The organism is Eisenbergiella massiliensis, from assembly GCF_003435485.1.
Genome location: NZ_QVLV01000004.1, coordinates 511 through 58,181 on the forward strand (window position 1 = coordinate 511; position 57,671 = coordinate 58,181).

General features: G+C 50.3%; 44 protein-coding genes (1 of these 44 running past the window's edge). 40 read left to right on the plus strand and 4 right to left on the minus strand.

The annotated features are described in order from the left end of the window. Positions 1 to 135 precede the first annotated feature (135 nt). The 6 genes from DXC51_RS07080 to DXC51_RS07105 all read left to right on the plus strand — a co-directional run bounded on the left by DXC51_RS07080 (position 136) and on the right by DXC51_RS07105 (position 6,405). A complete protein-coding gene (locus DXC51_RS07080; protein ID WP_181970044.1) occupies positions 136 to 1,710 on the plus strand; it encodes an extracellular solute-binding protein in 1,575 nt (524 codons plus the stop codon). A 72-nt stretch (positions 1,711 to 1,782) separates the two neighbouring features. Continuing rightward, a complete protein-coding gene (locus DXC51_RS07085) occupies positions 1,783 to 2,856 on the plus strand; it encodes a Gfo/Idh/MocA family protein (protein WP_117544160.1) in 1,074 nt (357 codons plus the stop codon). Beyond that, positions 2,837 to 3,874 (plus strand): Gfo/Idh/MocA family protein, encoded by a 1,038-nt coding sequence (locus DXC51_RS07090; RefSeq protein ID WP_117544161.1) that lies wholly within the window; start codon positions 2,837 to 2,839, stop codon positions 3,872 to 3,874. The genes DXC51_RS07085 and DXC51_RS07090 overlap by 20 nt, the downstream gene beginning before the upstream one ends. A 6-nt stretch (positions 3,875 to 3,880) precedes the next feature. Continuing rightward, the gene (locus tag DXC51_RS07095; RefSeq protein WP_117544162.1) at positions 3,881 to 4,870 is read left to right on the plus strand and encodes an ADP-ribosylglycohydrolase family protein; all 990 of its coding nucleotides are present in this window, start codon (positions 3,881 to 3,883) and stop codon (positions 4,868 to 4,870) included. 47 nt (positions 4,871 to 4,917) lie between these two features. Further along, positions 4,918 to 5,442, plus strand: coding sequence for a ribose 5-phosphate isomerase B (gene rpiB, locus DXC51_RS07100; RefSeq protein WP_117544163.1), 525 nt, complete (start codon positions 4,918 to 4,920; stop codon positions 5,440 to 5,442). A gap of 3 nt (positions 5,443 to 5,445) precedes the next feature. Beyond that, positions 5,446 to 6,405 carry an AEC family transporter gene (locus tag DXC51_RS07105; RefSeq protein WP_117544164.1) on the plus strand — a complete coding sequence of 320 codons (960 nt, stop codon included), beginning with the start codon at positions 5,446 to 5,448 and terminating at the stop codon, positions 6,403 to 6,405. A 7-nt stretch (positions 6,406 to 6,412) separates the two neighbouring features. Here DXC51_RS07105 and DXC51_RS07110 read toward each other — a convergent pair whose 3' ends face one another. Continuing rightward, positions 6,413 to 8,365 carry a right-handed parallel beta-helix repeat-containing protein gene (locus DXC51_RS07110; protein ID WP_117544165.1) on the minus strand — a complete coding sequence of 651 codons (1,953 nt, stop codon included), beginning with the start codon at positions 8,363 to 8,365 and terminating at the stop codon, positions 6,413 to 6,415. A gap of 335 nt (positions 8,366 to 8,700) precedes the next feature. Between DXC51_RS07110 and DXC51_RS07115 the strand changes: the two genes are divergently transcribed. The 12 genes from DXC51_RS07115 to DXC51_RS07175 all read left to right on the plus strand — a co-directional run bounded on the left by DXC51_RS07115 (position 8,701) and on the right by DXC51_RS07175 (position 23,389). Beyond that, positions 8,701 to 9,486, plus strand: a complete 786-nt coding sequence (locus DXC51_RS07115) for a hypothetical protein (protein ID WP_147332347.1) — start codon at positions 8,701 to 8,703, stop codon at positions 9,484 to 9,486. Continuing rightward, positions 9,477 to 11,312: an FAD-dependent oxidoreductase gene (locus DXC51_RS07120; RefSeq protein WP_181970045.1), complete on the plus strand. Its 1,836-nt coding sequence runs from the start codon at positions 9,477 to 9,479 to the stop codon at positions 11,310 to 11,312. Before DXC51_RS07115 ends, DXC51_RS07120 begins: the two co-directional genes overlap by 10 nt. Before the next feature lie 8 nt (positions 11,313 to 11,320). Further along, positions 11,321 to 12,280 carry a D-2-hydroxyacid dehydrogenase gene (locus tag DXC51_RS07125; RefSeq protein WP_025489164.1) on the plus strand — a complete coding sequence of 320 codons (960 nt, stop codon included), beginning with the start codon at positions 11,321 to 11,323 and terminating at the stop codon, positions 12,278 to 12,280. Positions 12,281 to 12,325: 45 nt separating this feature from the next. Further along, a complete protein-coding gene (locus DXC51_RS07130; RefSeq protein WP_117544168.1) occupies positions 12,326 to 13,693 on the plus strand; it encodes an ADP-ribosylglycohydrolase family protein in 1,368 nt (455 codons plus the stop codon). Between the two features lie 52 nt (positions 13,694 to 13,745). Then, positions 13,746 to 14,771, plus strand: coding sequence for a uroporphyrinogen decarboxylase family protein (locus DXC51_RS07135; protein WP_117544169.1), 1,026 nt, complete (start codon positions 13,746 to 13,748; stop codon positions 14,769 to 14,771). Between the two features lie 166 nt (positions 14,772 to 14,937). Further along, positions 14,938 to 17,202: an AraC family transcriptional regulator gene (locus DXC51_RS07140; RefSeq protein ID WP_181970046.1), complete on the plus strand. Its 2,265-nt coding sequence runs from the start codon at positions 14,938 to 14,940 to the stop codon at positions 17,200 to 17,202. A 214-nt stretch (positions 17,203 to 17,416) separates the two neighbouring features. Next, positions 17,417 to 18,775, plus strand: a complete 1,359-nt coding sequence (locus DXC51_RS07150) for a glucuronate isomerase (RefSeq protein WP_117544172.1) — start codon at positions 17,417 to 17,419, stop codon at positions 18,773 to 18,775. Positions 18,776 to 18,836: 61 nt separating this feature from the next. Next, on the plus strand, positions 18,837 to 19,739 hold the full coding sequence (locus tag DXC51_RS07155; protein ID WP_025489170.1) for an RraA family protein: 903 nt from the start codon (positions 18,837 to 18,839) through the stop codon (positions 19,737 to 19,739). 18 nt (positions 19,740 to 19,757) lie between these two features. Beyond that, a complete protein-coding gene (locus DXC51_RS07160; RefSeq protein WP_102289424.1) occupies positions 19,758 to 20,606 on the plus strand; it encodes an SDR family NAD(P)-dependent oxidoreductase in 849 nt (282 codons plus the stop codon). A 16-nt stretch (positions 20,607 to 20,622) separates the two neighbouring features. After that, complete coding sequence (locus DXC51_RS07165) at positions 20,623 to 21,567, plus strand: mannonate dehydratase (RefSeq protein WP_117544173.1); 945 nt, start codon at positions 20,623 to 20,625, stop codon at positions 21,565 to 21,567. 16 nt (positions 21,568 to 21,583) lie between these two features. Further along, a complete protein-coding gene (locus tag DXC51_RS07170) occupies positions 21,584 to 22,987 on the plus strand; it encodes a hypothetical protein (protein WP_117544174.1) in 1,404 nt (467 codons plus the stop codon). Positions 22,988 to 23,032: 45 nt separating this feature from the next. Further along, entirely contained in the window at positions 23,033 to 23,389 is a 357-nt protein-coding gene (locus tag DXC51_RS07175) for a hypothetical protein (RefSeq protein WP_243003148.1), read from the plus strand. A 227-nt stretch (positions 23,390 to 23,616) separates the two neighbouring features. Here the strand turns inward: DXC51_RS07175 and DXC51_RS07180 are convergent, their stop codons facing one another. Next, positions 23,617 to 24,687, minus strand: coding sequence for a uroporphyrinogen decarboxylase/cobalamine-independent methonine synthase family protein (locus DXC51_RS07180; protein ID WP_117544175.1), 1,071 nt, complete (start codon positions 24,685 to 24,687; stop codon positions 23,617 to 23,619). Between the two features lie 406 nt (positions 24,688 to 25,093). Between DXC51_RS07180 and DXC51_RS07185 the strand changes: the two genes are divergently transcribed. The 5 genes from DXC51_RS07185 to DXC51_RS07205 all read left to right on the plus strand — a co-directional run bounded on the left by DXC51_RS07185 (position 25,094) and on the right by DXC51_RS07205 (position 32,068). Further along, a complete protein-coding gene (locus DXC51_RS07185; protein ID WP_081745330.1) occupies positions 25,094 to 26,071 on the plus strand; it encodes an ABC transporter permease in 978 nt (325 codons plus the stop codon). A 12-nt stretch (positions 26,072 to 26,083) separates the two neighbouring features. Further along, positions 26,084 to 26,965 carry a carbohydrate ABC transporter permease gene (locus DXC51_RS07190; protein ID WP_102289423.1) on the plus strand — a complete coding sequence of 294 codons (882 nt, stop codon included), beginning with the start codon at positions 26,084 to 26,086 and terminating at the stop codon, positions 26,963 to 26,965. A gap of 128 nt (positions 26,966 to 27,093) precedes the next feature. Then, positions 27,094 to 28,680 carry an extracellular solute-binding protein gene (locus DXC51_RS07195; protein ID WP_181970047.1) on the plus strand — a complete coding sequence of 529 codons (1,587 nt, stop codon included), beginning with the start codon at positions 27,094 to 27,096 and terminating at the stop codon, positions 28,678 to 28,680. A 64-nt stretch (positions 28,681 to 28,744) separates the two neighbouring features. Beyond that, positions 28,745 to 29,941, plus strand: coding sequence for a glycosyl hydrolase family 8 (locus DXC51_RS07200; RefSeq protein ID WP_117544177.1), 1,197 nt, complete (start codon positions 28,745 to 28,747; stop codon positions 29,939 to 29,941). 18 nt (positions 29,942 to 29,959) lie between these two features. Continuing rightward, on the plus strand, positions 29,960 to 32,068 hold the full coding sequence (locus DXC51_RS07205; protein ID WP_117544178.1) for an alpha-galactosidase: 2,109 nt from the start codon (positions 29,960 to 29,962) through the stop codon (positions 32,066 to 32,068). A 45-nt stretch (positions 32,069 to 32,113) separates the two neighbouring features. On the opposite strand, the gene DXC51_RS07210 is transcribed toward DXC51_RS07205, so the two are convergent. After that, positions 32,114 to 33,553, minus strand: coding sequence for a GntR family transcriptional regulator (locus DXC51_RS07210; protein WP_117544179.1), 1,440 nt, complete (start codon positions 33,551 to 33,553; stop codon positions 32,114 to 32,116). A gap of 276 nt (positions 33,554 to 33,829) precedes the next feature. Between DXC51_RS07210 and DXC51_RS07215 the strand changes: the two genes are divergently transcribed. The 3 genes from DXC51_RS07215 (at position 33,830) to DXC51_RS07225 (ending at position 41,249) form a co-directional block, all read left to right on the plus strand. After that, on the plus strand, positions 33,830 to 37,108 hold the full coding sequence (locus DXC51_RS07215; RefSeq protein ID WP_117544180.1) for a PAS domain-containing hybrid sensor histidine kinase/response regulator: 3,279 nt from the start codon (positions 33,830 to 33,832) through the stop codon (positions 37,106 to 37,108). 61 nt (positions 37,109 to 37,169) lie between these two features. Beyond that, on the plus strand, positions 37,170 to 39,974 hold the full coding sequence (locus DXC51_RS07220; protein WP_207660853.1) for an ATP-binding protein: 2,805 nt from the start codon (positions 37,170 to 37,172) through the stop codon (positions 39,972 to 39,974). A gap of 162 nt (positions 39,975 to 40,136) precedes the next feature. After that, positions 40,137 to 41,249, plus strand: coding sequence for a DNA alkylation repair protein (locus tag DXC51_RS07225; RefSeq protein ID WP_117544181.1), 1,113 nt, complete (start codon positions 40,137 to 40,139; stop codon positions 41,247 to 41,249). Between the two features lie 111 nt (positions 41,250 to 41,360). On the opposite strand, the gene DXC51_RS07230 is transcribed toward DXC51_RS07225, so the two are convergent. Then, a complete protein-coding gene (locus DXC51_RS07230; protein ID WP_117544182.1) occupies positions 41,361 to 41,978 on the minus strand; it encodes a hypothetical protein in 618 nt (205 codons plus the stop codon). Positions 41,979 to 42,512: 534 nt separating this feature from the next. Between DXC51_RS07230 and DXC51_RS07235 the strand changes: the two genes are divergently transcribed. The 14 genes from DXC51_RS07235 to DXC51_RS07300 form a co-directional block, all read left to right on the plus strand. Then, positions 42,513 to 43,301 (plus strand): SDR family oxidoreductase, encoded by a 789-nt coding sequence (locus DXC51_RS07235; RefSeq protein WP_181970048.1) that lies wholly within the window; start codon positions 42,513 to 42,515, stop codon positions 43,299 to 43,301. 135 nt (positions 43,302 to 43,436) lie between these two features. Beyond that, positions 43,437 to 44,159, plus strand: coding sequence for a DUF5131 family protein (locus tag DXC51_RS07240; RefSeq protein WP_117544184.1), 723 nt, complete (start codon positions 43,437 to 43,439; stop codon positions 44,157 to 44,159). A gap of 100 nt (positions 44,160 to 44,259) precedes the next feature. Beyond that, complete coding sequence (locus tag DXC51_RS07245; protein ID WP_025489186.1) at positions 44,260 to 45,090, plus strand: AraC family transcriptional regulator; 831 nt, start codon at positions 44,260 to 44,262, stop codon at positions 45,088 to 45,090. A 176-nt stretch (positions 45,091 to 45,266) separates the two neighbouring features. Beyond that, on the plus strand, positions 45,267 to 45,812 hold the full coding sequence (locus tag DXC51_RS07250; RefSeq protein WP_117544185.1) for a DUF6144 family protein: 546 nt from the start codon (positions 45,267 to 45,269) through the stop codon (positions 45,810 to 45,812). A gap of 200 nt (positions 45,813 to 46,012) precedes the next feature. Next, positions 46,013 to 48,280 carry an ATP-binding cassette domain-containing protein gene (locus tag DXC51_RS07255; protein WP_117544284.1) on the plus strand — a complete coding sequence of 756 codons (2,268 nt, stop codon included), beginning with the start codon at positions 46,013 to 46,015 and terminating at the stop codon, positions 48,278 to 48,280. A 345-nt stretch (positions 48,281 to 48,625) separates the two neighbouring features. Continuing rightward, entirely contained in the window at positions 48,626 to 49,243 is a 618-nt protein-coding gene (locus DXC51_RS07260; protein ID WP_117544186.1) for a type 1 glutamine amidotransferase family protein, read from the plus strand. 99 nt (positions 49,244 to 49,342) lie between these two features. Continuing rightward, positions 49,343 to 50,032 (plus strand): hypothetical protein, encoded by a 690-nt coding sequence (locus tag DXC51_RS07265; RefSeq protein WP_117544187.1) that lies wholly within the window; start codon positions 49,343 to 49,345, stop codon positions 50,030 to 50,032. A 123-nt stretch (positions 50,033 to 50,155) separates the two neighbouring features. After that, the gene (locus tag DXC51_RS07270; RefSeq protein ID WP_025489192.1) at positions 50,156 to 50,599 is read left to right on the plus strand and encodes a GNAT family N-acetyltransferase; all 444 of its coding nucleotides are present in this window, start codon (positions 50,156 to 50,158) and stop codon (positions 50,597 to 50,599) included. A gap of 204 nt (positions 50,600 to 50,803) precedes the next feature. After that, a complete protein-coding gene (locus DXC51_RS07275) occupies positions 50,804 to 51,613 on the plus strand; it encodes a helix-turn-helix transcriptional regulator (RefSeq protein WP_117544188.1) in 810 nt (269 codons plus the stop codon). Between the two features lie 207 nt (positions 51,614 to 51,820). Then, on the plus strand, positions 51,821 to 52,798 hold the full coding sequence (locus tag DXC51_RS07280; protein ID WP_117544189.1) for an alpha/beta hydrolase: 978 nt from the start codon (positions 51,821 to 51,823) through the stop codon (positions 52,796 to 52,798). After that, positions 52,785 to 54,995 (plus strand): alpha-L-rhamnosidase-related protein, encoded by a 2,211-nt coding sequence (locus DXC51_RS07285; RefSeq protein ID WP_117544190.1) that lies wholly within the window; start codon positions 52,785 to 52,787, stop codon positions 54,993 to 54,995. Before DXC51_RS07280 ends, DXC51_RS07285 begins: the two co-directional genes overlap by 14 nt. Positions 54,996 to 55,072: 77 nt before the next feature. Next, positions 55,073 to 56,443 (plus strand): ABC transporter substrate-binding protein, encoded by a 1,371-nt coding sequence (locus DXC51_RS07290; RefSeq protein WP_117544191.1) that lies wholly within the window; start codon positions 55,073 to 55,075, stop codon positions 56,441 to 56,443. Between the two features lie 94 nt (positions 56,444 to 56,537). Next, positions 56,538 to 57,443 carry a carbohydrate ABC transporter permease gene (locus DXC51_RS07295; protein ID WP_198168655.1) on the plus strand — a complete coding sequence of 302 codons (906 nt, stop codon included), beginning with the start codon at positions 56,538 to 56,540 and terminating at the stop codon, positions 57,441 to 57,443. Further along, a protein-coding gene (locus DXC51_RS07300) for a carbohydrate ABC transporter permease (protein ID WP_021637996.1) crosses the window boundary here: on the plus strand, positions 57,440 to 57,671 show its beginning. 620 nt of this gene lie beyond the right edge of the window; only the first 232 of its 852 coding nucleotides appear in the window; it begins with the start codon at positions 57,440 to 57,442; the stop codon falls past the right edge of the window. The genes DXC51_RS07295 and DXC51_RS07300 overlap by 4 nt, the downstream gene beginning before the upstream one ends.

Consider the following 57,671-nt stretch of genomic DNA (forward strand, 5'->3'; position numbering starts at 1 on the left):
AAGCCGTATGCGGGAAAGCCGCACGTACGGTTCTGGAAAGGATTTCATATCGTGAGATATGATTTTACTAAATTTTTAAAGATCAAATAAGCATAAATGCAAGAAAAACTATTAAATTCAAACAGGAGGAAAGGTATGAAAGCAAAAAAGATTATGAGTGTATTACTGGCGGCATGTCTGACATTGGGACTGGGGGCATGCGGGAGCGGTACGGCGGGGGAAAATACCGCCGGAACCGTATCCGAGCAAAGCGCGCAGGCGGAGGAAGCTGCGGAAAGCCAGGCACAGGGGACTGCTGCGGATATATCGGAGGAGGTGACCCTGCGGATTTATGCAGTGGGTAACAGCGGAGATATCCATCAGGATGAAATCTATCAGCGGATCAATGAGATTACGAAGGAAAAAATTAATGCGGTCATTGAAGTAACCATGCTTTCCTGGGGGGATTATGTTACCAAACTTCCCGCGATTTTAGCATCCGGTGAGGATTATGATCTCACCTACACCTCCAGCTGGTGCTATTACAAAACAGAAGGACCCAAAGGTGCTTTCTGTGAACTGACAGAGGATATGTTAAAGACCTACATGCCTAAAACCTATGTGGAATATCCTCAGGAGGCGTGGGAAGAAGCAAAACTGGATGGCAAGATTTATATGATTCCCTGTGTGGGTAATGAATTTGAATCACATGGCTACATTATCAGAGGCGACCTGAGAAAGAAATACGGTGTGAATGAAATCAAGACCTTGGATGATCTGGAAGCCTATTTTGCAGCGATTAAGGAAAATGAACCCGGCATGACACCGATTAAAGGAACTGCAAATGAAGGACTGAATACGGCGGCAGTCGTCTTTCCCGCGGATTATGTGCTGACCTATGCGATTACCACGGACGGGTTGGTAACACCCTATGATTCTCCGGCGGAGCTGAATGACAGGGCATATATGGAAGAGGTTCAGGATTTCTACAGACGGACGAAGGGCTGGTATGACAACGGCTATATTGCGAATGATATTCTGTCCTCGAAAACTACCAGTGAGGATTATTTTAAGGCCGGACAGTCGGGACTGCTGTTTACCAATATTAATAATGCTTCTGATAAGAGAAAAGCGATTCTGCAGGATAACCCGGATTGGGAACTGGAGTATGTGGACTTTGAAGGGGATTCGATGGTGGAAAAAACAGCGTATATTTCCAACGGCATGGCGGTGGGACGCAATTCCAAAAATCCTGAGCGTGCGCTGATGTTCATGGAACTGTGCTATCAGGACGAAGAACTATATGATCTGATTAACTATGGCCTGGAGGGCGTTACCTATATCCAGAACGAAGACGGTACGATAGGAACACCGGAGGTAAATAACATGCAGGAAATCCAGATGGATAATCTGGGCATGGGCATCCGCAATATCAAGTTCGCCAAGGTCAGGGAAGATGAGTGGGATGTGATAGTTGCAAAGAAAAAGGAATATGAAACAAAGTGTTATACCAGCCCTCTGAACGGTATTACTTTCAATATGGATGAGGTAAATGCGGAGCTGGCGGCGATTAATAATATTTTTATTCAGTATGAGCGTCCGCTGATGTGGGGAATTGTAGATGATACGGATGCCAAGCTGGAGGAACTGATGAAGATGTATGATGACGCAGGCATGCAGAAGGTTCTGGAGCTGGCAAACAAACAGATAGCAGAGCAGATCGGAAAATAAAACACCGGAGGAAAATGCCGTTTGTAAACCGCAGGGGAAGAAGAACGGCATTTTTACAGGAGGAGATTTATCATGCGGAATGGGAAGCTTTGTGTGGGGATCATTGGGTTGCAGGGATATGGGGGAACTTATTTTGCTTCCCTGTCCACATTACCATGGGCAGAAATAACGGCCATATGCGATAAAAATGAAGAGGTGCTGCAAAGAAACGCGAAACAGCATGACATCCGGCTCTTTTTTACAGATTACACAAAAATGCTTCAGAATAAGGAAATTGACGTGGTATTTATCGCAACACCGCATTTCCTTCATTATAAAATGACGATGGATGCCCTGCGGGCAGGAAAGCACGTATTCTGTGAGAAGCCTCTTGCCATGAACCGCGGGGAGGCAGAAGAAATGAATGCACAGGCCGAGGCAAAAGGACTGCTTTTATCCTGCCATTATAACAGGCGGCAGTCTGCCCTGGTAAAGCTTTTGAAGGAGGCTGCCGACAGACAGACCTTTGGCGGGATTTATGCGGTCCATGTGAAATGGATGGCAAGGTATACTCCATTCATGTTTTCAGAGGACTCTGCCTGGAGACGGGAAAAAGCAAAAGCCGGGGGCGGCATACTTATTGGGAGGGGATCCCATATGATTGATGCGGTTCTGTATATTATGGATTATCCGGGAATCAAATCTGTTTCAGCCAATATAAGCTCTCGTCTGACAGGTCTTGAGGTGGATGATTATTGCATGCTGATGCTTAGATTGAAAAACGGAGCAACAATTACAATAGAATGCAGCTATGAGAATAATATTCCGCAGTACCAGGAGAAAATTGAGTACCAGATTTTCGGAACGAAAGCCGGTGCTTATTGTGCGGAGGAAAATGGAAAAGAATCGGTGCAAATAGGCTATTGCAGATTCCCTGAAAATCAGTGGGTGGATATTTCCGATCAGTATCGGGCGGAAGATTATGCGGAGCGGGAACCGGAAAGTATCATTGCGGACTTCATGAAAGCGCTCAGGGGCGGCACGAAGCCTCTGATTGACGGAAGGTCGGCCGCGTATGTGACTTCTATCATAGATGCAGCATATGCGTCTGCAGAAGAGGGAAGGGAAATAATTCTGGAGGAATGCCATGTATCAGAGGGAATATGAAAAAAGAATCCGTGTGGGACTCATCGGTGCAGGATCCCATGCGTACAGGAACCTTCTTCCGGCACTGCATTACCTTCCCGTGAAATTAGTGGCAATTTGTAACCGGGGCCGGGAAAAACTCGATAAAACCGGAGAAGAATATCCCTGTCATTGTTATACCTCTTCTGAAGAGATGTATGAAAAGGAAAATCTGGATGCCGTAATCATCAGTGTATCGCCCCAGATGCATCCCGTCCTGGCCAAGGACGCCCTGGCCAGGGGAATTCATGTATTTCTGGAAAAACCGCCTGCCATGTCTGCACAGGAAATCAGGGAACTGGCAGAGGCAAAAAATGGGTGTGTTGTATCTGTGGGATTCAAGAAAGCATGTATGCCGGCAGCGCTGAAAGCCAGGGAGATCGCATATTCTTCTTCTTACGGAGGGTTAAAAAGCCTGCTTGCGGTATATCCCATGTCCATGCCTGCCCAGGGGGAACAGATTCTTGAAAAACGGGAGTTTACAAACTGGCTCGGCAACGGCTGCCACCCGTTATCCTTCCTTCTTTCCATAGGCGGGAGGGTACGCGCGGTAACGGCGCTGTGCGGTGCAGAAGGGCAGGGGTGTGTCGTGCTGGAATTTGAAAACGGTGTTATCGGAAACCTGCACCTGGCCGACGGGCCGCATCCGGTTGAGCAGTACCAATTGTTTGCGGAAAAATGGAATCTGTTTATAGAGAATACAGATACGGTCGTATTAAACAGGGGAATTCCTTTTCAGTATGCTTATACGGACAATTTTGCCCCGGAAGGCGATGAGAGCGGAGCGATTATCTGGAGACCTCAGAACTGCCTGGCTACGCTTGAAAACAAGGCGCTGTACCTGCAGGGTATTGTGCAGGAGCTGGAGATTTTTTGCCATGCTGTTTTAAACGGGGAGGATACGGGCTATACATCCCTGGAATTTGCGTTGGAGGTAATGAAGGTATATGAGGCTGCGCTGCGTTCTGCGGGCAGAAGGATTGAAATAGAAAGGGGATAGTACAGGATGGAAAATCTGTTGTATTCAAAAATTAAGGGCTGTCTGGCAGGAGGACTGATAGGGGATGCCATGGGCGCGCCGGTAGAAAATAAAACCTACCGGGAAATAGAGAAAGAATATGGTACGGTTTCTGATTTTGAGGGAGAAGGAACTGATGATTCTGCCATAAAGCTGATTTTATGCGATGCTGTCCTCGGCAATCAGGGAAGGGTCACGGCAGATGAGTTTGCGGAATCCTTTCTGAAGCTGGAGAAAAAGTATGTACACCTTTTTTTCATCCCTGTCCGTAATATGCTGGAGAAGGTAAAAGAGGGGCTGGTTCTGCCCGTCAACGCAGGGGCAGGAAATATGCACAGCAGCAGCTCCGCCATGGCGATTTCCCCTATGGGGATTATCAATGCGGGCAATCCGGAAAGAGCCGCCATGGAAACCTTTGACGTGGCCGGGCTCATTCATGCGGGTGAAACTGGTTTTTGCCGGGATGCGGCCTGCGCCATGGCAGCAGCCGTTGCGCAGGCCATGAAAAAGGATGCCGATATGGAATCGGTGCTGGAAGCTTCCACGGCCTGGCTTCATAAAAAGAGTGCAGGAGAAATGATTTCCTGTATTCAGGAAACGCTGGATTATGCCAGAAGCTGTGGGGATTATGTGCAGTTCCGTAAATGGTTTTATGAAAACAGGCTGAGAACAGTTACCTGTGATTCAAGAGAAACGGTGCCTGCAGCACTGGCCCTGTGTTATCTGGCGGGAGGAGATCCGGAAAAAAGTATTCTCTATGCGGTTAATTTTGGAAGGGATGCGGATACCATAGGGACGATGGCCGGCTCTCTTGCGGGCGCATTGAAGGGGGAAGCCGGAATCAGGAAGGAGTGGCTGGAAAAGCTGTATACGTATAATGACCAGAGTGATTTGGCAAAAGGCTTATACGATGTAGTATCTCTGCGCCTGGAGCAGGAAAAGGAGCATGTAAAACAGCTGGAGGCCATGCTCGTCTGAGCTTTGGCTGATTGAAAGCGCATATAAATGCGCGGAGAGGAGAATTTATGGACCAGACAATTTGGATCGCCTGTGACCATGGCGGATATCTCCTAAAAAAAGAGATTATGAAATATCTGGAGGAACAGGCGGTCCCTTTTCATGATTGCGGAACGGATTCCGAAGAGATTGTGAGGTATCCTTATTATGCCAACGCGGTTGCGTCGGCAGTATCACAAGGGCGGATCGCCAGAGGAATATTGTTATGTTCCACAGGTGTGGGAATGAGTATTGCTGCCAATAAATATCCTCATGTGCGGGCCTCTTTGTGCACTTCTCCCACAATAGCCCATCTGACAAGGGCGCATAATGACTCCAATATCCTGTGCCTGGGCGGAAAAATCACAGGTGTTATGGAAGCCCTGGCCATCCTGAAGGAATGGCTGCATACGGATTATGAGGGCGGCAGACATGATATCTCCCTGGGGCTGCTCAGGGAGTCGGAGAAGGTTTTATGCAGCGGCAGAAGCTGGGAACCGAAGCTTGCGCCGGAAGATGGGAAAAAGGAGCTGCAGTGTGAAAAGGACAGATAAGCTATGAACGCTAATATGCTGATTGGATATCAGAAAATAATATCAATCATTCTATTGATTCTGACCGGTTTCCTTCTTGGGAAACGCGGTGTTATTACCGAACAGACACAGAACCGGATAACAGATCTCCTGATGAAAGTGATTATTCCATTTTCTGTATTTTCATCCTTTTTTTCTCCCTTTACAACCGATAAATTACATACGTCCCTTCAGCTGTTGCTGACGGCGTTGATTTTTTATCCGGTAAATCAGCTGCTTCTGGGCAGATTCGTATTTGCGGGATGCAGAAAGGAAGAGGACAAAAGAAGACTGTTTGTATTCAGCAATACCTATTCAAACACGGTATTCATGGGGTATCCGTTTGCACAGGCGCTGTTCGGCAAGGAGGGGCTTTTCTATGCTTCCATGTTCAATCTACCCTATAATCTGTATTTGTGGTCTATGGGATACTGCTATCTGACAAAACAGCCAATGAATAAACAAGGAGTAAAAAATACGCTGACGAATCCGGTAATTCTCGCCTGTTTTGCAGGATATCTGTGGTGGATGGCCCGGGGAGCGCTGCCGGCCGGGAATACAATCTGGCTGCAGCCGGTGCAGGAGGTGTTTGAAATGGTGGGAGCCTGCAGCACGCCTCTTTCCATGCTGGTAATAGGCTCCCTGGTTGCCGGAACCGGTCTGGGAGGGATCATTAAAGATGTGGCCGCCTGGTATTTTTCGGCGGTAAAGCTGATATTGGTTCCCGGAATTTTACTGTTGGTGCTTTTGGTTCTGGGTATTTCCGGGGGAGGCCTGGTGATTCCGGTGGTAATCGCCGCTATGCCGGTCTGCGCTACGGGAGGCATTCTTGCAGCAAAGTATCATGTTAAAAAAGAATATGCGGCATCTCTGGTTGCTTTTACTACCCTGCTGTCGGTATTTACCATCCCGGTCTGGCTGGCATGTCTGATAAAATTTCTATAGAGAAGAGCTATTGTGACAGCGGCCAGATGCAGATCCGGTTGTATCCTGCTTTTAAACCTTCCAGCGGACCGGGGACTGGCTTTAGCGCACGCTTTTGTCCCAGATAGTCGCGGTTCCATACGATGGGGCTGCCGTCCGGATTCTCATAGGGAACTTCCGTAATGCGCGGCATTTCCAGATCGGGGGTCGCATATAGGGAGGTTTCCATGTGAAAAAGCTCTTCGGGCAGGGTCAGTTCCAGCCAGACTGTCCCGTTTTCTTCTGCAGTGATTTTTACCTGCGGGTCGGCGGATGAGCAGAAAGCGCTTATCTCCCTGTCATAACCCTGCGCGCCGTTTAAGTAGGCATTGCCATTGATGTAAGCGGGCTGTTTTACCTGCATGAACAGGTCTAAATCTCCGTTGCCGAGAGCCGCCACTTTTTCCGTGTATTCTTCCAGAGAGGCAGGGCAGCCGCAGTAGCCTTCCGTACCGTAACAGGAATTTTTGACATTTTGGGGAGCGCCGCCGAGAAAAATATTCTGGTACAGGCGGTCATCGCCGCTGTAAACGGCAGCGCTTCCGGCAATTGCCGTGGTGTGTGCAAAGTGATAGGGCGTGGAGCGATCCAGGGCACCCACACGCCGCATAATGCCGCAGCAAAGGTTATGCAGGTAAGCGCCGCCCTGCGCCACATTGTCAAAATTGAAGGCGGAAGCGAAAATGTTGTTGTCCGCCAGGTAGGGACCATGGGTGGCTTCCACCATCAGATCCCGGTTATTGGCATAAAAGAGGGACTGACTGACTCTTGCGCCCTGCGCCTGCCAGTCCAGCCAGATGCCCAGACGGCAGTGGTGGATGCAGTTGTGGTGCAGCTGTACATCAATGGCGGCATGCAGCTTGATACCGGCAATTTCAAAGCCGCAGAATTCGCGCTTCATGGCAATGTTATAGATGTGGTTGTGATGGATCTCACTGAAGACACAGCCCATATGGCCTACAATGCCGTTCTGGCCGCAGTCATATATGGTATTGCCGCGGACAACGTGGGAGCCGATGGTTTCTTTGCTCCACCCGATCTGCCTTGCGCGGAAAACGGCTTCCATCTGGTACTGGTAACCGGGCTTTCTGTGGGTGAGGGTGCTGAGATTATGTCCGGTGGAGGCTTCCTTTCCCAGGCTGATGCCGCTGCACTTTGCGTCGTGGATGATGTTATTTTCAATAATCCAGCCTTTGCTCCAGTTGACGCCCAGCAGTCCGGGCTGGTCGGCGGTGGGCGGCGTCCAGGGACATGCGGCCTGCGCCATTTCAAAGTTTCTGACCGTGATATAATTTAACCCGGTTTTCTCCGGATAAAAGCAGCACTTGCGTACATTGATTTCCACCAGCGCTGCGTTGGGGTCGGCGCCATGGAAATTGGCATAAATTACGGTATAATCTTTTTCCTGGCAGGTGTACCACTGGTAAATAGAATCCACGGGATGCAGCAGTGGTTCTCCCCTGCCAAGCCAGGGCAGGAAGACGCCCTCCATACGAAGCGCCGGATGTTTCACTTCCTCCAGGGAAGCGGCTTCATAAAAAGCTTTTCCGTTTAAATACACCTCTCCGGGGTGTATTTTTTTATCTGTGGGGGCGGCGAACCAGTCTCCGCCCAGAACTTCGGTATAGGGATTATAATCGCCAAAAAAACTGTTGGGGAGCATTGCTTTCCAGACGGTCCCTTCTATATGGCGCCAGCTTTGGATGCGCTCAGAGCCTTTGATGATCACTTTTTCACCGGGAGCGGCTTCGTAGGTGATGCGGCTTGTACTGCTGTTCCCGCCGTGGGCGGGCTTTACCCATTCCCTGTATTCTCCTTCATGGACAATGACGCGGTCGCCTGCGAGGGCGAGGGCAGCGGCTTTTGAAATCGTGCGGAATGGATTTTCAAGTGTGCCGGCGGCCTTATCGTTGCCCGTGCATGCTACATGATATTCCTTCAAACTTTTTTCCTCCGAATAAAATTACCGGTAAGCTGCCGGTAAGGGGTTTGGTCTGTCTGTCCTGTCTCCATGCTGTTTCGTAACGCGTATGGCAGAACGACTCCGATACAGTTTTATTATGGGACAAAGGGCTGAAATTCCTAGTCAAAAAAGGAAGAAAATGCCGGAAGTACAAATATTAAACCCTGATAGAGAGCAGATTACGGGTATAAAAATCCAGAGAAAGAGGAAGGTACCGGATTTATACTTTCAGGAAAAATGAGAGAAATGTTATGATGTCCCTGAAAAGAGAAATAAAATGTTACTGTTCAGCAGGTCTTGAAAAGGAGACGTATATGAAACAATATAAAGCAGTCATTTACGGTGCTTCCGCCAAGGGCATCGGCATTGCGGCACAGCTGCCGGATCAGGTTCTGGTTGTAGAGAAAACAAGCCTGGCCGCAAGAGAATTTGCAGGTGCGCTGGTCATGGGAGAAGGAAGCTGGGAGGCAAAGACAGAGCCGGGAAAAAAATTGACGGAGCGCTATCGTCAAAAAGGGATTTTAATGGAAGGAAGGCCGATTCAGATTGCGGCTGCTGCGCCCGTAATGTTTGAAACCATCCGGGATGCCAAAATCCAGGTATTGTTCGGGACGGATATCAAGGTCAGCCGGACAGACGGAAAGCATATTGTTACCTGCTGTAATGATTCCGGGGTTTTTCAGGTCTGCGCGGAGCATGTCTATGACTGGGAGCAGGAAGCCTCGTCGCAGCCGGAGTACGGGAAATACATCAATGCAATGCTTTACTGTGAAAACCCGCAGCAGGCGGCTGCCTGGGAAAACGGCTGCGGAGGAATCCGGGTGCTGGAATATGCACATCCGGATATGAAAATCCTGTGTTATCCGCTCCACCGGGAGGACGGCTGGATTACGGCGAGGGAAAAGCTGCATCGCTTCTGGAAAAACCGCCCGGCGCAGCTGGCGTCATGGAAAATGGTATCTGTGGCCTCCTCCTTTGCATGGCTGAAGGAAACAGGAGAGGATGGTAAAAAGCTGCAGCCGTTGTACGGCAATTTACTGGGCGCTTTTGAAAGCGGCGTGGAATTGGGGAGAAAATGGAGGGAAGAGGAATGCTGTTAAAATTCAAAACTCAAAACCGGCGGGAGAGTGTTCCTTTTTTACAGCCTGTGGAAGAACTTCCCGTCTATGACCTGATCGTGGCAGGCCTGGGAACCGCCGGTGTGTATGCGGCGCTGACGGCGGCAAAACAGGGATTGCGCGTGCTGGGGATAGAAAAATTGAACTGCTGCGGCGGTACCGGGACTGCAGGGGATGTGCATGGCTACTATTTCGGAACGCCCGGCGGAATCTATGAGGAGCTGGATGAAAAGGTCCGGGAGATGGAATCGGTTGGATATATGCCTGTGGTGGGACTTAATCCGGAGGCAAAGAAATATGTCTGCGAACAGGCATTAATCGACAGCAAGGTGGAAATCCACTATGAAAGCAGGGTCACGGGCGTTTTAATGGAAGAAAATACTGTCTGCGGCATCCAATGGATAGAAAACGGGGAAGAAAAAACAGCCCTGGCCAAAATCACGCTGGATTGTACAGGGGAATCGGGAATTTGCGATACAATTGGATGCCGGATGGAACGGGGCCGTGCGTTTGACGGGCAGGTGCAGCCATATTCCGTTGTGCAGCCTGAGATTGTCAACGGTCTGGTTGAATTTTATCATTACCTGGACTGCGGATATATGGACGCGCTGGATGCAGGGCAGTATGCAAAAGCTTGTGTGGATGCCGCCTGTCTGTTACATTATAATTTAGAGGATTACAGAACACGCAGGGTGCTGGGGATTTCCATATTGCTGGGGCTGCGGGAAGGCCGCCGTATTGTGGGGGAAGAAACCGTGGAGCTACAGGACTATCTGGAGGATCGTATGACAGATCATCCGGCCTTCTATGCCTATTCCAATCTGGATAATCATGGAAGGGACCTGGCATTTGAAAGCGAGGGCTTACAGGACTGGCTGGTCGCTTCCAGCCTGTGGGGAATCAATATTTCCGTGCCGGTGCCCCTGGGCTGCTGCATCCCCAAAGGATATGAGGGCATTTTGGCGGCAGGCAGAAATATTTCCATCGGCCATGATATCGCCTCCTGTGTCAGACAGCGCCGGGATATGCAGAAATGCGGGGAAGCGGTCGGCTGCGCGGCGGCACTTGCCATCAGGAAGGGGATTTCTGTCAGAGAGGTTCCTTATGAAGAGCTGAAAAAGCAGCTTCTGGCAACCGGCTGCCTGAAGAAGACGGACGACAGTGGCATCTGGGACATAGAAGAGGGCAGATGGCACAGGACAGCGTGGCTTAACGAGGCCGGGGATATTTATCAGGGGCTGAAATCCAACAGGCCCGGCATTGCCATCTGGTCCGCCAAAAGAATGGGAAAATGCGTGGAACACAAGCTGGAAGAATGGCTTTCGGACAGTGACCGGAATGTGGCGCGAAACAGCGCGCTGGCGCTTGGAATCCGGGGTAACAGGAAGGCATTGCCAGCGTTGCGGTGTATGGCAGAGGAAAGAGATCCCTATGTACCAAAGACCAGCAGAAAATACAACCAGCTGCGGGGGCTGTCCGCCGTTTACCTGCTGGGCAGGCTTCGGGACGGAGAAGCTGTGGGGATACTGGAAAAAATCATGGAACATCCGGAGGATAACCGCGGACAGGAATACCAGTATGATAGTTTTATCCGTAGTCAGAAGGAATATGGTTTTCAGTTTTTCACCCATGCAGTGATGGCGCTTTCCAGGATTGCCGCTGCCCATCCGGAACTGAGCGGAGAAATTACCGGGAAAATACAGGAGGCAATGAAGGGTCCGTTTTTTGAAAGCCTGTTATCCGATACTTCTGAAGATGCAATTTATATCAGCTGCGTTGCGCGGAATATGCGGGAGTTAATAAAGTGAGGAAAGAGATGAACAGAATCGTAATTCTGGATGGATATACAGAAAATCCCGGAGATTTAAGCTGGGAAGGATTTGGTAAATACGGAAGCTTCACGGTTTATGACAGAACAAAACCGGAGGAGGCGGCAGAAAGGATCGGAAATGCTGAAATTGTCCTGACAAATAAGACGGTGCTGGATGAGGGCATTATGGAACAATGCCCGAAGCTGCAATATATCGGGGTGCTGGCGACAGGCTTCAATGTGGTGGATGTGGCTGCGGCAGCCAAACGCAATATTGTGGTTACGAATATTCCGGGATATGGGACAGATACCGTTGCACAGTATACAATGGCGCTGTTGCTGGAGCTTTGCCACCATGTAGGGGCGCATTCGGATAGTGTTAAAAATGGAGAGTGGGATGCAAACCCTGACTTTTGTTACTGGAAATTTCCGCAGATGGAACTGAGCGGCAAGACAATGGGAATTGTGGGTTACGGCAGAATCGGAAAGAAAGTGGCGAAGCTGGCAGAGGCCTTTGGCATGACGGTGCTTGTTTACTCCGGCCATGTTGTAAAAGAGGAAGAGCTGTCGGAAAGAATCCGGCAGGAACCTTTGCAGGAACTGCTTCGCAAATCCGATGTGATTTCCCTTCATTGTCCGCTTACCCGGGAAACAAGGGGATTGATCAACCGGGAAACAATTGCGCAGATGAAGGACGGGGTTTTACTGCTCAATGACTCCCGCGGCGCTTTGATTGCAGAAGAAGATTTAAAAGAAGCTTTAATCAGCGGAAAAGTGGCAGGGGCGGCAGCAGACGTGCTTTCTGTGGAGCCGCCAATGGGAAATCCGCTGCTGGATGCGCCCAATATGCTGATCACACCCCATATCGCATGGGCAACAAAGGAAGCAAGGCAGCGTTTGATGCAGATGGCGGAGGAAAATTTGAAAGCGTTCCTGGAAGGGACACCTATACATGTTGTTTCATAATTAAAAAATATTAGATGCAAAGGTAATTTACAGGAGGAAAGTAAAATGGCAGGATGGACTACCCTGGAAAAGCTGTTAAAAGGAGAAATTATTCAGAGAGAGGAAGAAGGCTGCGACGTAACAGGATTTGCGAAAAGGCTGGAGGAAGCGGCAGGGGATAACGGCAGGCTGAACCGTTTATATGACGAGCTTATGGAATTGAAGCCAGGGGAGGATTTCCCTTTTGAAGAACCGGACAGCCTGGAGGAAATCAGGGCCTGCCAGCCGAAGGCAGAGCCATGGAAGCCGGCGGCAGGGGAAATTGACTATGACTTTTTCTATGGCGCATGGCTTGGCAGGTGCTGCGGCTGCGCCTTGGGAAAACCGCTGGAAACCGGGGTGTTTATGAGCGGCAAGGATGGTATCCCCGGCTGGAAACTGGCATATGAGTGGTTCCGGCAGGCCGGTCAGTATCCGGTGAAGACCTATACGCCCATAGCTTCTCCTGCAGGCAGCGTTTATGGGATAGAGACTGTGGACTATGGCAGGAAGAGTACCCTGGAGAATATTGAGTATATGGAAACGGATGATGATATCCGTTACACCGTGCTGGGGCTGAAGCTGATGGAGGAAAAAGGAACGGATTTTACCACGCTGGATGTGGGACATTTCTGGCTGGCCAACCTGCCCTATGAGATGGTATGCACGGCGGAAAAGCAGGCGTATCTGAATCTCTGCCAGGAATATGATCTTTTAAAGGAAGGCAAAGAAGAGGAATTTATCCAGTGGGTAAGAAGCTATCGGAATCCTTACCGTGAATGGATTGGGGCACAGATCAGAGTGGACGGCTATGCCTACGGTGCCGCGGGAAATCCCGGGCTGGCCGCAGAGCTTGCTTTTAAGGATGCCTCTCTTTCCCATGTGAAAAACGGTATTTACGGCGCCATGTTCTGCAGCGCCATGATTGCGGCCGCTTTCACGGAAAAGGACAACCGGAAAATCATAGAAGCAGGTCTTTCACAGATCCCTGTAAACAGCAGGCTTGCAGCCGATATTAAAACAGCCGTCCGGATTGCGGAATCAGCAAAGAGCCAGCTGGAGCTGCTGGAGAAAATCTGGAACGAATTTGCACATTATAATGCGGTTCATACCAACAACAATGCAGCGCTCTGCGCGGCGGCAATCCTGTTTGCAGGAGATGATTTTGAAACAGCCATCACAACGGCTGTCCTGGGCGGCTGGGATACGGACTGCAACGGCGCTACGGTTGGTTCCGTCATGGGAGCAAAGCTGGGGGCAGGGAAGATCCCGGAACGCTGGAAGGCCCCGCTGCATGATACCCTGTATTCCGCAGTGCCGGGCTTCCACCCGATAGCGATTTCAGAATGTGCAAAGAGAAGTCAGGACGTTTACCGGAAAGTAACGCAGAAATAGTAATAGTTCAGCCCTGTCTGAATTTTTACCGGAAATAAGAAAGGAGCAGGACATGAGAAAGGTATTGAGCCGGCAGGAGGTTATCGATGCGGTGGAGCGGAGGGGCTGTAAGAATCCCCCGGCATTTCTGCATAAGTTTTGGGGAATGGGTTTACAGGAAAAATATGGGGAACAGTTGAACAAACTGGCGGATTTGTACCCGGATGATATTTGTTCTATATTTTATACGGAGCCCGGCTATGATGTTTCACCTACGCAGAATCCGGAGTACCGGTTTGGTTTCAAGGACTATCGGAATGCGGAGCGGCACAGCATTGGGGAAAGCGCGGTGCTGCTGGATGACTGGAGCGAGCTTGATCAGTTCCTGGCACATTTTCCGAACCCTTCCGAGCCGGGAAACTTTGATGTGGTACAAGAGGCGGCAAAGAAGGCGGATGGCCGTTATAAGCTGGGCTGCTTCTGGAGACTGTTCCATGAACGGTTCTGGTCTGTCAGGGGAATGGAAAACCTGATGTATGATTATTATGACGAGATGGATAATTTGAAGCTCATCGGGAAAAGGCTGGTAGAATTTTATAAGGTGATTATAGACAAATTCGCGGCGGCCGGCTTTGACGGCATTTTCACCTCCGATGATCTGGGGCATCAGCACGGGCCGATGATGTCGCCGGAGATTTTCAGGGAACTGTATTTCCCGCTGTATCAGGAAATTATCGGTTATACCCATGAAAGGGGAATGCATTTCTGGCTGCATTCCTGCGGTGACAATACGCTTCTTATGGATGATTTGATAGAAGCGGGCCTGGATGTGTTCCATCCGGTACAGAAGGGATGCATGGACGGGCAGGAAACGGTGCGAAGGTTTGGCGGCAGGATTACCTTTCTGGCGGGAATCGACGTACAATATCTGATGCCCAACGCTTCCGCAGATCAGGTACGGCAGGAAATACGGCAGATGAAGAAGCTGTTTAACGTGGATGGAAAAGGAATGCTTCTGGCTATGGGGAACGGCATTATGCCGGATACCCCTCTTGAAAATATCAAAGCTGCCCTGGATACAATTTTTGAGGAGGGCTGAAAAAGGCGGCGGGAGCGCTGCTCTCACCGGGCCGTGTAACAGTTCAGCCTTCGGCCGAACTGTTACGGAGCCGGCCTTTTAGGCGGGCATAATCTTGACTTGCCCGGACGATTCGGGTATGGTAATACTGGCGCGGCACTTTCGGAAAAATGGAGGAATGGTTTCTATGAACGGATTACGGAAAATGGCTATGGAGAATAAACATCTGAACCGGATTATTTTTGCATCCACTGCGAGTCTGGCGGTTATCGTGCTTCTGCTGACTTATATTCTGTCTTCTCATTACGAAACCATGGCATGTGAGGAAATCTACCGGAATGCGAGCAGCAGCATCAACCAGACCACCAGCACGGTGCGTTTTTTGTCGGAATCCGTAAACAGCCTGCTTCTTCAGTGCGCCCAAAGCCCGGAGGTCAATAAGCTTTTCCTGGCGCAAAAATACAGCGGTACGGAGCTTTACAATGTCAAGCGGAAGCTGGATACCTTGCGTTTTAATAATTCCAAGATTTATTCAATTTATGTATATGACAAATATGGAAAGACAATTTTTGAATCAGGGGAATTTTCCCAGGGGTTTGAAAGCTCGGCGGAGGATTTTTATGATACGGGCTTTGTGGAATATCTGGATAAGCTTGATACCGTTAAGGTGTTTACCCCTGTTGTCAGAACCGTGCCGGTCATCCGCAGCAATGCGCCGGAGTCTTCCATTAAGGTGCTTACCTTTTTTTATTTTGAACCCTATTTCGGGGCGGAGGAGAAAAATACCATCCTGGCCTTCAATGTGGATATGCGCTGGATGAGCGACGCGCTGGGCTATTTTAACGGGGCCAGTCCCAATGGGAACAACATTGAGATTGTTAGCAGGGACGGAACCGTGATTTTCTCCGGGAAAGAGGCGCAGATCGGAACGCAGTACGGGGACGCGGAGGTGCTGGAAAAAATCCGGAATGCGGAATCAAAGTATGGCTATTTTGTAATGGATGGCGCTAAAAGGCTGATTTCTTACTCCCGCCCCAATCAAACCGGCTATGAAGACTGGATTTTTATTTCCAGCAGTGATTTAGGGATGGTCCTGAAGCCTATCCGGGAGGTCAAGCATTTTGTGTACCTGTTCACGGGCATCATTCTGCTTGTCAGCATAATTGGTCTTGTGGGGATTCTGCTGCATCTGGGCATGCCGATTAAGCAGGCTTTTAACAAAGCGAAGCTTTTGGAAAAGGAGCAGGAGGAAAAACGCAGGCGGGAAGCGGCAGAATATATGAAGCTGCTTTTAGCGGGAGATATGGAAGAAAATACGAACCTGATCCGTGAGCGTTTTGAGCAGCTGCATATCGCTTATGATTTTTCCGCAAAGAACCGTTTGGTCCTGATTTCCATGGATGACAGGAACAGTCTCCGGCGTAGGTTTCGGAGCGGCTATCCGGAGGTAGTGCAAAAGATCAATGAAAAGCTGGAAGAGGTTTTTGGCCGGTATTATGAAAATCCCATCCGGGTGGACTGGCAGGATGGGATCACATTGATGGTGGTCTGCTTCCTGGATATGGAAGAGGAGGAACAAAAGGCGCGTCTTCAGGAAATTTTTGATGAAATTACGGATGCGCTGCAGCAGGAGGTACAATGCGGCGTCAGCTTTTCCTTAAGCAGTACGGGGCAGTCCATCAAGGATCTGCCGTTCCTGTTGGCGGAGGCGCTGGAGGTACATACCTATCGTTATTTATACGGTTACGGCCAGCTACTGACGAATGATCTGATCCGGGATGAGAAAGAGACGGCCTATGTATATCCGAAGGAACAGGAAAAAGAAATCCTGTCCGCCCTGTTTGCGGGAAAGGAAGAGGAAGCGCTTGCAGCCTATGGGAAATATGTGGAAATGCTGTATCCCATGACGGTGCCGGAAATCAAGATTTCCTTTTTGCTGCTGGCAGATGCGGTTAAGTATGCCTCCCGCAATACGGTGGTGGAAACCTCCAATGTACTGCTGAATTTTGAACAGTTTTTTGCAAAAATACAGTCCCTGGAAACCATAGAGGAGGTCAATCATCTGTTCACGAACCTGTTTCGGGAAATTGCAGAGATAATCGGGGCGCAGAAGAGTACCAGGTACGCGGAACTGGTGGATCAGGTGAAGCGTTATGTAGGTGAGCATTATGGAAAAATCGATCTGTCCATCCAGGAAATTGCGGAAAGCATGGATATGTCAGGGGCATATCTGGGAAGAATTTTCAAACAGCATACGCAGATGGCATTTACGGAGTACCTGACGCGGTATCGTCTCAAGGTAGCGTGTGAGGAGCTGCTTGGCAGTGAAAAAACGGTCAATGAGATTTCAGACAGCATCGGCTTTACCAATAGCTCCTATTTTTACCTGGTGTTTAAAAAGTATCTGAATTGTACGCCTACACAATATCGGAAAAATGAAGCAAAAGAATGAAAAAAGAGGAACCAGAATGCGGGAAACACGCATTTTGGTTCCTCTTTTTTCATCAGGACAGGCAACATGGCAGCGGGCGAAGGGGCATCCGCATGTGCGAAGTTTGAGGCAGGGGAAAAGCGGCACTGCAATTTTCGTAGATTCCATGGATATCCCCATTTTAGTGTTTCGTTAAGGCGCCTGCTGCGGGAAAATAAGGTGGGAGGAAGAAAAGATGGACGAAAATTTTTTACTTCAGACGCCGCTTTCCAGGCGGCTGTACCACGGGTGTGCTGAGAAGCTGCCGGTTATTGATTACCACAACCACCTGAATATAAGGGAACTGGCAGAGGGGACGAATTACCCTGACCTGGCGCGGCTGTGGCTTATCAGCGATCCGTATAAGCACAGGGCAATGCGCATCTGCGGCGTAGACGAGTTCTATATTACCGGCGGAGCCTCCGATTATGATAAGTTCAGGAAATGGATGTCCGTTCTGCCCAGGCTGATTGGAAATCCATTGTATGACTGGTCAATCCTGGAAATGAAGCGGTGTTTCCGGATCGAATTACAGCCCGGCGTGACGGATGCGGACTGGCTTTGGGAGACGGCAGGCAAAATGCTTGCCCGGCCGGAATTTTCTGTGCAGGCGCTGCTTGACCGTTTCCATGTGGAATATGCGGCGCCCTGTGCGGCAATTACGGAGGATATAGCGGCATTGGAGAGGATGGGGAATGCCGCGCCGTCACTGCGCGGGGACGGCCTGACGGACACAGTCCGCCAAACGGCAGACGGCCTGGAGCAGCTGCTGCAGCTGCAGATCCGTACCCTGGAGGATTATTATGCCGCGATCCGCCGCAGGCTGGAGGACTTTGCCCGCGCGGGCTGCCGGTTCTCGGATCATGCCCTGGATGATGGCTTCTTATATAAAAAGCCGGGGCAGCCGGCGAAGGCGCTGTTTGAAAAGAGCAGAAACGGCGGACTGCTGACGGAAGAGGAAAAACAGGGACTTTCTTCCGAAATCCTCCGGTTCCTTTCCGCAGAATATGCAAAGCTCGGCTGGACCATGCAGCTGCACATTGGGGCGCAGCGTTTTACCAGTTCCAGGCTGCGTGCGGTGGCGGGCCCGGCAGGCGGCTTTGCCGGAATCGGAAATTGCTGCAATGTCAAATCCCTGACGCAGATGCTGGATGATTTTGAAAAAGAGCCTTACGGTATGCCAGGGGTGATTCTTTTTACGCTGAACCCGGCGGATAATGCAGTGATGTCTGTGCTGAGCGGATCCTATAGCCGGGACGGTGCGGAAGGGATAGTACAGCAGGGGCCGGCCTGGTGGTGGTGCGACCATCTGTACGGGATGCGGGAGGTATTTGAGAATCTGGCGTCCTTTGGAGTCCTGTCTGTTTTTGTGGGAATGACGACGGATTCCAGAAGTATTCTCTCCTTTGTGCGGCATGAGTATTTCCGCAGGGCTTTTTGCGGATGGCTGGGAGAAAAGGCGGAAAAAGGGGAATGGGACGTTTCAGAAGCGCAGTTAAAAAAGCTGGTGGAGGATGTGTGCTATTTCAATGCCAAAAAGAGGCTCCGGTTGTAATAAATGAAAGGAAGAAGGTAACTGTAAAGGAACTGAAGCAGTTACGGAAGAGGGAAAAGATATGCATTTTAATGTAAAAGAGGACATTATACAAATAACATCCCTGTGGCAGGGAGAACGGTTTGAGGACGGAAGGCCGAGAGTGCCGGACAAATATTTAAAGGCGCTCCATTCCCTGACCCTGGAAGAGGTATGGAAGCCAATCTTTGTAAAGGGCTATGAAAATCAGTTTGAAGGCAGGCTGAAGCTGCTGCATAATGACGGCAGGAAATTGATTGGCAGAGCGGTAACGGCTTCCTTTCTGCCGACCAGGCCGGATTACAATCAAACGGTAATGGAAATCGGCAGAAGCGAAGGGCGGACAGGAACATACAACCAGTGGGTGATTGACAGCCTGACAGAGGGCGATGTGTGCGTGGTGGACATGTATGACAAAATATATAAGGGCACCTTCCTGGGAGGAAACCTGACCACGGCCATTGCCGGGAAAACCAAAACGGGAGGCGGCGTAATCTGGGGCGGAATACGCGATGTGGAGCAGATGAAGCAGATTCAGGAGGTACAGGTTTATTACAGGGGAATTGATCCCACCCCTATCCGGGAATTTGTGATGGCGGGCTTTAATACGCCGACTAAAATCGGAAACGCGGTCTGTCTGCCGGGGGATATTGTTTTCGGGACGGACGCCGGCGTTTTATTCATTCCGGCGCATTTGGTGGAGGAAGTGGTTGACGGCGCGGTAAAAACAAAGGTAAAGGATATGTTCGGCTTTGAAATGATTACGCAGAACAAATTTACCACGGCACAGATTGATAAAAATGTATGGACGAAGGAAATGCTGGATCTCCTGGTGGATTATATCAATACCAATGAGGCTGCGGCCAAATACCGGGATATTGACTGGTCGAAGGAATACGGCCTGGCAGCCAACGGGGATCCGACGGACACCCAGTCCGCATTATAAGACAGGGAGGAAATTCAAATGAGTCATTTATTTCAGGATCAGACAGCGGTGATTACAGGGGCGGGCGGCGTGCTCTGCTCGGAAATTGCAGTAAAGCTGGCGGCGGAAGGCGCGAAAACAGTGCTGGTAGGCCGGACGGAGGAGAAGCTTAAAAAAGTGGAAGCACAAATCCTTGCGGCAGGCGGAGCCTGTATGGTCCGCACCGCGGATGTGACGGACGAAGCCGCCATGGAAGCGCTGGCGGATGAGGTGGAAAGGACCTGTGGTCCCTGCCGCTATCTGATTAATGGTGCGGGGGGAAACAACAATAAGGCAATTACCACGAATTTTACCTATGAGCCGGAGGAGCTGCAGGAGAACAAGCCGGAGGATATGGTGGGATTTTTTGACCTGGATATGGGGGTTTTTGAAAGCGTTGTCAAAATCAATACCCTGGGAACGGTGATTCCGGCCAGGGCGTTTGCCAGACAGATGGCAAGAGCGGGAAGGGGCAGTATCCTGAATTTTGCATCCATGAACAGCACCCGTCCGCTCACCCGCGTTCCGGCCTACGCTATGAGCAAGGCCGCCGTGGTCAACTTCACACAGTGGCTTGCCACCTATCTGGCGCCGGCGGGAATCCGGGTCAATGCGGTGGCACCGGGATTTTTTGTCAATGACAGAAGCAGGAAAATCCTCTTTGCAGCCGATGGCAATCTGAGCAAAAGAGGGGAAAATATTATGAACCATACGCCGATGGGACGTTTTGGCGAGGCGAAGGAGCTGTGGGGCTGCGTGTCCTGGCTGCTGGATGATGAAAAGGCCGGTTTTGTAACAGGGATTACAGTGCCGGTTGACGGCGGTTTCCTGGCGCACAGCGGCATCTGAGGCAGGAGAGGTAACGATGATTATTACAGACTATCTTAGGAGCAAAAGGGATCTGACCTGGGATTATGCAAAGCAATGCGGCGTAGGGCACGGTGTCATACGCCTGCCGGAGGATCCGGCGTTTGATATCTGCGATTTGTCCCATTGGCAGAGTGTTTATAAAGAATTTACGGATTTTGGGATCAAACCGATAGTGGTGGAGCCGATGCCGAATGCGCTGCATGACCATATCAAGGCGGGAGATGAAAAACGGGACGAATCGATTGAAAAAGTCATCCGGATGCTGCCCATCATGGACTGCCTGGATATCCGTACCATCTGCTTTAATTTCATGGCCCATGTGGGATGGTACCGCACCGATTATAACATAGAGGAAAGAGGCGGCGCCCTGGTAACCGGCTTTGATGCGGCTGCCTGCCAGGACAGCGGTATGGAAATCACGCAGGAGCAGCTCTGGGAAAATTATACCTGCTTCGTTAAGGCAGTGCTGCCCTATGCTGAGCGGTATGGTATCCGGCTGGCGCTCCATCCGGACGACCCGCCGGTCCCCAGGCTGGGAAAGGTATCCAGGATTATGATCAGCCATGAAAATATCAAAAAGGCTATCGAAATCGGGAACAGTGATTTCCTTGGCATTACCATGTGCCAGGCCTGCTATCAAATGATGGGGGAGGACCTGTTTTCCGTCATCCCTGAAATGAAAGAGAAGATTTTTTTCATCCATTTCAGAAATGCAACGGGCAATAAGTACCATTTCCATGAAACCTTCCATGATAACGGCGACATCAGAATGGGAGAGATGCTCGCGCTGTATAAAAAGTGCGGCATTGACGTGCCGATCCGGGTGGACCATGTCCCCACGATGGCAGGGGAAAAGGAAAACTCCGGCTACACGGCGCTGGGCAGGCTGTATGCCATCGGCTATCTGAAGGGGCTGCTGGAAGGGCTTGGGATGGAGTGAAAGAGGAGGAAAAAAAGTGACAACTAAAATCGTATTTCCCTTAAAACGGCTGGGGGCGGTAGCGCCAAGAAACGCCGCGGAAATAGAAGACTCCAACTGGTTTTTGGGTTGTGAAACGCTGGACCGCGATTATGCGGATTTTGATCAATATAAGGAATATCTGTGTCCTCTGGGAATAAAATATCTGCGCTTTCAGGGCGGCTGGGCAAAAACAGAAAAAGAGCAGGGAGTCTACGACTGGAGGTGGCTGGATCACATCATTGAGGAGTCGGTTGGCAGAGGGCTGAAGCCCTGGCTGCAGACCGGATATGGGAATCCGGTATATCCCGGCGCAGGCGGGGAAAATCTGGGCGCGGGCATGCCGCTGTCCGAAACCGGACTGGCGGCCTATGAAAGATGGGTCGGTAAAATGGCTGCCAGATATGCGGATAAGGTATTTGACTGGGAAGTATGGAACGAACCCAATTTTGGCGACAACAAGGTCAATACGCCGGAAATTACCGCGGACTTCAACATCCGGACGGCTCGGATTATCAAAGAGATTCAGCCCGGGGCAAGAATTTCGGCGCTGGCGCTGGGCCATATCGATATCGACTACGTGGAGCGTTTCTTCCAGTATCTTCACGGGCATGATGCCTGCGGCCTGTTCCATAATGTAACCTATCATGATTATTCTTATAATCCTGACGGAAATAAGCTGGCAGTATATAAAATGAGACAGATCGTGGAAAAATATGCGCCGGGCCTAATCCTGAGGCAGGGAGAAAACGGCGCGCCTTCCGAAGGCAATGCGGGGGGCGCCCTGGCGGATTATAACTGGTCGGAACTGTCCCAGGCCAAATGGGACGTGAGAAGAATGCTTGAGAACCTTGGGAATGATATCCAGTGCAGCGTTTTCAGCATTGCAGAAATGCAGTACACCGGAAATGGCCCGGTCCAGAAGAAAAATGCAAAGGGACTTTTGAAAACAGATGCCGGGAACAAAGTAACCGGATGCAAGCTGGCCTATTATGCAGTGCAGAATGTGACGGCTGTTTTTGACAATACGCTTGAGCGGATAAAGGATGCTTCCTATACGCACAGCCTTGCGGAAGGCGACGGCAACAGATACTGGATTAGCACGGACAGAAGTATTGCAGTGTATGGATACCGGCATCGGGAAACAAAGAAAAGGGTTTACACCATCTGGAAGGATGATGCGATTCCGGGAGACGACTGTGAAATGACCTTCCTGGATTTCGCGTTTGCAGGCGGCGGATTCGAGGATCCGGTATTGGTTGACATGATTACCGGCAGCGTGTATGAGATCCCCGCAGCACAGTGGAGCCGGGAGGGGACAATTGACAGGTTCCGGAGGATCCCGGTTTATGATGCCCCGGTTCTGATTGCAGAGAGAAGCCTGATTCCCATTGCACGGTAATAAGTCACTATTTTGGTTTCAGACCATTTTCGTGAGGTCACGAAAATGGTTGACTTGGGTAGTGGCGCAAAACGAAATATCAAAGATTATATGCTTACCAGATACGCTTGCTATTTGATCGCTCAAAACGGTGACCCCAAGAAAGAAGAAATTGCCTTTGCACAGAGCTATTTTGCTGTGCAGACACGAAAGCAGGAACTAATAGATGAGCGTATTGCTTTAATCGAACGTACTGAAGCACGTGGCAGGCTTCGTGAATCAGAAAAGCGCCTATCACAAAATATTTATGAGCGTGGCGTAGACGATGCGGGGTTTGGCCGCATCCGTTCCAGAGGAGACAAGGCATTGTTTGGCGGCTATTCTACACAGGAGATGAACCCTCTGAAGATATTAAAAAATTAGAACGGCGGGTAAAATCACAGGAGAAAAAGCTTGCTGAACAGGCAGGGAAATTGCCGCAAATACAAAATGAGAAGGATGCAGAGTGATGGCTGAATATACAACACAATGAGTATTAATATTTTTTATCCAATAAGGAATTGTTATAGTATAAAAAAAGGTCACATAGGAGCGTAGTTGCTCTTGTGTGACCGTTTTTTTTGTTCCCTTAATATTTGGACAGCCGTGGATTACGGTAAATACTTGTTTAAGAAGGAAACATATTCGTCCTTCGCTGAGGCAGGGGCGCTCAGGTTCAGATACAGTCCCTTTGCGCCGATGTCTTTGGCAATCGAATCAAAGTCCTTTCTTGCGCCAAGCACATGGATATTTTTACCGGCCTGGCGGATCTGCCGGTATACCTCCGGCCATTCCATGGTGCGTGGGGCTCCGTCTCCGGGACACCACTGGATCGCATCCAGCTGCCGGATTGCAGCAATCTGGGGAAGATGGGGCAGTTCGCCCTTGCCGTCCAGATGATAAAGCGTGTGAGGAAGGAGCGTACACAGCTGTGTCAGATCATCGGCAACAAATTCCCGGAACATGTCGGGACTGATCATATAGGAAAAATCACACTGTACCACATAGGAGGGTTCGCTGCAATAAAGGCCGGACCAGTCGGAATAGCCGGGATTTACCGGCTGCAGGATTTCATTCAGCTCTTTGTAATAACGCAGCCACAGCTCCTGGATTTCCCGGCTGACGCGTTTTACCTCCTCCGGCTCGTCATACAGATCATAGAGAAGGTTCTCCGAGCCGCGCAGCGTGGCGACAATGTCCATAATGCCGCCCAGGTCAGGCATGCCCATCAGGACATTCCCCTTCCATTTCCTGATGCCGGCGCCGTAAATATCTTTGATTCGGTTGAACCAGAGGTTGTCCGGCTGATATTCAAAATGCATTTCGCTAAGCTCCAGCTCTTCTGTGGGGTGGAACCAGACATTGCCGGAGGAATTATCCAGTGTCGCCCCCAGGAAGGCAGCCAGGACGCCGGGACCGAAAACGTCGAAGTTTACCATGGGGAAGGCATCCCCCAGATATTCCTGCTGCTCTAAATGAGCGTTGATGCGTTCAACCACATCCTCCGGGCTGATGTCCAGCCGGTGGCAGTTTGCCTGACTAAGCAGGGGAATGCTGCTTGTACAGGGAGCTTCCTGCTGGAGCGTCAGCTTGATGGCAGGACGTTCCAGTGTCCGGTTCCACCAGCTGTCGTAGGTTTCTTTGATTCTGTCCCAATCGTCTTTTCCGAATTTGATACTCATAGGGTACCTCCTTCTTGTGATAGTGTTTGTCCCCGGCCATTGATGGACCGGCGCAGAAGACTTCATATTTTCCGAAAAAGATCATCCGATACGGATGCCGGCAGGCGGTGGAAATGCTTCTTTTCAAAAGGAATCCATAGCCTGCTGATGCCCCTATTATAGAAGAGACAGGATTCAAAGTACAGCCTAAATCTGAGGTAAAGGCAAAATGTACACATATTATAGAAAATTATAGAAAGGATACGCTTCCCATGGGATTATAAAAATCCGTAATTCGGGCAGTATCGCCCATTTTGACTACACGGGGAAAGAAGAGGATGCTAAGATTTGGGCAGATAGGACAGACATGGATGAAAACACATGCTGCCGGATAAATTTCAGATTTTCAGAGAAAGGAACCTGTATTATGGAGAAAAAGCAAAAAGCAAAGGCTGCAGCCTATTCCGGCACGCAGCCAGGACAAAACCCCGTGAAAAATATTTTAAAAGAGGTACGCAGAAGAAAACTGTTATTTCTAATGCTGCTGCCTGCTATCGTTTTTTTCATTATTTTCTGCTATGTGCCTATGGGCGGCATCATGCTCGCCTTTAAGGATTACAACTACGGGCAGGGAATCTTTGGCAGCCCCTGGGTCGGCTGGGCGAATTTCGAATATCTTTATAAGTCCGGAACCCTGTGGCGGGTGACCAGGAATACAATTCTATATAATATTGCATTTATTATACTGGATTTGGTTACGCAGGTGGGAATTGCAATCCTGCTAAATGAAATAGGAAGCAAAATCTGCAAGAAGCTGTCACAGACCCTGATGTTTTTACCTTATTTTGTATCTGCCGTTTTGTTGGGAGCGTTTGTGTACAATATCTTCAATTATGAGCGCGGTACGCTGAACAATATCCTGATGTCTCTGGGAATGGAGAGATATGATACCTATAGTAATATGTATGCCTGGATTTTTATCCTGTTGTTTTTCCATATATGGAAGGGACTGGGCTATGGTGTTGTGGTTTATATGGCGACCATTACAGGAATCAGCAGTGAATTTTATGAAGCGGCCCGTGTGGACGGGGCGACCCGGTTCCAGCAGATCCGTTATATCACGCTGCCGCTGCTGAAGCCTACCATGATTATACTGACCCTGTTTGGTGTGGGGAAAATCATGAAAGGGCAGTTTGAGCTTTTCTACCAGATTATCGGTGCGAACGGAACACTGTATCCGGTGACGGATATTATCGATACCTACGTGTTCCGTATGACAACAACAAGCTTTGATCCCGGTCTTGCGACGGCGGCGGGTCTGTATCAGTCCTTCTTCGGATTTGTGCTGATTGTGACAGTCAATTATGTGGTGAAAAAGCTGAACCCGGACTATGCATTATTTTAAAAGGAGGCGTCTATGAAAACATATAAAAGTGAATATGGGGTAAAAATTTTTGCATATGTCATTTCCATCCTGACAGCAATTATTTGCTTCATCCCCTTCTGGCTGATTGTTATCGGTTCATTTACCGCGGAAAGTGAGGTTATAAGAAACGGCTTTGCTTTCTGGCCGAAGGATTTTTCCATGGAATCCTACAGGATGGTATTTAAAGTCCCGGAAAAGATTTTCAGGTCCTATGGCATAACCATTCTGATCACGGCGGTGGGGACAGGGCTCAGCCTGTTTCTTACCACAATGGCAGCCTTTGTGCTCATGCGTAAGGATTTTAAATACAGGAACCAGATTGCCATGTTCTTTTATTTCCCGTCCATCTTCAGCGGCGGTCTTCTTCCCGGCTATCTGCTGATCGTTAATGGCCTGCAGCTCAAGGACACCCTCTGGGCTTTGATTCTTCCGGGGCTTTTGGGAGCCTGGAACATTTTTATGATGCGTAATTTCATGACGGATATCCCGGATTCCATTATGGAATCGGCAAAGCTGGACGGCGCTAACGATTTCGTGATTTTTACCCGGCTTTACCTGCCGCTTTCCAAAGCGGGGCTTGCAACCATCGGGCTGTTCATTGCGTTGGGATACTGGAACAACTGGGCAAATGCCAAGCTGTATATCAACAGCTCCAAATTATATCCTCTGCAGTATCTGTTATACCAGATGTTTTCCAATATCCAGGTGCTCAAGGATGCGGCGATGCAGAGCGGCGTAGCCATGGTGGACCTGCCGGCGGAAACCTTCCGTATGGCAATGGCAGTGGTGACCACCGGTCCGATTCTTCTTTTATATCCCTTTGTACAGAGGTACTTTGTAAAGGGAATTACGGTAGGAGCGGTCAAAGGCTGATACTATAAAACCGGAAGAATGCCGGGATGTATCTTAATTTGACTGGATTTACAATAAATTTTTACTTATAGTAGTAAGCAAAGAGAGCGATTCTCTTATCGGCTTAAATAACAAATGGAGGTATGAAAATGAAAGGCAAAAAATGGTTAGGAATGCTGACCGCATTATCCCTGTGTGCATCAATGCTCGCTGGATGCGGCAGCGCAGCAGCATCGGAGGAAAAAGCGGATACGGCAGCAGCCGGGACAACAGCAGAAAGCGGTGCGGCAGAAAGCAGTACGGCAGCAGAAGGGACAAACTTTGATGAGGAAGTGGAGCTGTTAATGTACTGTATAGGTGATGAAGGCGGTATCTATGCAGATGAAGTGCTGGATAACCTCAATGCAATGCTGAAAGAAAAAATCAATGCAACCATCAAACCAGTTATGGTATCCTGGGGTGAGTATAAGGAAAAGATGCCGTTAATCTATGCCAGCGGCGAAGCGTATGATCTGGTATACGTGGCGAACTGGATGAACTACACGTCAGAAGCGCTCAAAGGGCCCTTTTTGGAGCTTTCTGAGCTGATGCCCAAATATGCGCCCAAGACCTATGCGGAATTCAAGGAAAGCGGCGCGCTTGATACGGCTCTGGTGGACGGCAAGCTTTATATGGTGCCTTCCCCGACCACGGATTACACCACCTATGTGACGCTCTGGAGAGAGGATCTGCGGAAGAAATATAATGTTCCGGAGATTACAGACTGGGATTCCCTGGCAGTTTATATGGATGCAATCAAGGAGAATGAGCCGGATATGCTTCCGCTGGCAACCGGTCCTCAGATTTTCCTGAACATGCTGCTGATGACTGAAAATGACTGGGGCCAGATGACCGCAGGAAAAAGCAGCACGGCGGCAGGCGGTGTTGTTATATGTAAGGATGAAGCAGGAAGCAAGGCATTCAATCTCCTGGATACACCGGAATACGAAGCCTATGTAAAGAGAAACCGTGAATATTACCTGAAGGGCTACTGGTCCAGAAATGTGCTTTCGGAGACAAGAATGCTGGCGGAAGCATTTGAAGCCGGACAATCCGCAATTACAATCGGAAATAAGTCCAATATACTGCAGATGTACCAGAAGATAAAGGCAAACAACCCTGACTGGGAACTGGACTTTAAGAATTTTGACGCAGGCTCCTATATAAAAGTATCCCCGACCAATAACGGTATGGCTATCGGCGTTAATTCCAAACATCCGGAACGGGCAATGGCATATCTTGAACTGATCAATCAGGACGAAGAAGTATTCCGGGCAATGCAATACGGCATTGAAGGAAAGACCTATGTTGTAGATGAAAACGGCTGTAAAACAACTCCGGAGGGCGTAGATCCGTCCACACTGGCGCTGCGCAATCTCGGCATGGGAACCCAGGTGGAAAAGTTTATGTTCAAGAATGCAGCGGATGAGCAGAAGGTATTGGATGAATTTGACAGCTATGAAAGCAATGCCGTATACTCCCCGCTGACCGCCTTCGTTTTTGATGATTCTGCTGTGGCGGCGGAATGCGCGGCAGTTGCGAATGTGCTTACAGAGTACAAGCTGCCTCTGGATTTTGGCGTATCGGATCCGGAAACAGCGCTGCCCGAGCTGAGGGAAAAGGTAAAGGAAGCAGGAGTCGATAAGATCATTGATGAAGTCAACAGACAGCTGGAAGAATATTTCGCAGCACAGTAAATAGGAAAGGAACCGAAGGTGAAGAGATTTGCTTTCGGTTCTTTCTGCAAGGAGGGATTTTGTGATGACAGGGAGAAGGGAAAATTATCCCTTCCCGCACAGGGGAGGATATAAACAGGGATTTTTGCCGAACCGGAGCCGGGAAAAAATGAACCGGGATCTGCAGCATTTATATGAAAGCTGGAAGGCGCTTTATCTGACAACGGAGGGCTGTCTGGAAGGGGAGCTGCGGGTATCCGGCGGAAACTGCTATCAGTTCGGAACCTGCTCGGAGGGCACCGGCTACGGCATGCTTTTATCCGTATATATGGCGAATGCCCAAAATCATGCCCATGAGGAGTTCGACAGCATTTTCCGTTACTATAAAAATCATAGCCTGCCGGAATGCGGCCTGATGAGATGGGAGGCGGATCGGACGGGAAAGGATCTGAGCGAATATGTGGCGCCGGACGGGGATCTTGACGTTGCCTTTGCCCTTTTGGCGGCGCACAGGCAATGGGGAAGTGAGGGAGAGATCTGCTATCTGGAGGAAGGAAAGGCACTGGTTGGCAATCTGATGGCTTATACGATAATCAAGCCCCAATATCTGATTGCCAGGGCGCAGCTGGAAAATCCGGAGGGGCTCTCCTGGGATTATACCATGTCCTCCTATCAGATTCCGGCATATGCGCGGTTGTTTGCAGAGATAACAGGGGATGCCGGCTGGAAAGAGGTCAGGGATGCGGCATACCGTCTGTTCGCTTATTTTTATAAGCTGAATCCGGATACGGCGCTGGCCCCGTTCGTATTTCATCTGGATACCTTCGGGCCGGGGGGCGGCAAGCCCTATGTATTCAGCTATGATTCCTGCCGGGTCCCGTGGCGGACAGCGCTGGATTACCTGTGGTACGGAACGGATGAAACGGGGCTGGCCCATGACTATCCGCACCGGAATGCGGTATGGTTTTCCCGGTATATGGAGAGCCTTAACTGGGACTTCGACCGGGTGAGCGAACGGTTTTTGCTCTCAGGCATGCCGGTGTCGGAAAAATGTTCTCCCCGCAATATAACCGCGATGCTGGCTCCCGCGGCGATGGTGGATGAGTCCACCCGGGAATTGCTGGACAGGTCTTATGACTATTTAAGCAGGCAGGAACCGATGCTGGAATGGCCCGGCGATTATTTCCAGGATACGCTGGTCTTACTGGGGATGCTGACGATTACCGGAAATATGCCGAATTTTTATACAACAGAACCATACCCGGCTGATAAAGCGCTGTGACAGGAAAAGGAGACGAGAATGGAAAAAACATCATATTCTTTCCAGGACTGTTATGCGGTACTGGAAAACGGAAGCTTGCGGATTGGAAACGCTGTTGTGGAAAGAAGCTGGCGCATGGAGGGGGAGCTCCCGGCGGTCTGCTCCCTGAAAAATAAAAAGACGGGAAAGGAGTGGCTGGACTGCGGCAAAGATGCGGACTGGCTCTGCGCCCGGAAGGAAAAAGATGCCTTTTTCCATGAAGCTTTTCTGTCAGGGAAGCCGCGCAGCCTCAGGATGGAGGCTGGCAGCGATGATGACTGCGGAATCGGGAGGGAGCATTTAAAGGCGGCGGTGGTGCTGGAATACGCGGACTGTCAGCTTCGGTGGATTCACAGGATTTATCCGCAGACGGCAGTCCTGCGTTCCTGCCTGCAGGTTGTATGGAAGGATGGCCTGGGAATGAAAGAACAGGAAGAGCAGTGTGCGCTGACAGAGGAAAAACCAGGGGAGAAAAGAGAGATGCTGCCCGCTGCGGGGACGCAGTTTTACGCACCGGAGCCGCAGGGAGACTATCAGGATGCATTTCCGCTGGCGCCTCTGCACTGTAAATGGAAGAGTGTTTCCTTTGTGGACAGAACGGATGATTATGATAATCTGGTACATACTGACCACGGAATTTTTAACCGCAGGGAAAGCCGGTATATTAACGGAAATTTGTTGTTTGCCGAGGATCCGCTGGATAAAGAGGGGCTGATTTTTATCAAGGAGGGCCCCACGCCACTGGCTTATCAGGGGAAGGTCAAAGCCGATTTCTATGTGAAGGGAAACAGTGTTTTTCCGGTAGGCTGGGGGTTTGACCGGACAGAGTGCAGCAGGGCCGGCGCACTGACTGCTTATGGAAGCAGTGTGGTTTTCTGGGATGGAGAAAGAGGGAATGCGAGTCTGGCGCTGCAGGATTACCACATGGCGCTGCATTCGTTTTCCGAGCAGAAGGATGCTTTTGTGATGTCCAATACCTGGGGGGATCAGTCCTGCGATGGAAGGCTCAGTGAACAGTTTTTGCTGGAGGAATTGGAACAGGCGGGAAGGCTTGGGATTACGCTGTATCAGATCGACGACGGCTGGCAGAACGGGACCAGCGCCAATTCCGTAAACCCGGGCGGCGTCTGGAATGGCTATTATGCGGCAAATGCGGATTTCTGGGAGGTAAATCCCCTTCGTTTCCCCAACGGTTTGGAGCCGGTTGCGGCCTTTGCCAAAAGCAAAGGCGTGCGTCTGGGACTGTGGTTTTCTCCGGATTCCTCCCATGAGTTTGCCAATTGGAAAAAAGACAGCGAGACATTGATAGGGCTGCACCGCCGGTATGGGATTGCGGCTTTTAAGATGGATGGCGTGAAGCTGACCTCCAAGGTATCGGAAGAGAATCTCACAAAGCTGATACAGCAGGTGCTGACGGAAACGGATGGCAAGGTGTTCTTCAATATGGACGTGACGGCGGAAACCCGAAGCGGCTATTATGGCCGAATCCATTACGGTTCCCTGTTTGTGGAGAACCGTTTCACCGGAAATTTCGGGAAATGGCCCAATTATTATCCTCACCGGACGCTGCGGAATCTGTGGATGCTGTCGGAGTACATGCCGGCCAGCCGCCTGCAGATGGAGTTCTTAAATGTAGCCCGCAATCAGGAGCTGTATGAGGGCGATCCGCTGGCGCCTGCTGTATGCGGTATGGAATATTCCTTTGCGGTGACGATGTGCGCCAATCCGCTCGCCTGGATGGAGCTGACAGGTCTTAATGAGGCGGAGGCAAAGGTGCTGGAGAGGATCCTTCCGCAGTACAGACAGGTGCAGAGCGACCTTTTATCAGGCTATGTCCTTCCCATCGGAGAAGAACCGGACGGCACGGCATGGACGGGATTCCAGTCTGTGAAAACAGAGGATAAGGGATATCTGCTGCTTATCCGGGAAAACAGCAGTGAGGAAACCTACCGCTGTCAGCTGCGCGGGCTGGCGGACTGCAGGCTGGAGCTGGAAGGCATTCTGGGAGCTGCCGGGCAGCGTTCGGTACAGGTGGACGGGGAAGGGCAGGCGGCATTTACGCTGCCGGGAGCGTTTTGTTATGCGCTTTACCGTTATCAGGTTGCGTAGAATGAGGCATGCGTTTGTTTATTGATAAGAGCAGGCCTCTGATAATCAATACAAAACCCCGGAAGCCTCCTGAATCCCAACCCGGACAAGCTGCTCCGCCGCGAAAGTAACTTCAGAATGCAGGAGGCATTCCAGCTTCGCGGCAAAGCCGGAGGCATCGGCTTGCTCCAGATACGCCAGAAGGGCATCAAGATGGGGAAGATAATAGCCGTTCTGCGCCTCCGGGGTGCCGCGCATATTCCGTATGGCATATCCCCATAACAACTGCTGGAACAGGGAATCGTATACCGTCCTGACGGCCTGCTGGGGAGCGGTATGCAGAATAAGCTCAAGAATACCATAAGGAGCCAGCTCGCAGCGGTTACGGCGGCGGAGCAGCAGCAGCCGTTCCTTAAATTGCTCCCTGCCGGCATCATCCAGCCGGGAAACTGTAATTTCCGTAATCCTCCTGCAGGTCAGGGCAAACGCCTGCAGGCTCTGTACATAATCCAGCAGCCGTTTCCTGACTATGGGCCGGGTGAAGTCGCAGTTGTCCGCGACCTTTCCCAGCGGCAGGATATAGGTACCGATTCCGTTGACCGTTTTTGTTACGCCGATACTGCCAAGCAGGGAAAGCGTACGGCGGATGGTGATGACGGAAACCTGTTTTTCCTCAGCCATTTTATTCATTGATGGCAGCATGGCGCCTGCCGGATAGAGGCCCCAGCTGATGCCGCTCAGGATTTCCATGCATAGGGAATAGCAGCGCTGTGATGCCTTTTTATAACTGCTCCATTGAAAGGCTTCCTGACATTCGGGCGCAGAGGAAGCGCCCAGGTTATCATAAAACAGGCATAAAGCCGAGGATACCTGCGCTTCATAGGCATCTATGGCAGCCGAAAGGCTGTCCCAGTCCTTTTTCCGGCACAGATCAATTCTGTGCAGCATCGGATTGTATTTCGGCTTCAGGCCCTTCAGATTTTCAGGGATGCTTAAAAAGGGCACCAGGAAAAACATACTCACCTGCCACACTAACCGCATCAGCAGGTCATTATGTAAGGAGCCGTAAATCATCTGGAAAAACCGGATCATAATATAGGGAGAAAGAATATTTTGGCTTCGGGCAAGCTGCTCCAGTTCCTCCAGCAGCCTGCTGGAGGCTTTTTTAAACGCTGTCAGCTGGGCTTCACTTAGCAGGAGCCAGGTGGAATGATTTAAATCGATCAATGAACGCCTCCGGCAGGAGAAAAACTCTCGCACATTCTGCCGGATGTCCTCACTGCTGTAATCAGATGTTACCCTGGCGCCGATGTTTTTTGATATTTTGATCAGTCCGTCCTGCTGCAGCTGCTGATAGGCGGCGCGGATAGTCTTGATGGAGACGCCGAACAGCCGGCAGGCCTCATCCATTGTGGGCAGCTGCTCCCCGAACCGGTATACCCCAAAGCTTATCTGTGTTTTCAGGACACTGTATACTATCTGCTGCAGTTCCATGATATTTTCCATATTCTTGTTCCTCCGGACAGGCCATATCTTTCCATTGCATGAACATACAGTATTCAGTATAGCATTTTTAAAATGTGAATTCCACTTTCGACAGCATAATAATCTGATCAGGCCGGTTGCTATTTCGGCCTTGTTTTGTTATACTTTTAATAAAATACCAAGTGATCAAGGTTAGCTTTTTTGTATTCTGCCCCGGCAGCGGGGAGAAAACGGACATTAGGATACCGGAAAGAAAGTGCTGCTTATGCAGACAGGAAAGGTACAGCGGGTGAGGCAATGAAAAAAACAACGGTCGTGGATGGACAGGAAATCAGGGGAATTCCCGTGGAAGGAACCCGTCCTGTCTCCAATTGTTACACGGATGGTCTCCCGGCGCAGGGCAGTCTGTCCGATAAGATTACGAATAAGACGGACGACGGCATTTATGTGATTGATAAGGGCTCCTGCGAGGTTCTCTATGCCAATGCATCCCGGCGCTTCCTGTCATCCGGACAGGGCTGCATCGGGAAAAAATGTTATGCCGCCCTTTTTGGGCAAAAAGCCCCCTGCCGCCATTGTACGCTGAATACCCATGGGGCTGACGGCATGGCGCATGAAATGGTGATCGAAGGCTCCGACAGGTGCTTTGTTACGTGGTTTCAGGAAACGGACTGGAACGGAACCCCTGCGTATATCAAATATATCCGCGACGTTACGGAGGAGGTGCACAACCGCAGGGAGAAGGAACGGCTGGCCATGTACTTCCAGACGGTGCTGGAAAGCCTGCCAGGGGGGATTTCGGTTATCCGTTGCGGACAGGACGGGAGCATGAAGACGGAATATATATCCGACGGTTTTGCCGCCATGACCCATATGACTGTGGAAGAGGCCATGAAGCTTTATGAAACTGATATTTTTGCGGGGCTCCATCCGGAGGATGCTGCGGCTGGCCGGCAGAAGCTTGCGGAATATGTGGAGCACGGCGCCGGCCATTGTGAGCTCACGGCCAGGATGAAGCTGGGCGGCGGCGGATATATCTGGGTAAAGGATACGGTATCTCTGCAAAAGACGCCGGAGGGAGGGTGCCGCCTGTATTCCGTTTACACGGACATTACAGGGACCGTTGAGGAAAAAGAACAGATGAACCGTCAGTATGAGGATATTATTCTGCAGCATTACCGCACTCCCGGCCCGGATACCCTTGTGCTGGGACACTGTAACATCACGCAGAATAAAATACTGGAGATATGGGATGCCACCGATTCCGGGCTGTTGACAGCCTATGGTGATATCAGGGAAGATTTCTTTTTAGGCCTTTCCGGCCTGGTGGTGGAGGAGGAAGAACGGAAGGCGTTCCGGGATACCTATTTGAACGCGCCTGCGCTGGCGGCTTTCCGGCGGCATGATATGAAGCGGGAGATGCAGTGCTATGTCAAGCTGCCGCGTGAGGATCATGGCCGGTATGTAAAAATCAGGATGGAACTGGTGGAAATGCCTGATACCGGTGATGTTATCGGAGTTCTTACTGTAACAGATATCACGGAAAATACCATAGCCGACCGGATCCTCCATCAGCTTTCCGTGACCAGCCATGACTATGTAGTGGATCTGGATTTGGGGAAGGACAGCTATCGTGTACTCAGCTGCAGCCAGAATGCCCATTGTATACCGCCGCCCTGCGGCTGCCACTCTGCGTACATAGCGGCAATGGCAGGGAAAACAGTCGTCCCGAGGGATCGGGGAAATTATGAAAAAGCGCTGGAGCCGGAGGAAATCCGCCGCCGGCTGTCCGACAACGGGCCGTATACCTTTACCTATTCCATTATCGATGAAAAGGGAGGCATCCGGACTAAAAACATGACGGTTTCGATCACGGACCTGCGGTTGGACAGGGTCTGCCTGATCTGCACCGATATTACGGAGTCGGTTGTGGAGCAGCAGGGACTGTTGAATATGCTGGCTTACACCTTTGAACAAATGGGATTTCTGGATATCGGCAGCGAGAGCTTTACCATGTACAGCCGCCGGATGGTCCTGGAAAACCTGCCTCCTTACTTTGAAGCAAGCTATGGTGATTATGTAACTCATTTTACAGAAGAATGCGTTCCCGGGGAAAAACTGGAAAGGGTAAGGGAGCAGTTTTCTCTGAAGGTTATGCTTGCAAGGCTGGATAAGGAGCCGGCGGGTTATGATTTTGTATTCCAATGTCAGAGAAAAGTATCCGGCCCGGGGAAATTTCCCTGCAAAGCGGAAGACGGGGTGCACTATAAACAGGTAAATGTTCTGTGGGGAGATGAAAACCACCGTACTATCTGCATGGTGCATGCGGATGTGATGGATATCCTGACCGCGGAGCAGCAGGCCCAAAAAGAGCTGGAGGAAGCGCTGGCCCTTGCCGAGGAAGCGAATCAGACCAAGAGCAATTTCCTTTCCTCCATGAGTCATGACATCCGTACTCCCATGAACGCCATTGTCAATATGACGGCGCTGGGGCTGCATTATATAGACGATAAGGAACGGGTGGAGGGCTGCCTGAAAAAAATCGAAATTTCCTCCCAGCACCTGCTCAGCCTGGTGAATGACGTGCTGGATATGAGCAGGATAGAGCGTTCCGGGGTGGTCATGAATCCGGCGGTTCTCCATCTGCCGGCGCTTTTGAAGCAGATTTCCGTCATCATGGAGCCGCGGGCCAGGGCAGGCGGACTCAAGTTCAAGGTGCAGGAGGAGAACATTAAGCATTCCTTTTTTTATGGGGACGCGCTGCATATTAAGCGTATCCTGATTAATCTTCTTAGCAATGCGGTTAAGTTTACGCCGGAGGGCGGCGAGGTGCTGCTTTTAGCGGAAGAGATACCGGCTGTCCAGGCAGAGGACCGTATCAGATACCGTTTTTCGGTCCGCGATACGGGAATAGGAATGCGGGAGGAGTTCCTGGCTCAGGTGTTCGACCCCTTTGCACGGGACAACAGCGCTGCCCAAATTGAGGGGACCGGGCTGGGCCTAAGCATTGCCAGGGGGCTGGTTGAACTGATGGACGGCAGGATTACGGTGGAAAGCAAGCTGAAGGAAGGCTCCGTATTCCGTGTGGAGCTGGAATTTGATAAAGCGCAGGAAAGCAGCGCCGCACGCACGGAGTTAAACGGGATGCTCCCTGCGGCGCAGCTGCACAGGAAGCTGCTGGAAGGCCGCAGGTTCCTGGTTGCGGAGGACAATCAGATCAATGCGGAAATCATACGTGAGCTGCTGGCTGTCTATGGGGCGGGCTGTGAAGTGGAGCCGGACGGCGCACAGGCGGTCAGGGCGTTCCTGGAAAAGGAGCCGGGGACCTATGATGCCATTTTGATGGATATTCAAATGCCTGTGATGAATGGATATGAGGCGGCAGGCGCAATCAGGGCATTGTCCCGGCCGGATGCGGAAAAAATACCGATCATAGCCATAACGGCCAACGCTTTTTCCGAGGACGTGCAGAAGGCCCTGGAGGCAGGGATGAATACCCATGTGGCAAAGCCCATCGATATGAACCTGCTGGGAGACGCGCTGCGTATGGTGCTGGATAATGGCCATACTCCGTAAGAAGGCAGGAACAAAGCAAAGCTGCGGTGAGGAAAATATGATAACGGCATGGAGCGGACAAATGAAAAATAAAAGAATAAAAGGTATGAAGCGATGGATTTCAGTTCTTCTGGCAATGTCGGTTTTAATGCTATGTATTCCATCCCGGGCAGCGGGGAAAACGCCCCGTGTGGTCAGGGTTGCTTTCCCGCAGGTGAAGGGTCTTACGGAAACGGCGGAGGATGGGACCCGTTACGGCATGGTGGTGGATTATCTAAACGAAATAGCAAAATATACCGGCTGGGAATATGAATACATAGATACCGAAAGCCAGACTATGGTTGATGATTTTCTTGACGGCAAATTTGAACTTATGGGCGGAACCTATTATGCGGAAGGCTTTGAAGCTTTTTTCGCTTATCCGGATTATAATACCGGCTACAGCAAATCAATTCTGCTTGCCCGCCAGGAGGATCGCAGCATCAGGACAAACAATCTGGAATCCCTGAATGGAAAAACCATAGGCGTATATGAAAATGCAAAGGAAAATATCCGGCGGTTGAAAGAATTCCTGGCATTCAACGGGTTTCATTGTACCTTAAAATACTATAGCAGTGAAAGCTTTACAGACGGCAATCTGTATGCCAGGCTGGAAAACGGTGAAGTGGATCTTCTTCAGGGCAACAGTACGGAGGGAGGAGACCAGTTCCGTGTGGCGGCAGCCTATGATTCTCAGCCTTTTTACCTTGTAACCAACATCGGGAACCAGGAGGTGCTGGACGGGCTGAACATGGCCCTGGAAAAAATTACGGACGCCAACCCAAGCTTTGGCGCAGAGCGGTACGCAGCCCATTACCCGGACAGAATGTCTGCCAGCGTTCAGCTGACCGAAGGGGAGCTTGCCTACATCAAAGAAAAAGGACATGTTACTGTGGCGGTTCTTAAAAACTGGCACCCGCTGTTCTGTGCGGATGAAACGGACGACAGCCATAATGGTCTGGTGCCGGATCTTCTAAGGGAGGTTTCCGCCTATTCAGGGCTGGAGTTTTCCTATATATATGCTAATACCTATATGCAGGCGATTCAGATGGTAAAGCGAGGGGATGTGGATATGCTCGGCTTTTTCCTGGGTACCGAAGCGGATGCCGCCGATATGGGCCTGGCGCTCACTGCGCCCTATGTAAATATGAATAACATTATCATACGCAATAAGGCTTCAAGCTATCCCGGAGAAAACCTTGTGTGTGCAATTGTGGAGGGACAGCGGCTTCCTGGTGACATCCATGCGGCAAAGGTGGTTGCCTATCCCGGCGTCAGGGAAGCACTTTCGGCGGTAAACCGGGGAGAGGCGGATATCATCTACGGCCTGTCCGCCCGAATGGAACGGGATATCCAGACATATCAGTTCGTCAATCTGGTTCCGGTAACCATCGTCAATGACAGCGATGATCTGAACTTCGCGCTCATGCGTCCGGCCGACCCGGATCTTCTTACCATACTCAACAAGGCGCTGGGCAGCCTTTCCACCGACCAAAAAACAGAGCTTCTGAACCGGAATATGGTTTCCATGGGGGCGGGGAACCTTTCCATCATAGATATTATGAATGCGAATCCCCTGTTATTCATTTTGATCCTGTCGCTTTTCCTGGCAGCGGTTATGACCGCCGTCCTTCTGGTGAACCGTTCCCATACCAAAGCGGTTATCATGGAAAATAACCTGGAAAAGGCGGAGGCGGAAAGCAGGGCGAAGGGGGATTTCCTCTCCCGCATGTCACATGAAATAAGGACGCCCATGAACGCTGTAATGGGACTGACGGATCTGACCCTGATGAAAAATAATATGCCGGAGGATGTCCGGGAGAATCTCATTAAAATACAGTCCTCATCCCGGTATCTGCGGGATCTTATCAATGACATCCTGGATATGAACCGACTTGACAGCGGTATGCTGTCGATTGCCAGGGAGCCTTTTTCCCTGGGACAGCTGCTGGACGAACTGCAGGGGATGATGGAAAATGAAGCAAAAAGACGCGGACTGTCCTATACCCTGGAACAAGATATTACACACAATGACCTGACTGGTGATGTCATCCGCCTGCGGCAGGTGCTTACCAACCTGCTTTCCAATGCGTTCAAATTTACCGAGCCGGGGGGAAGCGTCTGCCTGCGGGTAATAGAAAAAGGAAGCAGCGATGCCGGCGCTGAGTATTCCTTCCGGGTGAGCGATACCGGTGTGGGAGTTTCCGAAGAGGATCAAAAGAGGATTTTCAGCAGCTTTGAACAGGTGGGGACGAATTATTCCAGAAGCCAGGGAACCGGCCTGGGGCTTGCAATCAGCAGCAGCATAGTGGAGCTGATGGACGGCCGCCTGAAGGTGAAAAGCAAGCCGGGCTGCGGAAGCGAGTTTTATTTTACAATAACCCTGCCATACGGCGCTCCCGTGGCCGCAGCGAAGGAATCCAGGGAGAGTCTGGCTAAGAGCGGGCTGCTGAGGGGAATCCGTGTGTTGCTGGCGGAGGATAATGATCTGAACGCGGAAATTATCATGCAGCTGCTGGAAACCCAGGAGGCGGAGGTGATTCGCTGTGAAAACGGCAGACTTGCCGCAGAGCAGTTTGAAAACAGCGAGGTGAATGCAATCCGGGTGATACTCATGGATATCCAGATGCCGGAAATGAACGGTTATGAAGCGACGCGGGCTATCCGGGGGATGGATCGGCCGGATGCGAAAACGATTCCCATCATTGCGATGACGGCCAACGCCTTTGCGGAGGATGTCCGGGCGGCTGCGGATGCCGGCATGAATGCCCATCTGTCCAAACCGCTTGATGTGGAAAAAATGTGGTCCACGCTGCGCGGGGTGCTGGAAGGCGGGGCACAGGAGTAGGCGCTGCCGGTAAGCCTGGGCGGCGGGGCACAGGAGTAGGCACTGCCGGTAAGCCTGGGCCGCGGGGCATAGGGAGAACGCCTGCAGTTTGACATTCATGCAGGACGATATTAGAATGAAGAAAAAGCTCAGGTTTGCATAAACAGACGTAAAGGGGGAAATATGTCGGAACTGCTGAAAAACAGGTATCATTACGAGTCTATTCATGAGCTGGCTTTGCGTGTAAAGGCCGTGTATCCTTCATTTCTGGAGGAGGATTTTGTAAAGTCTGTTATGAACGGGGCATGGGAGAGGTTAGAGCTGAAAGCCCGTATGCGACAGATCTCTGTGAATTTGGGCAGATACCTGCCGGACGATTATGAACAGGCGATTGACGTCCTTTATAAGGTGGCGGCAGGTTATCCTGAAGGGTATAACGACTTTACTTTCATGTATTTCCCGGATTTTGTTGAAGTCTACGGACAGGAGGAGCGCTATTGGGATTTATCCATGGCTGCGCTGGAAAGCTTTACCATATTGTCCTCCTCTGAATTTGCCGTGAGGCCATTTATCATAAAAAATGAAGAGCGTATGATGCGGCAGATGGCCGTCTGGGCCGGACATGACAATGAGCATGTCCGGCGTCTTTCCAGTGAGGGCTGCCGGCCGCAGCTGCCCTGGGGACAGGCCCTTACCTGCTTCAAAAAAGATCCGTTGCCGATCCTTGGCATTCTGGAGCGGCTGAAAGCCGATCCATCGCTGTATGTCCGCAAAAGCGTGGCCAATAACCTGAACGATATTTCCAAAACACATCCTGGCCTGGTCATAAAAACGGCAAAGGACTGGTACGGGAAAAATGAGGATACGGACTGGATTGTGAAGCACGGCTGCAGGACGCTTCTGAAAAAAGGAAACAGGGAAGTGCTGGATATTTTTGGTTTTGCGGATGCCGGTTGTGTGGAGGTTACCGGCTTTGCACTGGATGACGCGTGTGTGGCTGTCGGGGAAAAGCTGTCATTTTCCTTTACGGTCGAGGCAAAAAAGGTAGCCAGAATACGTCTGGAATATGGGATTGATTATGTAAAGGCAAACGGTACGCGGAGCCGCAAAATATTCCAGATATCCGAGATAACCTTACAGGAAAACGAGAAGAGGAACTACACGAAAAAACATTCTTTTACAGAGGTGAGCACCAGAAAGCATTACCCCGGCACCCATTCGGTTACGCTGATTGTGAACGGCACCGGGGTGGGGACGCTGGATTTTGAAGTATTGCCTGCTGAACAGTTACAATAAATCATAATTTCTTCTCGGCAAATATATGGATATAATCGGAAAAGGGGATAATCATCCGCTGCGGCATAGCTAAGAACTATGCCACAGCGGTTTTTACTGCCATTCCCTGCCTTACTCATAAACTTCAATGATCACTTTTTCTGCGATAAACTCATCTCCGTCAAAGTACCCCTGCGCTTCCAGGCCGGTCCCGTCCTGAAGCTCAGAAAAAGCTGCTTCCTCTTCTTTAATGTCCTCACCGCCCCCTTTAATTGTCCAACGCAGGAATACGGTTGAATCCATGCACCGGATGGTCACCAATTCCTCCGCCGGGCTTCCGGCCTCCGGCATCACAACAACCGATCCCTGCCCACCGTCGGATTCCTCATACAATGTGCGGCTGAGTACAAAAGAATCCTGGGAAACACTTCTTACTTTCCCTCCGATGAAAATCAATTCCGGGTTTTCCGCTTCGCTGTTTCCCGCGGCCTCATTCCCTGCTTCCTTGTTTTCAGGCGCAGTGCTTTCCGGCCCATTGTTTTCTGCGCCTTCCCTATTTGCGCCATCCTTTTCAGATCCGCCGTCATCCTGCCCCTGCTGCGATGCATCCTCTGCCGTGGCTTCGGCGGCAGGGACGGCCTGCGGGGAGGCAGTGCTGCTGTTTTCTGCCGTCGGAGTATTTCCACATCCTGCTGCCGCGGTAATCATGAGTGACAGAACTGCTGCTGCAAACATATACCTTCTGTTCATCTTTAATTTCCTCTCTTTATATTATTTTACAGGACAGAACCACATGCAGTCCGGCCCCGATATATTTTCTATTATAGATATGATTTCTCTAAGTCATATCTAAGTGGTGCGGAAGGCCCGGGCAGTAACCTTTTTGTTTGGCTTTACAACGTGGGTAATTGTCCATATGTAGTAACAGTTTAGATAGGACTGTGCATTCACTGCGCAGTCCGTGAGAAAACGTGGCGGCAACAGGTATCCGGCCACACGGAGGCTGTATGAATCTGATATTAGATCCGGTGCTGATTTTGGCACAGCTTGCGGCTGATATCTGTACACTATGCATCACGGCTGCCATGTGAAAAAAGGAAAAGGCACTGCACATGCTGCAGGCAGCCTGAAGGGCAAAGAGTATAAGTGCCGGAGGTATCCGGGAGATATGGGGAATAAATGCCGGATTGCTTTTTCCCCATAGCCGGAATATGATGGATATAACAATCGATGATGGTGAACTGCGTAAGTGTTTTGCCGGGTTTGGGGGAGGAAGAAAAAAATATGGATTTACAATTGAAAAATAAGGTTTTCTTAGTGACCGGAGGAAGCAAAGGAATCGGAAGAGCTGTCGTACTGGAATTGCTGAAAGAGGGCGCAAAAGTTGTTGTCTGCGCAAGAAATGAAACAAATCTGCAGGAACTGTCTGATAGTGTGCCGGATAAGTATCGAAGCAGTCTGCGCACATTACCGGCTGATGTTTTATGCGAAGAACAGATGAAACAGGTAACGGAAAAGACTGTTGCGCATTTTGGAAGGCTTGACGGGGTTGTTGCAGGCGCAGGCGGAGGCTCCACGGGAACAGTACTGGAAACATCGGCGGAGGATTGGCGCAGCCAGTATGAGATTAAGGTCGGCGGCGTCCTGAATACGGTGAAGCCCGCAGTAAAGGAGCTTTTAAAAGCAGAGGCCCTCAGGATTGTAATTATCAACGGAATAACGGCCAATATCCCGGATTCCCATATGGCGGCGGTAAGCGCTTCCCGGGCGGCGGTTAAGCAGGTCGCTTATATGCTGGCACAGACCCTTGCGCCGGAAATATGTGTAAATACAATAAATTTAGGTGCAATCGATACGGATCGTCAGCTGGCCAGATATAAAAAATCCCAATCATTATTGAGCTTTGAAGCCTGGAAAGAGGAGGAGGCGAAAAGGAGAGGGATTCCCTTCGGCAGGCTTGGTCGGGCGGAAGAAGTTACGCCTGTGGTTTTATTGCTGCTGTCGCCGCTTTCCTCCTATATAACAGGCAGCTCAGTTGATATCGACGGCGGGCTGAATATTCACTGGAAATAATAAGAAGTACGTAAAAGTCACTATGACGGAATGAAGTTATATGATACACTTTTCATGGCGGAGTGATTGGACATCAATGTGTAAAAAGTGATTAGATATCAATATGTAAAAAAGCATCTGACAGGGAGGAAAATTATGAACTGGGAGCCATGGACCGGCTGTTATAAAGCAAGCGACGGCTGTACGAACTGCTATTTTTACGGACCGTATGCGAAACGCTATGGGCAAAACACGATACAAAAAACGGACAAATTCGACTGGCCCATACGGAAAAATGCGAAAGGCGAATACAATATCAAAGGGAACAAAATTCTTGCGACCTGCTTTGCCACTGATTTTTTCCTGCCTGAAGCGGATGAATGGCGCAAAGAAGCCTGGTCCATGATCAGGGAAAGAGCAGATATAGATTTTTTAATCCTGACAAAGCGGATTGACCGTTTTCTGGTATCGCTGCCTGAGGACTGGGGAGAAGGGTATGACAATGTAAATATCGGCTGTACTGTTGAAAATCAGGAACTGGCCGACGCCAGGCTTCCCCTGTTTTTATCCTATCCGATAAAACGGAGGTTTATCGCCTGCGCGCCGCTTTTGGAGGCGATAGATTTGACGCCTTATCTGCATGGCGTGGAGCATGTTACCGTCGGCGGGGAAACGGGACGGGAAGCGCGCCTGTGTGACTATGACTGGGTGCTCAATATCCGTGAGCAGTGCGTGAAGGCGGATGTTACCTTCTGGTTTAAAAATACAGGCTCATTTTTCAGGCGCAATGGCGTAACCGAAAAAATAAACCCGTATAAACAGACCGGTATGGCGAAGGAATTAGATATAGATATTTTAAACGGGAAAAGGTTATTTTAACGGGAGGAAGCCCAGCATTTCATTCCCCGGGGCAAACCTGGCGGCGGGAAAGCAATTTTCAAATACGATTCGGCACGGAAACGGAGATATATGCAGATAGATGGACAGAAAAAAACTTGTCAGCGAAAGCATTGATTATATCATACAGCATTTGGAGGAAGAATTATCCCTGGATACCGTAGCTGCGCATTTTTTTATATCAAAATTCTATTTCAGCCGGATCTTCAGGGAAGAAACCGGGGAAACTCTCTATTCCTTTATTAAACGCTGCAGGGTGGATCAGAGCGCCGTGGATATGAAGCTGAATCCAACAAAGGCGATTACGGACATCGGTTTGGATTACGGGTACAGCTCTTCCAACTACAGTTCTGTATTCAGAAAGCGTCATAATACCTCGCCTGCGATGTTCCGGCAGTCCCTTGCGACGCGCAGCATGCCCGTGCCGTTTGCCCCGGATCGGATTGCCCGCTTCCAAACTGCGGAGGAATATGCCTCCCGGATGGAGCTTTTGGAGCTGGGGGATTTTTTTGTGGTGTATGAGCGGTTTATTGGGAATTATGCGGAGCTTGAAAAGAACTGGTATCAGTTTTTGGATAAATACAAGGCACTTTTACGGGAGGACACTATCCTGGCGGAGCGTTTTTTTAATGATCCGGCAATTACGGACCCGACGCAGTGTATCTGCGATATATGCATGTCGGCGGAACCGGACTGCGGCCTGGATAATGTAACGTGGATCAAAGGGGGAAAGTGGCTGGTTTATCATTTTGATGGTGAAATCAGGGATATTTTTGAAACACTGCAGGGGATTTTCAGCGTTTGGCTGCCTAAAAGCGGCTGCAAAATGGCGCAGCGGTACGGATTGAATATTTATCACAGCATCGACAGGGAAAACCACAGGGTGAAAATGGATTTATGTATTCCGGTCTGAAAAAAGCAAGAATTCAGAAGTCGGCAGGACAGCTTCCTCTCTATAATAAAGAAGGTTTGAAAAATCTTTTTTATTGAGGAGAGGAGGTTTTTTTATGCAATTTTTATACATTTGTTGTATCAAAGGAAATAAATGCAGATAACCGGAATGTTACACAGGATAAAAGGGAGAAAATTATGTTCGATATAAGAAAAATACAGGAAGATGTAATCTATAAGGCTGTCAAAGCCGAAAGCGATGAGGAAACCGCAAGAAAAGTGGTATATGGCGGGCAGCAGACAAAGGCAGAAAATAATCCAGAATGGGTAAAGGCGGCAATGCACCGCCTGGAGAACAGCTTCGATAGCGGAACCGTGAAGCAGATACGGAGGAACTGCCAGTGCGGTTACGGGATGGAGGAAAAGCTTGCGCTTGTAAAGGAGCTGAAGGCGGAAGCGTCAAACATAGAAGAATTTGCGGCTTCCGGGAAAGCAAGGGCGGCCGGGCTGTTCTGCAGGGATGGTGAACTGTTCTTACAGTTTGGATTTTGTCCCTGCCCTATGCTTGCCGAGGTGGAGAGGCTGGAGACAGACACCTGGTGCCAGTGTACCACCGGGTACAGCAAGGTCCTTTTTGAAACGGCATTTTCCTGCAGGGCAGATGTGGAGCTGCTGAAAAGCATAAAGATGGGCGACGATGTATGTCTGATGAAAATCACGCTTCATAACCCTGTCTGGAGGTAAGGGACACGCCGGAAAGATGACTGCTGTTAAGGCATATTTGTGCGGCCGGCGCAGTAAGTGTACAGACCTGCCTGGACAGTAACCGGGCCATGGGGACAAAACGCAGCAAAAATTGTCATGAATGGTATTTTGTTTTCTGCTATGCTATACTCCGGATGTTTTTAGGGGCTGAAAGCCAAAGGAGAGAACAAATGGAAGAAATGGACAAAAAATGCGTGGGCCGGACGGCGGATATTGTTGTGCACGGGCTGACCCAGAATAATCTGAAGCATGTAACCTTCAGAATACCAAAAGAGAAAATCACAGTGTTTACCGGAGTGTCCGGCTCTGGCAAATCCAGTATTGTTTTTGATACCATTGCCGCAGAGTCACAGCGGCAGATGAGTGCCGCCTATCCTGCATTTGTGAGGTCAAGGCTTCCCAAATACCCCAAACCGGCGGTGGAGCGCATAGACAATCTGACGGCCTCCATCATCGTGGATCAGTCCTCTCTGGGCGGGAATGCCCGTTCCACTGTGGGCACTATCAGCGGCTTATATGCCAGCCTGCGGCTGCTTTTTTCCAGGATAGGGAAGCCCGCTGCGGGAACGGCGTCCTACTTTTCCTTTAATGATCCCAACGGGATGTGCAAGACCTGCTCCGGCCTTGGGAAGGTCACAAAAGTAGATATAGGGGTTATCCTTGATCCGGATAAATCCTGGAATGAAGGCTGTGTAAAGGATTCCCTGTACCGTCCCGGCGCCTGGTATTGGAAGCAGTATGCACAGTCCGGCCTGTTCGACCTGGACAAGCCGGTCCGGGAATATACAAAAGAGGAATATAACCTGCTTCTTTACGGCTCCCGTGACGGCGGCGGAGAGCCGGAGGATCCGAAGGTACCCGGGCTGTACAATTTTTTTACAAAAAAGCTCCTGAACCGGGATATCAGCAATAAAAGCAGACATACCCGGGAAAAGTCGCAGAGCCTGGTGACAGAAACGGAGTGCACCGCCTGCCATGGAAAACGGCTGAATGAGGCCGCCCTGCGCTGCAGAATCAACGGTTATTCCATTGCGGATATGTGCGGGATGGAGTTGACGCAGCTGAGGGAGGTTCTGTCACAAATATCGGATCAAACGGTATCGGTGCTGGTGACTACCCTGATCGAGGGACTGGACAGGATGATCGAAATCGGCCTGCCCTACCTGCATCTGAACCGGGAGACGCCCTCCCTTTCCGGCGGCGAAGCGCAGCGGCTGAAGCTGGTGCGGTATATGGGCAGCAGCCTTACCGGCATGACCTATATATTTGACGAGCCAAGCGCCGGGATGCATCCCCGCGATGTGGGCCGTATGAACCGCCTTCTGATGCAACTGCGGGACAAGGGCAATACGGTCCTGGTGGTTGAGCATGATAAGGATGTGATTTCCATTGCGGATCATGTGATAGATGTGGGGCCGCTGGCAGGACAAAACGGCGGTGAGATCGTCTTTGAAGGAAGCTTCCGGGAGCTACTTTGCGCCGATACCTTAACGGGAAAGGCCATGTGCCAGTCCCTGGCGTTGAAGCTTGCGCCCCGGCGTCCTGCGGGCAGCCTGCCCGTACGTGATGCCTGCCTTCACAATCTGAAGCATGTGGATGCAGACATTCCGCTGGGAATCATGACCGTTGTAACCGGCGTGGCCGGTTCGGGTAAGAGTACCCTGATTTCCCAGGTTTTTGCAAAACAATATGAAGATGATATCGTGATGATAGACCAGGGACCCATCACGGCCACCAACCGTTCTACGCCAGCCTCTTTTCTCGGTTTCTTTGATGAAATACGGAAGCTGCTGTCCCGGGAAAACGGCCGGCCGGAGAGCCTGTTCAGCTTCAATTCCACCGGGGCCTGCCCGGTGTGCGGCGGAAAAGGCGTCATTGTGACCGAGCTTGCGTTCATGGATCCGGTGATAACGGAATGCGAGGCCTGCGGCGGCGTGCGGTATAATGAGGAAGCGCTTGTCTGCAGGTATCAGGGAAAAAATATCGTGGAACTGCTGGGGCTGACCGCTTCCCAGGCAATGGAGATATTTGAGGATGCCAAAATCAGGAAGCACCTGAAGGTGATGCAGCAGGTGGGACTATCCTACCTGACGTTAGGTCAGCCGCTCAGTACGCTGTCCGGCGGAGAGCGCCAGAGAATCAAGCTGGCAAAGAACCTGGGAAAAAAAGGACGTATTATTGTGATGGACGAGCCGACAACAGGCCTGCATATGTCTGATATCGAAAACCTGCTGAAGCTGTTTGATATGATCGTTTCCTGCGGAAATACCCTGGTGGTAATTGAACACAATCTTGATGTGATAAAACAGGCGGACTGGATTATCGACATCGGCCCCGATGGAGGGAAAAACGGAGGAGAGGTGGTATTTACAGGAACGCCTGAGGAGATGATCCGCGATGCCAAAACGCTGACGGCGGACAGCCTGCGGGCAGCGTGTGGTGTATAGCCTGACGGAGGGCATTATAAGATACATGAATAAGAGCTGCGCGAGCAGCTCTTAAAATATTGCGGGAAATAGGACGCTGTTTTGTAAGGGGGGGAAGAAACGGAGTAACAGTTCAGGCAGGTCCGTGCATTTACTGCGCAAACTGTGGGAAAACGTGATGGCAGCAGGCTTCCGCTTCTCACCGAAGGCGAGTTTTGATGGGCGGATGCAGTAACAGCCAGGCCGAATGCTGAGCTGTTACGAAAATGAACAGTAGTACTATATTTTACAATACAAATTATAGAATATAGTGTATAATTAAATAACTTGTTTATGATATTTCATTAAAAGAAAAGGAGAAAATATATGAAGAAATGTGTTTTATTTGTAATATTGGAGCCGTATGCCGACTGGGAGGCTGCTTATCTGTCCTCGGCCCTCTATATGCTGGGACGTGGAAGGTTTGAAGTTAAGACGGTATCCCTGACCAGGGAACCTGTGGCCTCCATCGGCGGTTTCCGTGTACTGCCTGATTATGATATTAATTCGGTCCCTTCCACATATGAAGCGCTTGTTTTAATTGGGGGACTGGCGTGGAGAAATGAGGAGGCCCGCAGGATCAGGCCCCTCGTTGAACAATGCAGGGAAAACGGAAAGGTTTTGGGCGGAATTTGCGATGCCGCCGCGTTTTTGGGAACCGTGGGCGCCCTGAATGATGCGTATCATACAGGCAATGACCTGAATGATTTAAAACAATGGGCGGGAGAGGCATATACAGGAGAACAAAGGTATGTTATGAAGCAAGCCGTCAGGGATGGAAAGATAATCACGGCAAACGGCACGGCTCCATTGGAATTTGCGAAGGAAGTGCTGTTCGCCCTGGAGGCGGCTCCGGAAAAAATAATCACAGAATGGTATGATTTCCACAAGCTGGGCTGCTACAATGCAGAAATGCCCCAGGATGCCACCAGCTGGAACGACTGATCCGGTCGCTGCTGCGGAAGGGAATACGCAGAGTTATAAAAAGCAAGTGTCTGATAAATCAAGCGTATAATAAACACACCGGCCCCAAACGGAGGGATTATGGCTAAAAACACAAGGAAGCATTCGGAAGCGGTAAGAAAAAAAGTACTGACGGCAGCAGTTATCTGTGCAGTCCTATTGATTTTGGCAGCAATCATCGGCACAGGACTTCTGAGGTCAGCGCAGAAAGAGCAGAGAAAGAGGGAAGAAAAAGCGGGGGTCTTTGAACCTTATCAGCCTTATGGGCTGGTATACGACAAAAAAGAAGACAGACTGTATTTTAACGGAGAACAGGTTCGATATTTTGAAGATATTACCGATACGGACCGTTATATAAAATGGCCTAATAAAGCCGGTGCTGTGGATGTTTATGCAGAACGGGATACAATAGGGGCGCTTATCGGGGTAAGTTCCTTCAGCCAACAGGAATATGCAGACAGAACGCCGTCTTTGAAAGACGCGGCAGGTGAGTTAGAAATCAGCATCAGCATCGATGGCTATACAGACGATGTGGAAGAGATGGTAAAAGAACGGATTGAGGATGCCTATGAGGTTTACGGTCAGTATGGTTTAACATATGATGCAGATTCTGATCGGCTGTATTATCATGGCGAACTGGTGGGATATTTTGAGGATACATCGCTGAAGCATTATTTCGGACCGTTTGAGGACAGTATGGTTAAAATTTATGCCGTGCGGGATAAGCAGGGAAATCTGACAGGATTGGATGTAGATGAAGGTACAAAATGATTATTTGTAACTGCTGTCAGAACAAAGAATAAGAAAATGATTCAGGATGGATTTTTACAGAAGCTGTAAAGTAACTGAACAGACACTATTTTTCAATAATACGGCGCAGTCAGGGAGGATGCCATGGAAATTAAAATTATAAATGAAAATAAGAAACAATTCATCGATTTACTGCTGCTTGCTGATGAACAGGAGTCTATGATAGACAGGTATCTTGAACGCGGAGAATTGTTTGCCTTATATGATAATGATTTAAAAAGCATATGCGTAGTTACAGAGGAAAGTCCCGATACCTGCGAGCTTAAAAGTATCGCTACCTATGAAAAGTGGCAGAATATGGGCTATGCCGGAAGGCTTATACAGTATATTTCCTCATATTACAAAGATAAATATAGAACCATGCTTGTGGGGACAGGCGATGTCCCTTCCACCCTGCGGTTTTATGAAAATAATGGATTTACACTTTCCCACAGGATTCCTGACTTCTTTACGGATAATTATGATCATCTCATTTTTGAGGAAGGGGTACAGCTTGTGGATATGGTTTATTTAAAAAAAGAGTTGTAGAGGGATCGGTGCACAGCGGTAACTTTGAATAAGCTTCTCCTCAATGAGCGTATAAGAGCCGTCCTAATGGCAGCAAAAGTCTGTTTTTTATAATCTTTTAAATAGATGTGAAATGGTTTCCGCTGTGTTATACTTTAATAAAAACAGCATATACCCTGCAGCAATCCGTGCAGGTTAAAACCACAGTGATAAAAGGAGCGGCTTATGCAGCACAGATATGATTACCTGTTTTCCTCGGCGATGAATATATACAAGTATCTGAATATTGAACTGACGCAGTTAAGGCATGTCATAGTGGGAAAGGAATGGTGCTGCACGCCCCATGACAATGTGAACCGGCTTTATATCACCCTGGGCGGCGAGGGCGCGCTTATTACGGAATCGGGAACCCTTACGCTGCAGCCCTACCATATTTACCTGATACCGGCGAAGCTTCCCTTTTCCAGCCAATGTGATACCTATCTGGAAAAACTGTATGTTCATTTCAGGGTTTTCATCCTCCCGAATCAGGATCTGCTGTCGGAGCTGGATCACATTCTGGAGATTGACAGCTCCAGGGAGGAGATTGAACGCCTGAAGGAGGTGCTCCACAGCGGCGATATTTCAGCGGTTCTTCCCTTCCGGCTGAAGCTGGATCAGATTATCCTGGGCGCGGTTCAGCCGTTTGTGGAAAAGTATTCCGACGATCTGTCAATCTATCTTAAATTTGAAAAATTTTTCACTTATACGACCACTCATATTTATGCGGACCTGTCGATAGGCGATGTGTGCCAGAATATCGGTACCACGCCCCGCAAGCTGGCGTATCATTACAAAAAGGCCACCGGGCAGAGTGTAAAATCATATCTGAATACCATATTGTTAAACCGGATTAAGTTCCTTCTTCAGACGACCGATATGTCTGTCAGGGACATTTCTGCCGAACTGCATTTTAATAATGAGTTTTACTGCTCCCGCTTTTTTAAGAACCAGGTCGGCATTTCCCCCCGGGAATTCAGGAAAACGGCAATATGAATAATGAAATGGCAATTCATGCAGGGAAGGAGGAATCCTTCCCTGTATTTGTGTTGCCCGGACGGGAGGCAAAAAAAGTGATTTTGTAAAAAAGTGTATGTTTTTAGCCCCCAAATGCATGGACTCCGTATCAACAGGATGTTATCATAATCACATAGAAATCAGAGCCGTGATTTCAAACAGGTCACTGTAATTGGAGCTGCTATTATGCCAAGTTCAGAGTATTTATATTTTGCAGAAAAATTTCGTACCTCCCCCTTTGACAATCCCCGCAGGATAGGGTATGCCAGGCTGCGGCAGCTTCAGGAAGAGCGCATTACTTCGGAGGATGCCGGCTGTCCAGGGGTTTTACAGCACAAAACCCGCATTGGAAATCTACAGGCGGAGTGGCTGGTTCCGGAAGGGTGCCCGGGGAATAAAGCAATGGTGTATATCCATGGAGGCGGATGGTCGTTGGGAAGTATCCGTCAGACCCGTATTTTTCTGGCGCCTATGGCAAAAAAAATCGGTTTTGCCGCGGTACATTTCAATTACAGGCTGATGCCGGAGCATCCCTTCCCGGCAGGTATGGATGACTGTTATTCATTCTATTTAGGGCTGCTTGAGAAGGGCTGGAGGGCGCAGAATCTCGCGCTGGCGGGAGAGTCGGCGGGGGCAAATCTGGCATTGGCGCTGCTTCTGAGGCTGAAGGAGGAAGAGCTTCCCATGCCGGCGGCAGCGGTTCTGATGAGTCCGATTACCTTCATGGATACCATGGAGGGAAGCCATACGGAGATGGTGGATTTTGATTATATCCTTGCGGAGGACAGCTTTATTATAAGCGATGTGGCGGAGCTGTATGCACCGGGCCGGGATAAAACGCACCCATGGCTGTCGCCTCTTTACGGGGATCTGTTGGGGCTGCCGCCTATGCAGCTATATGTGGGAACGGATGAACTCCTTTTTGACGATGCCATACGTTTTTACAGGAAGAGCCGCAGGGCGGGAAACCAGGTGGAACTGATAGTGGGGGACCATATGCCGCATTCCTGGCCGATTTTTATCGGGGATTTTCCGGAAGCGGAGGCAGCGGTATTGAAGATGGGGGATTTCCTCAGGCTGTATCTGCCGGAGGAGGAACAAAGGCTGATGTCGGCCTGTGATACAAAAGGAAAGGACAGGGGGGCTTGCGATGGCAATAAATGAGAGGGAAGGCTTATTTTCTCCCTGTTCCGAATGGATTTGGCTGTGTGGGGCCCCGGAGTGCAATTGCTACGGGCAGTTTCAGAGAAGCTTCCGGCCGGCGCAGGCGCAGGGGCGGGTTAAGCTCCATATCAGCGCGGAAGGCCAGTATGCGGCTTTTGTGAACGGGCAGTATATTTCGTCGGCCCAATATGCTGATTTTCCGGATTACAAGGCTGTGCAGACACCGGATATCACACCGTTTCTCCACAGAGGTGAGAATCTGCTGGAAATCAGGGTCTGGTATCCCGGCAGGGACAGCTCGGTCTGCCGCCGTGAGCCCCCGGGGCTTCGGTTTGAAATCCGGCAGGGGAATGTGCTTTTATGCGGCAGCGGCGGAAGCTGCCGGGCAAGGCTCCTTCCGGGCTATATACAGGGAGAGGTGGAAAACATCACTCCGCAGCTGGGAATGACCTTCCGCTGCCACACGCCGGAGCCTGTGCTGTGGGAAAAGGCGGCTGTTGTCCAGAAGGAGGCCCGATTGGTTAAGCGGCCCGTAAAGGAATTGCTTGTAAAGGATTGCCGGAAGGCCCGGATCATGACGCAGGGGGTCTTCCGTATGGAAGCGGAGGGCAGCATCGGAGAACGGCTTCAGAGAGCAGGGCTTTATTACAGGGAATTATCGGGTCTTGCTTATAATCCTGGTGAATATGGAAGGGAGCTGCCCAGGCCTTCCGGGCTGCATCTGAAGACAGAGGAGAAGGACGGATTGTTTCTCGCCCTTGATTTGGAAAGAATGACAAGCGGTTACCTGGCATTGGATATTACAACCCCGGTCCCTGCCGAAATAGAGATTGGCTTCGGGGAGCATCTTCAGGATTTGCGGGTAAGAACAAGCGTGGGCGCAAGATCCTTTGCCGCGGCATATGCTTCCGGGCCGGAACGCAGCCGTTTCGTGCACTATTTCCGCCGCCTGGGCTGCCGGTATCTGCAGCTGTTTATCCATTGCAGGGAGGCAGTCATCTATGAAGCCGGACTGCTTGAGGTACAATATCCGGTGGATGAAGCTCCGGTTTTTGCGTGCGGCAGCCTGCTGCACACTAAAATTTATGAGACGGCAAAACGAACGCTCCATCTGTGCATGCACGAGCATTATGAGGACTGTCCCTGGCGGGAGCAGGCGCTTTACGGCTTTGACAGCCGAAATCAGATGCTTTGCGGCTATTACGCTTTCGGGGAATTTGACTACGCGCGGGAAAATCTGCGGCTGCTTGCTCTTTCCCAGCGGGAAGACGGACTTTTAGAGCTGTGCGCCCCAGCGAGGGTGCCGGTCAACATCCCGAGCTTCAGCCTGGCTTTTATCATTGCGCTGGAGGAATATTGCAGATACAGCGGTGACCTTGCCTTCGGTGAAGAGATGCTTGAAACCGCGGATAAAATCCTGGACAGCCTGCGCGGCCATATACATAACGGGACGGCCTTTTGCTATCAGGAGCCGGGCTATTGGAATTTTTACGAATGGAATGAACTGCTGGACGGGCAGCCCATGGAGCATGAATCGCCTGCGCCGCCGTCCGCAGATGCGGGGCTGCAGCTGTTTGGCCTTCTTGCACTGCAGCGGATGGCAGCCCTGTATGGATATCTGGGCCGGGACGCCGGGGCGCTTATTCAGGAATGCCGGGCGCTTGCGGAAGGCCTGGAGGCCTTCTGGGATGAGGAAAACGGAGCGTACGCCTCCTTCCTGCGTGACAATCAAAGGCTTCAGTATGCGGAGCTGATTCAGGCGCTGGCGCTGTACACCAAGGCCTGTCCGGCGCAGAGAAGGGCCGATCTGCGGCAGGGGCTTTACGAAGGCCGCTGGCTGGCTGCAACATTGAGCCACAGTATTTTCAAATACGAGGCGCTGCTGGAGGCGCCTGATATTTATGGAGAGTCGGTATTTGGCCAGATTGCGGAAAGGTGGGGAAGCATGCTGTTTTCAGGAGCGACAGCCTTCTGGGAAACGGATCAGGGGCCGGAAGCCTTTGACGGGGCCGGCAGCCTGTGCCATGGCTGGAGCGGCATCCCTGTATACCTGTACGGCGCGTACCTTTTGGGAGTGAAGCCGGAAAAACCGGGGCGCTGGCGGCAGGAGAAGCGGGTGGACTGCGGAGTCCGCAGGGTGAGCGGCATACTGAAATCCCCGCAAGGGTATATGGAATTCGGGATAAAACGGAAATAGCGGAAACAAAAAAGGTTTTACCTCCAGACAGCTGGAGAAAAAATATATTTTATTTCATCAATAAAGGAGGAAGAGTGATGAAAAAATTATGTGTACTGCTGCTGACGGCAGCAATGGTACTGTCAATGACGGCCTGCGGCGGCAAGCCACAGGAAAGCAGCCAGAATCAAAAGGATCAGGGGCAGGCGGAAGCGGTACAGACCGAAGGAAGCAGCACCGGACAGGAAACGGAGCCTACGCAGGAAGCGCAGGGCGAAAGCGGACAGAAGGAAGATATCGTTCTCAGCTATTGGGCGCAGTGGAGCGAAAATGAGACACAGGCACAGGTCCTGAAGGCTGCGATTTCCCGCTTTGAGGAAAATAACCCGGGCTGTAAGGTGGAAGTGAACTGGGCGGGACGCGATGTCCGTGATATTTTGAGATCCAGTATTGATTCCGGCAACAAGATTGATATTGTGGAAGGTGATTTCAGCAAAATCACAGGAAACCTCGGCGAGGATTATCTTATGGATCTGACGCCGTATATGGAAGGGACGGAGTTTGAAAGCTCCATCACCGAAGGAATGGCTTCCTTTGCGAAGAGCTATACCTCTGACGGAAAATCCTGGTATTATATCCCTTCCCAGCCGTTCGTGGGGACCCTGTTCTACAATAAGGCAATTTTTGCCGAGGCCGGTATTGATAAAATGCCTGCCACATGGGATGAGTTCCTTGACTGCTGCCAGAAGATTAAGGATGCAGGTTATGATCCGATTACGGTGGATGATGCATATCAGCAGAGCATGTACGGCCATTATCTTGCCATGATCAAGGATGTTGACTGGGTGGGAGAGCTTCTGACGGATAAAACCGGCAAGCTGTGGGATGACCCGGCCATACTGCAGATGGCGGAGGATTTCCAGGAGTTGCGTGAAAAAGGATATTTTGCCAAGTCCGTGGGCTCCAATGTTTTCCCGGCTGCCCAGAACGGTGAATTTGCCATGGGCACCGCTGCCATGTACTATAATGGTTCCTGGCTTCCCAATGAAGTGGCGGAGATTACAGGTGATGATTTCCAGTGGGGCGCCATGTTCTTCCCCGCTCCGGAAGGCTCAAAATATCCGTACACGACTTATACCACAGGCTGCCAGTTCTACGGTGTAAACAAGGATTGTGAACATCCGGAGGAAGCAGTGGCTCTGCTTGCGGAATTTACATCAGTTAAGACCCAGCAGGCGCTTGCGGATGAAGCACAGTGTATTCCGGTCATTAACGGAATTACTCTTCCCGACAACCTGGTTTGTGTGGGAGAGCTTATGGAAGAAAGTACGGATGCCTTCGTATGGGGCGGAAGCAACCTGGAGGATGCGGATGTCCGCGCTATTATCAATGCATCGTTCACAAAGCTGCTTGCAGGTGACATTGATGCGCCGAAGTTTGTAGAGGAAATCAAATCCCAGCTGAAGTAATACAGTTACAATGCAGTAATGATATCAGGGGCTGCCGCATGAAGGGTACCGGTCCGAATGCGGCGGTCTTTCCCTGCTGAAAGGAGACGGAAGGTTGAAAAAAAGAGAAAAGCTTTTTATGCTGATATCGCTGGGACCGGCGGTGCTGTGTTTTCTTGTGATGTTTGCGTACCCCATAATCCGTACGGTTATGATGAGCCTGAATCAACTGCCCAGCATCAGCAGTGATATGGCGGACTGGAAATTTGTCAGGCTCCGGAATTATACGGAGCTGTTCAGAAACAGCGTTTTTCTGGCATCTCTCAGGAATATCGGTAAAATATGGTTAATCGGCGGTATCCTAACCTTATCCGTTGCGCTGTTTTTTGCGGTCATCCTGGCGTCAGGCGTAAAGGGAAAGCGCTTCTGGCGGTCTGCGATATATCTGCCTAACAGCATATCTGCCGTAGCATTATCCACCATGTGGCTGCAGTATGTGTTCCAGAATAAGTTCGGCATGCTCAAGCAGCTGTTCGGCACTCTGGGAATGGAAAAACTGGAGGAAATAAACTGGACCTCGCCGCAGTATTTGTTCTGGGCCATGCTGCTTTCCTTCGTTTATGGAAGCGTGGGCTATTTTATGCTGATTTTTCTTTCCGGGATTGAGCGGATTCCCAGAGATTTATATGAAAGCGCGCGTCTGGATGGAGCGGACAGCTGGACGCAGTTCTGGCGGATCACCTTTCCCCTGATCCGGAATGTATTCCGTACCTGCGTGACCCTGTGGACAATCACCAGCGTAAACTTTTTCGTTTGGGCGAAAATGTTCTCCTCCAGGGCGAATGTGGAGACGATAACCCCTGTTTATTTCCTCTATAACAAGGTATTCGGTTCAGCCAATGCGGGCACAGTCCTGGATGTGGGGGCCGGTGCGGCGGTAGGCGTGCTGGTTGCGGTTCTGGTTTTGATAATCTATATTATCATGAACAAAGTACTGAGAGAGGAGGAGCTGGAGTATTGAAGAAAAAACGTACCTTTACCGTGCACCGTGCCCTGGAGGTGTTAAAATATATCCCTCTTGTCATCTGGGTGGTATTTTTTGTCTTTGCCTTCGGCTGGATACTTCTGGCTTCGTTCAGCACGACCCGGGAAATCTTTTCAGGGACGCTTCTTGACAGCGGTGTCCATCTTGAAAACTATACCAATGTGTGGAAGGACAATAACGTGGGGCGTTACTTTATCAACAGTA

Coding starts and splice junctions, on each gene's coding strand:
- DXC51_RS07185 (WP_081745330.1), top strand. CDS start 25,094: ATGGAGAAAAAGCAAAAAGCAAAGGCTGCAGCCTATTCCGGCACGCAG.
- DXC51_RS07090 (WP_117544161.1), top strand. CDS start 2,837: ATGTATCAGAGGGAATATGAAAAAAGAATCCGTGTGGGACTCATCGGT.
- DXC51_RS07105 (WP_117544164.1), top strand. CDS start 5,446: ATGAACGCTAATATGCTGATTGGATATCAGAAAATAATATCAATCATT.
- DXC51_RS07220 (WP_207660853.1), top strand. CDS start 37,170: ATGAAAAATAAAAGAATAAAAGGTATGAAGCGATGGATTTCAGTTCTT.
- DXC51_RS07260 (WP_117544186.1), top strand. CDS start 48,626: ATGAAGAAATGTGTTTTATTTGTAATATTGGAGCCGTATGCCGACTGG.
- DXC51_RS07210 (WP_117544179.1), bottom strand. CDS start 33,553: ATGGAAAATATCATGGAACTGCAGCAGATAGTATACAGTGTCCTGAAA.
- DXC51_RS07080 (WP_181970044.1), top strand. CDS start 136: ATGAAAGCAAAAAAGATTATGAGTGTATTACTGGCGGCATGTCTGACA.
- DXC51_RS07140 (WP_181970046.1), top strand. CDS start 14,938: ATGAACGGATTACGGAAAATGGCTATGGAGAATAAACATCTGAACCGG.
- DXC51_RS07235 (WP_181970048.1), top strand. CDS start 42,513: ATGGATTTACAATTGAAAAATAAGGTTTTCTTAGTGACCGGAGGAAGC.
- DXC51_RS07240 (WP_117544184.1), top strand. CDS start 43,437: ATGAACTGGGAGCCATGGACCGGCTGTTATAAAGCAAGCGACGGCTGT.
- DXC51_RS07275 (WP_117544188.1), top strand. CDS start 50,804: ATGCAGCACAGATATGATTACCTGTTTTCCTCGGCGATGAATATATAC.
- DXC51_RS07200 (WP_117544177.1), top strand. CDS start 28,745: ATGACAGGGAGAAGGGAAAATTATCCCTTCCCGCACAGGGGAGGATAT.
- DXC51_RS07095 (WP_117544162.1), top strand. CDS start 3,881: ATGGAAAATCTGTTGTATTCAAAAATTAAGGGCTGTCTGGCAGGAGGA.
- DXC51_RS07180 (WP_117544175.1), bottom strand. CDS start 24,687: ATGAGTATCAAATTCGGAAAAGACGATTGGGACAGAATCAAAGAAACC.
- DXC51_RS07230 (WP_117544182.1), bottom strand. CDS start 41,978: ATGAACAGAAGGTATATGTTTGCAGCAGCAGTTCTGTCACTCATGATT.
- DXC51_RS07215 (WP_117544180.1), top strand. CDS start 33,830: ATGAAAAAAACAACGGTCGTGGATGGACAGGAAATCAGGGGAATTCCC.
- DXC51_RS07280 (WP_117544189.1), top strand. CDS start 51,821: ATGCCAAGTTCAGAGTATTTATATTTTGCAGAAAAATTTCGTACCTCC.
- DXC51_RS07160 (WP_102289424.1), top strand. CDS start 19,758: ATGAGTCATTTATTTCAGGATCAGACAGCGGTGATTACAGGGGCGGGC.
- DXC51_RS07195 (WP_181970047.1), top strand. CDS start 27,094: ATGAAAGGCAAAAAATGGTTAGGAATGCTGACCGCATTATCCCTGTGT.
- DXC51_RS07245 (WP_025489186.1), top strand. CDS start 44,260: ATGGACAGAAAAAAACTTGTCAGCGAAAGCATTGATTATATCATACAG.
- DXC51_RS07285 (WP_117544190.1), top strand. CDS start 52,785: ATGGCAATAAATGAGAGGGAAGGCTTATTTTCTCCCTGTTCCGAATGG.
- DXC51_RS07115 (WP_147332347.1), top strand. CDS start 8,701: ATGAAACAATATAAAGCAGTCATTTACGGTGCTTCCGCCAAGGGCATC.
- rpiB (WP_117544163.1), top strand. CDS start 4,918: ATGGACCAGACAATTTGGATCGCCTGTGACCATGGCGGATATCTCCTA.
- DXC51_RS07165 (WP_117544173.1), top strand. CDS start 20,623: ATGATTATTACAGACTATCTTAGGAGCAAAAGGGATCTGACCTGGGAT.
- DXC51_RS07205 (WP_117544178.1), top strand. CDS start 29,960: ATGGAAAAAACATCATATTCTTTCCAGGACTGTTATGCGGTACTGGAA.
- DXC51_RS07270 (WP_025489192.1), top strand. CDS start 50,156: ATGGAAATTAAAATTATAAATGAAAATAAGAAACAATTCATCGATTTA.
- DXC51_RS07190 (WP_102289423.1), top strand. CDS start 26,084: ATGAAAACATATAAAAGTGAATATGGGGTAAAAATTTTTGCATATGTC.
- DXC51_RS07135 (WP_117544169.1), top strand. CDS start 13,746: ATGAGAAAGGTATTGAGCCGGCAGGAGGTTATCGATGCGGTGGAGCGG.
- DXC51_RS07250 (WP_117544185.1), top strand. CDS start 45,267: ATGTTCGATATAAGAAAAATACAGGAAGATGTAATCTATAAGGCTGTC.
- DXC51_RS07120 (WP_181970045.1), top strand. CDS start 9,477: ATGCTGTTAAAATTCAAAACTCAAAACCGGCGGGAGAGTGTTCCTTTT.
- DXC51_RS07125 (WP_025489164.1), top strand. CDS start 11,321: ATGAACAGAATCGTAATTCTGGATGGATATACAGAAAATCCCGGAGAT.
- DXC51_RS07150 (WP_117544172.1), top strand. CDS start 17,417: ATGGACGAAAATTTTTTACTTCAGACGCCGCTTTCCAGGCGGCTGTAC.
- DXC51_RS07255 (WP_117544284.1), top strand. CDS start 46,013: ATGGACAAAAAATGCGTGGGCCGGACGGCGGATATTGTTGTGCACGGG.
- DXC51_RS07130 (WP_117544168.1), top strand. CDS start 12,326: ATGGCAGGATGGACTACCCTGGAAAAGCTGTTAAAAGGAGAAATTATT.
- DXC51_RS07155 (WP_025489170.1), top strand. CDS start 18,837: ATGCATTTTAATGTAAAAGAGGACATTATACAAATAACATCCCTGTGG.
- DXC51_RS07265 (WP_117544187.1), top strand. CDS start 49,343: ATGGCTAAAAACACAAGGAAGCATTCGGAAGCGGTAAGAAAAAAAGTA.
- DXC51_RS07175 (WP_243003148.1), top strand. CDS start 23,033: ATGGTTGACTTGGGTAGTGGCGCAAAACGAAATATCAAAGATTATATG.
- DXC51_RS07085 (WP_117544160.1), top strand. CDS start 1,783: ATGCGGAATGGGAAGCTTTGTGTGGGGATCATTGGGTTGCAGGGATAT.
- DXC51_RS07290 (WP_117544191.1), top strand. CDS start 55,073: ATGAAAAAATTATGTGTACTGCTGCTGACGGCAGCAATGGTACTGTCA.
- DXC51_RS07225 (WP_117544181.1), top strand. CDS start 40,137: ATGTCGGAACTGCTGAAAAACAGGTATCATTACGAGTCTATTCATGAG.